General features: G+C 50.7%; 59 protein-coding genes and 1 pseudogene (1 of these 60 only partly in view). 35 read left to right on the forward strand and 25 right to left on the reverse strand.

Annotated elements, in window-relative coordinates:
- Nucleotides 1-2 precede the first annotated feature (2 nt).
- From OQV04_RS25045 to acnA, 5 genes are all read left to right on the forward strand, one after another.
- The gene (locus tag OQV04_RS25045; RefSeq protein WP_003032489.1) at nt 3-59 is read left to right on the forward strand and encodes an IS1 family transposase; all 57 of its coding nucleotides are present in this window, start codon (nt 3-5) and stop codon (nt 57-59) included.
- A 142-nt stretch (nt 60-201) separates the two neighbouring features.
- Nucleotides 202-342 (forward strand): YmiA family putative membrane protein, encoded by a 141-nt coding sequence (locus tag OQV04_RS11340; protein ID WP_001300896.1) that lies wholly within the window; start codon nt 202-204, stop codon nt 340-342.
- A gap of 2 nt (nt 343-344) precedes the next feature.
- Nucleotides 345-512 carry a protein YciX gene (gene yciX, locus OQV04_RS11345; protein ID WP_001295578.1) on the forward strand — a complete coding sequence of 56 codons (168 nt, stop codon included), beginning with the start codon at nt 345-347 and terminating at the stop codon, nt 510-512.
- Nucleotides 513-625: 113 nt separating this feature from the next.
- Entirely contained in the window at nt 626-721 is a 96-nt protein-coding gene (ymiC, locus tag OQV04_RS11350; protein ID WP_122987433.1) for a small membrane protein YmiC, read from the forward strand.
- Nucleotides 722-884: 163 nt separating this feature from the next.
- The gene (gene acnA, locus OQV04_RS11355) at nt 885-3560 is read left to right on the forward strand and encodes an aconitate hydratase AcnA (RefSeq protein ID WP_032280792.1); all 2676 of its coding nucleotides are present in this window, start codon (nt 885-887) and stop codon (nt 3558-3560) included.
- Between the two features lie 63 nt (nt 3561-3623).
- Here acnA and ribA read toward each other — a convergent pair whose 3' ends face one another.
- A complete protein-coding gene (gene ribA / locus OQV04_RS11360; RefSeq protein WP_032280793.1) occupies nt 3624-4214 on the reverse strand; it encodes a GTP cyclohydrolase II in 591 nt (196 codons plus the stop codon).
- 169 nt (nt 4215-4383) lie between these two features.
- On the opposite strand from ribA, the gene pgpB reads away from it, so the two are divergent.
- From pgpB to yciH, 5 genes are all read left to right on the forward strand, one after another.
- Nucleotides 4384-5148, forward strand: coding sequence for a phosphatidylglycerophosphatase B (pgpB, locus tag OQV04_RS11365; RefSeq protein ID WP_001256538.1), 765 nt, complete (start codon nt 4384-4386; stop codon nt 5146-5148).
- Nucleotides 5149-5296: 148 nt separating this feature from the next.
- The gene (lapA, locus tag OQV04_RS11370; protein WP_032280794.1) at nt 5297-5605 is read left to right on the forward strand and encodes a lipopolysaccharide assembly protein LapA; all 309 of its coding nucleotides are present in this window, start codon (nt 5297-5299) and stop codon (nt 5603-5605) included.
- Between the two features lie 6 nt (nt 5606-5611).
- Nucleotides 5612-6781 carry a lipopolysaccharide assembly protein LapB gene (gene lapB, locus OQV04_RS11375; protein ID WP_032280795.1) on the forward strand — a complete coding sequence of 390 codons (1170 nt, stop codon included), beginning with the start codon at nt 5612-5614 and terminating at the stop codon, nt 6779-6781.
- Nucleotides 6782-6973: 192 nt separating this feature from the next.
- The gene (pyrF, locus tag OQV04_RS11380; protein ID WP_032280817.1) at nt 6974-7711 is read left to right on the forward strand and encodes an orotidine-5'-phosphate decarboxylase; all 738 of its coding nucleotides are present in this window, start codon (nt 6974-6976) and stop codon (nt 7709-7711) included.
- Nucleotides 7711-8037 (forward strand): stress response translation initiation inhibitor YciH, encoded by a 327-nt coding sequence (gene yciH / locus OQV04_RS11385; RefSeq protein WP_032280796.1) that lies wholly within the window; start codon nt 7711-7713, stop codon nt 8035-8037. Before pyrF ends, yciH begins: the two co-directional genes overlap by 1 nt.
- Nucleotides 8038-8162: 125 nt before the next feature.
- Here yciH and osmB read toward each other — a convergent pair whose 3' ends face one another.
- The 3 genes from osmB to OQV04_RS11400 form a co-directional block, all read right to left on the reverse strand.
- Complete coding sequence (osmB, locus tag OQV04_RS11390; RefSeq protein WP_000498253.1) at nt 8163-8381, reverse strand: osmotically-inducible lipoprotein OsmB; 219 nt, start codon at nt 8379-8381, stop codon at nt 8163-8165.
- A 268-nt stretch (nt 8382-8649) separates the two neighbouring features.
- Nucleotides 8650-9399 (reverse strand): DNA-binding transcriptional regulator YciT, encoded by a 750-nt coding sequence (yciT, locus tag OQV04_RS11395; protein ID WP_032280797.1) that lies wholly within the window; start codon nt 9397-9399, stop codon nt 8650-8652.
- 89 nt (nt 9400-9488) lie between these two features.
- Nucleotides 9489-9662 carry a YciZ family protein gene (locus OQV04_RS11400; RefSeq protein ID WP_001288368.1) on the reverse strand — a complete coding sequence of 58 codons (174 nt, stop codon included), beginning with the start codon at nt 9660-9662 and terminating at the stop codon, nt 9489-9491.
- 37 nt (nt 9663-9699) lie between these two features.
- Between OQV04_RS11400 and ymiD the strand changes: the two genes are divergently transcribed.
- On the forward strand, nt 9700-9828 hold the full coding sequence (gene ymiD / locus OQV04_RS11405) for a protein YmiD (RefSeq protein ID WP_023148853.1): 129 nt from the start codon (nt 9700-9702) through the stop codon (nt 9826-9828).
- Here ymiD and pdeR read toward each other — a convergent pair.
- Entirely contained in the window at nt 9810-11795 is a 1986-nt protein-coding gene (gene pdeR, locus OQV04_RS11410) for a cyclic di-GMP phosphodiesterase (RefSeq protein WP_101969383.1), read from the reverse strand. The two genes, ymiD and pdeR, sit on opposite strands and share 19 nt — an antisense overlap.
- A 53-nt stretch (nt 11796-11848) precedes the next feature.
- On the opposite strand from pdeR, the gene OQV04_RS11415 reads away from it, so the two are divergent.
- On the forward strand, nt 11849-11953 hold the full coding sequence (locus OQV04_RS11415; protein ID WP_000221855.1) for a hypothetical protein: 105 nt from the start codon (nt 11849-11851) through the stop codon (nt 11951-11953).
- A gap of 77 nt (nt 11954-12030) precedes the next feature.
- Here OQV04_RS11415 and OQV04_RS11420 read toward each other — a convergent pair whose 3' ends face one another.
- From OQV04_RS11420 to fabI, 3 genes are all read right to left on the reverse strand, one after another.
- On the reverse strand, nt 12031-13965 hold the full coding sequence (locus tag OQV04_RS11420; protein WP_032280799.1) for an exoribonuclease II: 1935 nt from the start codon (nt 13963-13965) through the stop codon (nt 12031-12033).
- 67 nt (nt 13966-14032) lie between these two features.
- The gene (locus tag OQV04_RS11425) at nt 14033-15160 is read right to left on the reverse strand and encodes a carboxymuconolactone decarboxylase family protein (protein WP_032280800.1); all 1128 of its coding nucleotides are present in this window, start codon (nt 15158-15160) and stop codon (nt 14033-14035) included.
- A gap of 143 nt (nt 15161-15303) precedes the next feature.
- Nucleotides 15304-16092, reverse strand: a complete 789-nt coding sequence (fabI, locus tag OQV04_RS11430) for an enoyl-ACP reductase FabI (RefSeq protein ID WP_000506490.1) — start codon at nt 16090-16092, stop codon at nt 15304-15306.
- Nucleotides 16093-16569: 477 nt separating this feature from the next.
- Here fabI and OQV04_RS11435 point away from each other — a divergent pair, with 477 nt between their 5' ends.
- From OQV04_RS11435 to OQV04_RS11455, 5 genes are all read left to right on the forward strand, one after another.
- On the forward strand, nt 16570-17136 hold the full coding sequence (locus OQV04_RS11435; RefSeq protein ID WP_032280801.1) for a TetR/AcrR family transcriptional regulator: 567 nt from the start codon (nt 16570-16572) through the stop codon (nt 17134-17136).
- A gap of 148 nt (nt 17137-17284) precedes the next feature.
- Nucleotides 17285-18406 carry an efflux RND transporter periplasmic adaptor subunit gene (locus OQV04_RS11440; RefSeq protein WP_032280802.1) on the forward strand — a complete coding sequence of 374 codons (1122 nt, stop codon included), beginning with the start codon at nt 17285-17287 and terminating at the stop codon, nt 18404-18406.
- The gene (locus tag OQV04_RS11445; RefSeq protein WP_274446671.1) at nt 18406-21513 is read left to right on the forward strand and encodes an efflux RND transporter permease subunit; all 3108 of its coding nucleotides are present in this window, start codon (nt 18406-18408) and stop codon (nt 21511-21513) included. The genes OQV04_RS11440 and OQV04_RS11445 overlap by 1 nt, the downstream gene beginning before the upstream one ends.
- A gap of 3 nt (nt 21514-21516) precedes the next feature.
- Nucleotides 21517-22890, forward strand: coding sequence for an efflux transporter outer membrane subunit (locus OQV04_RS11450; RefSeq protein ID WP_000946219.1), 1374 nt, complete (start codon nt 21517-21519; stop codon nt 22888-22890).
- Nucleotides 22891-22898: 8 nt separating this feature from the next.
- Complete coding sequence (locus OQV04_RS11455; protein WP_000135022.1) at nt 22899-24062, forward strand: multidrug effflux MFS transporter; 1164 nt, start codon at nt 22899-22901, stop codon at nt 24060-24062.
- 49 nt (nt 24063-24111) lie between these two features.
- Here OQV04_RS11455 and sapF read toward each other — a convergent pair whose 3' ends face one another.
- From sapF to puuA, 9 genes are all read right to left on the reverse strand, one after another.
- Nucleotides 24112-24918, reverse strand: a complete 807-nt coding sequence (gene sapF, locus OQV04_RS11460; RefSeq protein WP_032280806.1) for a peptide ABC transporter ATP-binding protein SapF — start codon at nt 24916-24918, stop codon at nt 24112-24114.
- 1 nt (nt 24919) lies between these two features.
- Complete coding sequence (sapD, locus tag OQV04_RS11465; RefSeq protein ID WP_001128858.1) at nt 24920-25912, reverse strand: peptide ABC transporter ATP-binding protein SapD; 993 nt, start codon at nt 25910-25912, stop codon at nt 24920-24922.
- Entirely contained in the window at nt 25912-26802 is an 891-nt protein-coding gene (sapC, locus tag OQV04_RS11470; protein WP_001146163.1) for a peptide ABC transporter permease SapC, read from the reverse strand. Before sapC ends, sapD begins: the two co-directional genes overlap by 1 nt.
- Nucleotides 26789-27754 carry a putrescine export ABC transporter permease SapB gene (gene sapB / locus OQV04_RS11475; RefSeq protein ID WP_000583277.1) on the reverse strand — a complete coding sequence of 322 codons (966 nt, stop codon included), beginning with the start codon at nt 27752-27754 and terminating at the stop codon, nt 26789-26791. Before sapB ends, sapC begins: the two co-directional genes overlap by 14 nt.
- Complete coding sequence (sapA, locus tag OQV04_RS11480; protein ID WP_274446670.1) at nt 27751-29394, reverse strand: ABC transporter substrate-binding protein SapA; 1644 nt, start codon at nt 29392-29394, stop codon at nt 27751-27753. The genes sapB and sapA overlap by 4 nt, the downstream gene beginning before the upstream one ends.
- Nucleotides 29395-29705: 311 nt before the next feature.
- A complete protein-coding gene (locus OQV04_RS11485) occupies nt 29706-29951 on the reverse strand; it encodes a YmjA family protein (protein WP_001015110.1) in 246 nt (81 codons plus the stop codon).
- Between the two features lie 133 nt (nt 29952-30084).
- The gene (puuP, locus tag OQV04_RS11490) at nt 30085-31470 is read right to left on the reverse strand and encodes a putrescine/proton symporter PuuP (protein ID WP_000996858.1); all 1386 of its coding nucleotides are present in this window, start codon (nt 31468-31470) and stop codon (nt 30085-30087) included.
- Entirely contained in the window at nt 31460-31624 is a 165-nt protein-coding gene (locus OQV04_RS11495) for a YmjE family protein (protein ID WP_120795382.1), read from the reverse strand. The genes puuP and OQV04_RS11495 overlap by 11 nt, the downstream gene beginning before the upstream one ends.
- A 148-nt stretch (nt 31625-31772) precedes the next feature.
- Nucleotides 31773-33191 carry a glutamate-putrescine ligase gene (gene puuA, locus OQV04_RS11500; RefSeq protein ID WP_001307767.1) on the reverse strand — a complete coding sequence of 473 codons (1419 nt, stop codon included), beginning with the start codon at nt 33189-33191 and terminating at the stop codon, nt 31773-31775.
- Nucleotides 33192-33402: 211 nt separating this feature from the next.
- On the opposite strand from puuA, the gene puuD reads away from it, so the two are divergent.
- The 5 genes from puuD (at nt 33403) to puuE (ending at nt 38973) form a co-directional block, all read left to right on the forward strand.
- Nucleotides 33403-34167, forward strand: a complete 765-nt coding sequence (puuD, locus tag OQV04_RS11505) for a gamma-glutamyl-gamma-aminobutyrate hydrolase (RefSeq protein ID WP_001307158.1) — start codon at nt 33403-33405, stop codon at nt 34165-34167.
- 26 nt (nt 34168-34193) lie between these two features.
- Complete coding sequence (gene puuR / locus OQV04_RS11510; protein WP_032280810.1) at nt 34194-34751, forward strand: HTH-type transcriptional regulator PuuR; 558 nt, start codon at nt 34194-34196, stop codon at nt 34749-34751.
- A gap of 149 nt (nt 34752-34900) precedes the next feature.
- Nucleotides 34901-36388: an aldehyde dehydrogenase PuuC gene (gene puuC / locus OQV04_RS11515; protein WP_045177113.1), complete on the forward strand. Its 1488-nt coding sequence runs from the start codon at nt 34901-34903 to the stop codon at nt 36386-36388.
- A gap of 1 nt (nt 36389) precedes the next feature.
- On the forward strand, nt 36390-37670 hold the full coding sequence (gene puuB, locus OQV04_RS11520; RefSeq protein ID WP_000134888.1) for a gamma-glutamylputrescine oxidase: 1281 nt from the start codon (nt 36390-36392) through the stop codon (nt 37668-37670).
- Nucleotides 37671-37707: 37 nt separating this feature from the next.
- On the forward strand, nt 37708-38973 hold the full coding sequence (puuE, locus tag OQV04_RS11525; RefSeq protein ID WP_247806746.1) for a 4-aminobutyrate transaminase: 1266 nt from the start codon (nt 37708-37710) through the stop codon (nt 38971-38973).
- Between the two features lie 130 nt (nt 38974-39103).
- Here the strand turns inward: puuE and pspF are convergent, their stop codons facing one another.
- Nucleotides 39104-40081, reverse strand: coding sequence for a phage shock protein operon transcriptional activator (pspF, locus tag OQV04_RS11530; RefSeq protein WP_000852835.1), 978 nt, complete (start codon nt 40079-40081; stop codon nt 39104-39106).
- Nucleotides 40082-40247: 166 nt separating this feature from the next.
- Between pspF and pspA the strand changes: the two genes are divergently transcribed.
- From pspA to tyrR, 8 genes are all read left to right on the forward strand, one after another.
- Nucleotides 40248-40916 (forward strand): phage shock protein PspA, encoded by a 669-nt coding sequence (gene pspA / locus OQV04_RS11535; protein WP_000511025.1) that lies wholly within the window; start codon nt 40248-40250, stop codon nt 40914-40916.
- A 53-nt stretch (nt 40917-40969) separates the two neighbouring features.
- Entirely contained in the window at nt 40970-41194 is a 225-nt protein-coding gene (gene pspB / locus OQV04_RS11540) for an envelope stress response membrane protein PspB (protein WP_001274963.1), read from the forward strand.
- Nucleotides 41194-41553: an envelope stress response membrane protein PspC gene (gene pspC / locus OQV04_RS11545; protein WP_021556754.1), complete on the forward strand. Its 360-nt coding sequence runs from the start codon at nt 41194-41196 to the stop codon at nt 41551-41553. Before pspB ends, pspC begins: the two co-directional genes overlap by 1 nt.
- Nucleotides 41554-41561: 8 nt before the next feature.
- Entirely contained in the window at nt 41562-41783 is a 222-nt protein-coding gene (pspD, locus tag OQV04_RS11550) for a phage shock protein PspD (RefSeq protein ID WP_001295585.1), read from the forward strand.
- Between the two features lie 74 nt (nt 41784-41857).
- Complete coding sequence (pspE, locus tag OQV04_RS11555; protein ID WP_000473109.1) at nt 41858-42172, forward strand: thiosulfate sulfurtransferase PspE; 315 nt, start codon at nt 41858-41860, stop codon at nt 42170-42172.
- Nucleotides 42173-42290: 118 nt separating this feature from the next.
- On the forward strand, nt 42291-43688 hold the full coding sequence (locus tag OQV04_RS11560) for a YcjX family protein (RefSeq protein ID WP_000825763.1): 1398 nt from the start codon (nt 42291-42293) through the stop codon (nt 43686-43688).
- On the forward strand, nt 43685-44746 hold the full coding sequence (locus tag OQV04_RS11565) for a YcjF family protein (protein WP_001625127.1): 1062 nt from the start codon (nt 43685-43687) through the stop codon (nt 44744-44746). The genes OQV04_RS11560 and OQV04_RS11565 overlap by 4 nt, the downstream gene beginning before the upstream one ends.
- Nucleotides 44747-44893: 147 nt before the next feature.
- A complete protein-coding gene (gene tyrR, locus OQV04_RS11570) occupies nt 44894-46435 on the forward strand; it encodes a transcriptional regulator TyrR (RefSeq protein WP_001306544.1) in 1542 nt (513 codons plus the stop codon).
- 43 nt (nt 46436-46478) lie between these two features.
- Here tyrR and tpx read toward each other — a convergent pair whose 3' ends face one another.
- Nucleotides 46479-46985, reverse strand: a complete 507-nt coding sequence (tpx, locus tag OQV04_RS11575) for a thiol peroxidase (RefSeq protein WP_000084387.1) — start codon at nt 46983-46985, stop codon at nt 46479-46481.
- A 118-nt stretch (nt 46986-47103) separates the two neighbouring features.
- Between tpx and ycjG the strand changes: the two genes are divergently transcribed.
- Entirely contained in the window at nt 47104-48069 is a 966-nt protein-coding gene (gene ycjG, locus OQV04_RS11580; protein WP_001442191.1) for an L-Ala-D/L-Glu epimerase, read from the forward strand.
- Here the strand turns inward: ycjG and mpaA are convergent.
- The 4 genes from mpaA to OQV04_RS11600 form a co-directional block, all read right to left on the reverse strand.
- The gene (gene mpaA, locus OQV04_RS11585) at nt 48044-48772 is read right to left on the reverse strand and encodes a murein tripeptide amidase MpaA (protein WP_000219122.1); all 729 of its coding nucleotides are present in this window, start codon (nt 48770-48772) and stop codon (nt 48044-48046) included. The two genes, ycjG and mpaA, sit on opposite strands and share 26 nt — an antisense overlap.
- A 290-nt stretch (nt 48773-49062) precedes the next feature.
- Nucleotides 49063-49701, reverse strand: a complete 639-nt coding sequence (locus OQV04_RS11590) for an SDR family oxidoreductase (RefSeq protein WP_024227165.1) — start codon at nt 49699-49701, stop codon at nt 49063-49065.
- Between the two features lie 17 nt (nt 49702-49718).
- On the reverse strand, nt 49719-50651 hold the full coding sequence (locus tag OQV04_RS11595; protein WP_032280814.1) for an alpha/beta hydrolase: 933 nt from the start codon (nt 50649-50651) through the stop codon (nt 49719-49721).
- Entirely contained in the window at nt 50651-51571 is a 921-nt protein-coding gene (locus OQV04_RS11600) for an alpha/beta hydrolase (protein ID WP_032280815.1), read from the reverse strand. The genes OQV04_RS11595 and OQV04_RS11600 overlap by 1 nt, the downstream gene beginning before the upstream one ends.
- A 137-nt stretch (nt 51572-51708) precedes the next feature.
- Here OQV04_RS11600 and pgrR point away from each other — a divergent pair, with 137 nt between their 5' ends.
- The 3 genes and pseudogenes from pgrR to mppA all read left to right on the forward strand — a co-directional run bounded on the left by pgrR (nt 51709) and on the right by mppA (nt 54558).
- Nucleotides 51709-52608 (forward strand): DNA-binding transcriptional regulator PgrR, encoded by a 900-nt coding sequence (pgrR, locus tag OQV04_RS11605; RefSeq protein WP_028131787.1) that lies wholly within the window; start codon nt 51709-51711, stop codon nt 52606-52608.
- Nucleotides 52609-52705: 97 nt separating this feature from the next.
- Nucleotides 52706-52780 (forward strand): annotated as a pseudogene (locus OQV04_RS25050) (epoxyqueuosine reductase QueH); the annotation flags it as partial.
- Between the two features lie 164 nt (nt 52781-52944).
- A complete protein-coding gene (gene mppA, locus OQV04_RS11610) occupies nt 52945-54558 on the forward strand; it encodes a murein tripeptide ABC transporter substrate-binding protein MppA (protein WP_000683029.1) in 1614 nt (537 codons plus the stop codon).
- Between the two features lie 50 nt (nt 54559-54608).
- On the opposite strand, the gene ynaI is transcribed toward mppA, so the two are convergent.
- A complete protein-coding gene (gene ynaI, locus OQV04_RS11615) occupies nt 54609-55640 on the reverse strand; it encodes a low conductance mechanosensitive channel YnaI (protein WP_000559900.1) in 1032 nt (343 codons plus the stop codon).
- A 243-nt stretch (nt 55641-55883) separates the two neighbouring features.
- On the opposite strand from ynaI, the gene OQV04_RS11620 reads away from it, so the two are divergent.
- Nucleotides 55884-56141 (forward strand): DUF2534 family protein, encoded by a 258-nt coding sequence (locus OQV04_RS11620; protein WP_000605090.1) that lies wholly within the window; start codon nt 55884-55886, stop codon nt 56139-56141.
- A gap of 49 nt (nt 56142-56190) precedes the next feature.
- Here the strand turns inward: OQV04_RS11620 and uspE are convergent, their stop codons facing one another.
- Nucleotides 56191-56466, reverse strand: partial view of a universal stress protein UspE gene (uspE, locus tag OQV04_RS11625; RefSeq protein ID WP_001262123.1) — the end only. The gene runs 675 nt beyond the window's last position; 276 of the gene's 951 nt are visible here — the last part of the coding sequence; its start codon lies beyond the right edge, outside the window; the stop codon is at nt 56191-56193.

Here is a 56466-nt window from a genome sequence, read left to right on the forward strand (position 1 = left end):
CGGTGGAGCTGCATGACAAAGTCATCGGGCATTATCTGAACATAAAACACTATCAATAAGTTGGAGTCATTACCGAATTATTCACTGGAGACGATTCGTAAATTCGCTGGATTTTTGACTAAAGTTTCTTTAGGATTTGTCTCATCGTATGATTAATTACACCAATCGTTCAACGTCTTGCTGATAAGTGATGGCGATTATATGAGGTTAGCAATGCCTTCTGGAAATCAGGAACCCCGCCGCGATCCTGAATTAAAACGTAAAGCCTGGCTGGCGGTTTTTCTTGGTTCTGCACTTTTCTGGGTGGTTGTCGCACTGCTGATTTGGAAAGTGTGGGGATAACTATGGTTGGTCAGGAGCAACTGGAGTCGTCACCATTATGCCAGGATAGTGACAATGAACCAGAAACGAAACGGGAATGTTCCGTCGTTATTCCAGACGACTGGCAACTAACATCGCAGCAGCAAGCCTTTATAGAACTGTTTGCTGAAGATGATCAGCCGAAACAATAATTATCATCATTCTTATTACCCATTTTTAATGAATTACAGGGCTTTTAATACACCGCAGCAATAACAGGTTGAGTTATCTCAACACAAAGTAATAACCGTTAAGGGTGTAGCCTATGATCAACACAAATATGAAATATTGGTCCTGGATGGGCGCGTTTTCTCTGTCGATGCTCTTCTGGGCCGAACTCATCTGGATCATTACTCACTGATCCCTGACCCCGTTGCGGCGGGGTTTTCATTTGCTTTGCCACAAGCTTTCTCCTCTTTTATCAATTTGGGTTGTTATCAAATCGTTACACGATGTTTGTGTTATCTTTAATATTCACCCTGAAGAGAATCAGGGCTTCGCAACCCTGTCATTAAGGAGGAGCTATGTCGTCAACCCTACGAGAAGCCAGTAAGGACACGTTGCAGGCCAAAGATAAAACTTACCACTACTACAGCCTGCCGCTTGCTGCCAAATCACTGGGCGATATCACCCGTCTACCCAAGTCACTCAAAGTTTTGCTCGAAAACCTGCTGCGCTGGCAGGATGGTAACTCGGTTACCGAAGAGGATATCCACGCGCTGGCGGAATGGCTGAAAAATGCCCATGCTGACCGTGAAATTGCCTACCGCCCGGCAAGGGTGCTGATGCAGGACTTTACCGGCGTACCTGCCGTTGTTGATCTCGCTGCAATGCGCGAAGCGGTTAAACGCCTCGGCGGCGATACTGCAAAGGTTAACCCGCTCTCACCGGTCGACCTGGTCATTGACCACTCGGTGACCGTCGATCGTTTTGGTGATGATGAGGCATTTGAAGAAAACGTACGCCTGGAAATGGAGCGCAACCACGAACGTTATGTGTTCCTGAAATGGGGAAAGCAAGCGTTCAGTCGGTTTAGCGTCGTGCCGCCAGGCACAGGCATTTGCCATCAGGTTAACCTCGAATATCTCGGCAAAGCAGTGTGGAGCGAATTGCAGGACGGTGAATGGATTGCTTATCCGGATACACTCGTTGGTACTGACTCGCACACCACTATGATCAACGGCCTTGGCGTGCTGGGGTGGGGCGTGGGTGGCATCGAAGCAGAAGCCGCAATGTTAGGCCAGCCGGTTTCCATGCTTATCCCGGACGTAGTGGGCTTTAAACTTACCGGAAAATTACGTGAAGGTATTACCGCCACAGACCTGGTTCTCACTGTTACCCAAATGCTGCGCAAACATGGCGTGGTGGGGAAATTCGTTGAATTTTATGGTGATGGTCTGGATTCACTACCGTTGGCGGATCGCGCCACCATTGCCAATATGTCGCCAGAATATGGTGCCACCTGTGGCTTCTTCCCAATCGATGCTGTAACCCTCGATTACATGCGTTTAAGCGGGCGCAGCGAAGATCAGGTCGAGTTGGTCGAAAAATATGCCAAAGCGCAGGGCATGTGGCGTAACCCGGGCGATGAACCGATTTTTACCAGTACGTTAGAACTGGATATGAATGACGTTGAAGCGAGCCTGGCAGGGCCTAAACGCCCACAGGATCGCGTTGCACTGCCCGATGTACCAAAAGCATTTGCCGCCAGTAACGAACTGGAAGTGAATGCCACGCATAAAGATCGCCAGCCGGTCGATTATGTTATGAACGGACATCAGTATCAGTTACCTGATGGCGCTGTGGTCATTGCTGCGATAACCTCGTGCACCAACACCTCTAACCCAAGTGTGCTGATGGCCGCAGGCTTGCTGGCGAAAAAAGCCGTAACTCTTGGCCTCAAGCGGCAACCGTGGGTCAAAGCGTCGCTGGCACCGGGTTCGAAAGTCGTTTCTGATTATCTGGCAAAAGCGAAACTGACACCGTATCTCGACGAACTGGGGTTTAACCTTGTGGGATACGGTTGTACCACCTGTATTGGTAACTCTGGGCCGCTGCCCGATCCTATCGAAACGGCAATCAAAAAAGGCGATTTAACCGTCGGTGCAGTGCTGTCCGGCAACCGTAACTTTGAAGGCCGTATCCATCCGCTGGTTAAAACTAACTGGCTGGCCTCGCCGCCGCTGGTGGTTGCCTATGCGCTGGCGGGAAATATGAATATCAACCTGGCTTCTGAGCCTATTGGTCATGATCGTAAAGGCGATCCGGTTTATCTGAAAGATATCTGGCCATCGGCACAAGAAATTGCCCGTGCGGTAGAACAAGTCTCCACAGAAATGTTCCGCAAAGAGTACGCAGAAGTCTTTGAAGGCACTGCAGAGTGGAAAGAAATTAACGTCGCACGATCCGATACCTACGGATGGCAGGAGGATTCAACCTATATTCGTTTATCGCCTTTCTTTGATGAAATGCAGGCAACACCAGCACCTGTGGAAGATATTCACGGTGCGCGGATCCTCGCAATGCTGGGGGATTCAGTCACCACTGACCATATCTCTCCGGCGGGCGGTATTAAGCCCGACAGCCCAGCGGGTCGATACCTACAAGGTCGGGGTGTTGAGCGAAAAGACTTTAACTCCTACGGTTCGCGGCGTGGTAACCATGAAGTGATGATGCGCGGCACCTTCGCCAATATTCGCATCCGTAATGAAATGGTGCCTGGCGTTGAAGGGGGGATGACGCGGCATTTACCTGACAGCGACGTAGTCTCTATTTATGATGCTGCGATGCGCTATAAGCAGGAACAAACGCCGCTGGCGGTGATTGCCGGGAAAGAGTATGGATCAGGCTCAAGCCGTGACTGGGCGGCAAAAGGTCCGCGTCTGCTTGGAATTCGTGTGGTGATTGCCGAATCGTTTGAACGAATTCACCGTTCGAATTTAATTGGCATGGGCATCCTGCCGCTGGAATTTCCGCAAGGCGTAACGCGTAAAACGTTAGGGCTAACCGGGGAAGAGAAGATTGATATTGGCGATCTGCAAAATCTACAACCCGGCGCGACGGTTCCGGTGACGCTTACGCGCGCGGATGGTAGCCAGGAAGTCGTACCCTGCCGTTGTCGTATCGACACCGCGACGGAGTTGACCTACTACCAGAACGACGGCATTTTGCATTATGTCATTCGTAATATGTTGAAGTAACAAGTATTTGCTTGCCGGTTATTTTGCTTCCGGCAAGCAAATTAATTACACAATGCAAGAGGGTTATTTGTTCAGCAAATGGCCCATTTTCTCGGCTTTGGTATCGAGATAATGTTCGTTTTTGGGGTTACGACCTACAATCAATGGTACGCGTTCAACAATATTAATCCCCGCTTCGGTCAGAATTTCGACTTTTTTCGGGTTATTGGTTAACAAGCGGACTTCATTGACGCCAAGGAGTTTGAACATATCAGCGCAAAGAGTGAAGTCGCGCTCATCAGCGGCGAAGCCTAACTGGTGGTTAGCCTCTACGGTATCGTAACCTTGATCCTGCAGTGCGTAAGCGCGGATTTTATTCAGCAGACCAATGTTACGACCTTCCTGACGGTGATACAGCAAAATACCACGGCCTTCCTCGGCAATTTGCGTCAATGCCGCTTCGAGCTGGAAGCCACAATCGCAGCGCAAGCTGAACAGGGCGTCACCGGTCAGACATTCGGAATGGACGCGCGCAAGTACCGGGGTATGCCCGGAAATATCGCCATAGACTAGCGCGACATGATCGTGTCCGGTTGCCAGTTCTTCAAATCCCACCATCAGGAAATCGCCCCATGGGGTTGGCAGTTTGGCTTCTGCCACACGTTTAAGCTGCATGAAATTCTCCAGATAATGCTGGTTCTGTATTGGCTTATTTTGCCATAACGAGAAGGGGTTCACCTAATCACGACGCGTCGATCGTTCACGGAATGGCACAAATCTGTCAATTTTTCCTGGAACTGGCATTTTCAGTTATGATTGTGGGACTTATCAAAAAGGAGAGGCCATGCGTTCGATTGCCCGACGTACCGCAGTGGGAGCTGCACTATTGCTTGTTATGCCAGTAGCCGTATGGATTTCTGGCTGGCGTTGGCAACCTGGAGAACAAAGTTGGCTACTAAAAGCGGCTTTTTGGGTTACTGAAACTGTCACCCAGCCCTGGGGCGTCATTACACATTTGATTTTATTCGGCTGGTTTCTCTGGTGTCTGCGTTTTCGCATTAAGGCTGCCTTTGTATTATTTGCCATTCTGGCGGCCGCAATCCTTGTGGGACAAGGCGTTAAATCCTGGATCAAAGACAAAGTCCAGGAACCACGACCTTTTGTTATCTGGCTGGAAAAAACACATCATATTCCGGTTGATGAGTTCTACACTTTAAAGCGAGCAGAACGCGGAAATCTAGTGAAAGAACAGTTGGCTGAAGAGAAAAATATCCCACAATATTTGCGTTCACACTGGCAGAAAGAGACGGGGTTTGCCTTTCCTTCCGGTCACACGATGTTTGCTGCCAGTTGGGCACTGCTGGCCGTTGGTTTGCTGTGGCCGCGTCGGCGAACGTTAACCATTGCTATCTTGCTGGTCTGGGCAACTGGAGTCATGGGAAGCCGCCTGCTGCTCGGGATGCATTGGCCACGCGATCTGGTAGTAGCTACGTTGATTTCGTGGGCGCTGGTGGCGGTGGCAACGTGGCTTGCGCAACGAATTTGTGGGCCATTAACACCACCTGCGGAAGAAAATCGCGAAATAGCGCAACGAGAACAAGAAAGTTAACGCTGGTTGATTTTCCGAATTTAGCCCTTAAATCATCAACAATGCGCGTGGATGCCATTTCGCAGACGGCGCGAAAATGGTACTTTAAAGGGCTATTGCGGTAAGTTGACCATAATTTATTCGCTCTAACCACATAACGGGAAGTAATGTGAAATATTTACTCATTTTCTTACTGGTGTTAGCGATCTTCGTGATTTCGGTCACGTTGGGTGCGCAGAACGATCAACAGGTGACGTTTAATTATCTGTTAGCGCAAGGGGAGTACCGTATTTCCACATTGCTGGCGGTATTGTTTGCTGCGGGTTTTGCTATCGGTTGGTTGATTTGTGGCCTGTTCTGGCTGCGAGTTCGTGTTTCCCTGGTGCGCGCTGAACGTAAAATAAAGCGACTGGAAAACCAGCTTTCACCCGCGACTGACGTGGCTGTAGTGCCGCACTCGTCAGCGGCGAAGGAATAACTTTCTATGCTGGAGTTGTTGTTTCTGCTTTTGCCTGTAGCCGCTGCCTATGGCTGGTATATGGGCCGCAGAAGTGCGCAACAAAACAAGCAAGATGAAGCCAACCGCTTGTCGCGTGATTACGTAGCGGGGGTTAACTTCCTGCTTAGTAATCAACAGGATAAAGCGGTAGACCTGTTTCTCGATATGCTTAAAGAGGATACAGGCACCGTTGAAGCCCACCTTACGCTCGGAAACCTGTTCCGTTCGCGTGGCGAAGTTGATCGCGCTATTCGCATCCATCAGACCCTAATGGAAAGCGCCTCGCTGACCTATGAACAGCGTCTGTTGGCGATTCAACAACTGGGGCGTGATTACATGGCCGCCGGGTTATATGACCGCGCGGAAGACATGTTCAATCAGCTGACCGATGAAACTGACTTCCGCATTGGCGCGCTGCAACAGTTGCTACAAATCTACCAGGCTACCAGTGAGTGGCAGAAAGCAATTGATGTTGCCGAACGCCTGGTGAAGCTGGGTAACGATAAACAGCGCGTCGAAATTGCCCATTTCTACTGTGAGTTAGCCCTGCAGCATATGGCCAGCGACGATCTCGATCGTGCCATGACCTTGCTAAAAAAAGGGGCGGCGGCAGATAAAAACAGCGCCCGCGTATCCATCATGATGGGACGCGTGTTTATGGCGAAAGGAGAATACGCCAAAGCCGTCGAAAGTTTGCAACGTGTCATATCCCAGGACAGAGAACTGGTCAGCGAAACGCTGGAAATGTTGCAAACCTGCTATCAGCAGTTGGGTAAAACTGCCGAATGGGCAGAATTCCTGCAACGCGCGGTGGAAGAGAACACCGGTGCCGATGCTGAATTGATGCTTGCTGATATCATCGAAGCGCGCGACGGTAGTGAGGCCGCACAGGTCTATATTACGCGCCAGCTTCAGCGTCATCCGACCATGCGTGTGTTCCATAAGTTAATGGATTACCACTTAAATGAAGCGGAAGAAGGGCGTGCCAAAGAGAGCCTGATGGTGCTGCGTGACATGGTTGGCGAGAAGGTACGTAGTAAGCCTCGTTATCGCTGCCAGAAATGTGGTTTTACCGCATACACCCTCTACTGGCATTGTCCGTCTTGTCGTGCCTGGTCAACTATTAAACCGATACGCGGTCTTGATGGCCTGTAATTTTTTAAAAAAACCGACTTTAGTTACAACATACTAGTTATTGATGTCCCATTGTGCTCCGGCAACGACAGCGCAGAAAAAGCCTGCCAGGGGAGAAATCGCAACTGTTAATTTTTTATTTCCACGGGTAGAATGCTCGCCGTTTACCTGTTTCGCGCCACTTCCGGTGCCCATCATCAAGAAGGTCTGGTCATGACGTTAACTGCTTCATCTTCTTCCCGCGCTGTTACGAATTCTCCTGTGGTTGTTGCCCTTGATTATCATAATCGTGATGCCGCGCTGGCCTTTGTCGACAAGAGCGACCCACGCGATTGTCGTCTGAAGGTCGGCAAAGAGATGTTTACATTGTTTGGGCCACAGTTTGTGCGCGAACTTCAACAGCGTGGTTTTGATATCTTTCTTGACCTGAAATTCCACGATATCCCCAACACTGCAGCGCACGCTGTCGCTGCTGCAGCTGACTTAGGCGTGTGGATGGTGAATGTTCATGCCTCTGGTGGGGCGCGTATGATGACCGCAGCGCGTGAGGCACTGGTTCCGTATGGCAAAGATGCACCGCTTTTGATTGCTGTGACAGTGTTGACCAGCATGGAAGCCAGCGACCTGGCCGATCTTGGCGTGACACTGTCACCTGCAGATTATGCAGAACGTCTGGCGGCACTGACGCAAAAATGTGGCCTTGATGGTGTGGTGTGTTCTGCTCAGGAAGCTGTGCGCTTTAAACAGGTATTCGGTCAGGAGTTCAAACTGGTTACGCCGGGCATTCGTCCGCAGGGGAGTGAAGCTGGTGACCAGCGCCGCATTATGACGCCAGAACAGGCGTTGGCGGCTGGTGTTGATTATATGGTGATTGGTCGCCCGGTAACGCAATCGGTAGATCCAGCGCAGACGCTGAAAGCGATCAACGCCTCTTTACAGCGGAGTGCATGATGAGTGATTCCAACAGCCGTCTGGTCTACTCAACAGAAACCGGACGTATTGATGAGCCAAAAGCGGCCCCAGTACGCCCTAAAGGCGACGGTGTGGTGCGTATTCAGCGTCAGACCAGTGGACGTAAAGGTAAGGGCGTTTGCCTGATTACCGGTATCGATATCGATGATGCCGAACTGACAAAACTTGCAGCGGAACTGAAGAAAAAATGCGGCTGCGGCGGAGCAGTTAAAGATGGAGTTATTGAAATCCAGGGCGATAAGCGTGATTTATTAAAATCACTACTTGAAGCGAAAGGGATGAAGGTAAAACTCGCAGGCGGTTAACATAAAAAGCCACGGATATATCCGTGGCTTTCGAATATTTTACTGTGTGTATTATTCAGTTATTTCGTACTGAACAGAATCAAGCGTATTATAATTGCGAGTCGATAATCGACATTTATTTACGATTATTTACCGACCTGGTGACCAATAACACCACCGACAGCTGCGCCACCTAATGTACCCAACGTACTGCCATCGGTCAGTACTGCACCGCCTAATGCCCCTGCACCCGCGCCAATAGCGGTGTTACGGTCCCGTTTAGACCAGTTAGAACAGGCACTCAGAGACATTGCCAGGGTAATTGCCAGAACAGCCGCGGTCATTTTTTTGCTCGTTACAAACATAATACTCTCTCCTGAATTTATGATTCACGGAAGTAAGCTCTCTATAACTATAATAGCTAAGAATAAGCATGGTGAAATTATTCCGTGAAATCCGCTCGCGCGCAGGGTTATATCACGCAGGTGATAATGACTTCCTGTTATATCGCTGATAATAATTTTATATCTTAAGAGTGTTAATAACAGGTAAATAGTCTTAATTATCAACCAGGAATCATCTTAGAGCGGATGATTTGCCAAACTGCAAATCATCCGTAGAGAAGGGAAATGGTTAAATGTCAACGACGTGAACGGTGAGTTTACTGTGCTCAAGATGCATCAGATCGCTGGCGCGTATTTTCGAATCGGTAATCACGCGATTGAATCGTTCAACGGGACCGATGGAGTATGAATGTACAGCACCAAATTTCGAGCTGTCAGTCAGGACTATCGCTTCGCACTCTTTTTCCAGCACGGCATTCACCACATCGGTACGCATCATATCGCGACCGGTGAATCCAGTTTCAGGTTGCCAGCCATCAATACCAATAAATGCTTTGCTGAAATGTACATGTTGGATGCACTGGCGTGTCAACGGGCCAACCATACTTTCGCTTTTTTTCTGGTACACGCCACCGAGCAAAATGACTTCACAAGGCGCGTCTTTCAGCAAATGCGCGATGTAGCTGCTGACCGTGATGATAGTGACATTTTTCTTCTGCTCCCCCAGAGTCCGGGCGAGCAGGGCATTGCTGCTGCCATTTTCGATAAAGATGGTTTCGCCCGGTTGAACCAGCGACGCGGCAAACTCGGCGAGTTCACGCTTCAGCGTATAGTTGCTCATCATACGGGTTTCGACGTCATCACTATCAAGCGAAACTGCAAAGCCATGTGCACGGCGGAGGTAACTCAGTTTTTCGAGGGTGTTGAGATCCTGGCGAATGGTAACTTCAGAAACTCCAGTGGCTTTTGCCAGATCGGTTACGCTAACCTGACCCTGGTCAATGACCATCTGTAGAATAGTTTGTTGTCGGGAATTCATCGCTGTAATTCTTATAACGTTATAATACTAAATAAAAAAATACTGACGCGCCGGGCATCCTCAAATAGGAAAACCTGAAGGCACGATTGTTAAATCTCCCACGGTGCCTTCGGGATGTCTGGCGTAGATTCAGCAACCTGGCGCAAGAGTTCTGCTTTAAGTATCTCGAGATTATGGATCGCAGAGTGGTAATCGCCTGCCACAAGGATATCTAACACAATATCAATACGTTCGGCAACGCGCTGGGCATCAAATTCAGACATCAAGGACATCCTTATAGCAAAAGGGGGAAAATGAATAATGCAAAAATTGCCGCTAAAAGAGAAGTGTTTAACAGCAACGGCTAATTATCATCCGGGAATACGATATATAATGACGGAATATAGCGCTAAGTATATATATTCATCTACTTATGCGCGCTTCAGATAGCGTTTATACCAGCGTTCGAAGGCGACGGCGGGCATCGGTTTGGCAAACAAAAATCCTTGCCGCTCATTGATCCCATTCTTGGTTAAAAAAGCATCTTCCTTTGCACTCTCTACACCTTCGGCGATCATCTGAAGATTCAATGCCTGGGCCACAGCGACGATTGCCCGAACCAGTGACTGCGAGACAGGTTGTTTGTGAATATCTCGAACAAAAACCTGGTCAAGTTTGATGGCATCGATCGGAAAGCGCGCCAGTTGCGAAAGTGAAGAGTAGCCGGTACCAAAATCATCCAGATGCACTTGCGCACCTAGTTGGCTAAATTGTTGAATAACAGACAGTGCCAGTTCATCATTCTCAATCAGACAACTCTCTGTCAATTCAACATCAATAGGGCAGTATTCAAAATTGAGTTCCTGGAGAACCTGTTTCAGGGCGGTGAAAATGGTTTGATCGGCGAGCTGACGTGCAGAAATGTTTACCGCCACTCGCAGGTTAATGCCTTTATCCCGCCACTTCGCCACCTGGCGTACGACATCGAGAATCACCCAACGGCCTAAAGGCACAATTAGCCCTGACTCTTCTGCGTAGGAAATGAAGTCCAATGGTGGAATCAACCCACGTTCAGGTGACTGCCAACGTACTAGTGCTTCCAGACTGCGCACTTCGCCACGCCAGGTGATTTTCGGTTGATAGTGAATAACCAACTGATCGTTTTCCAGTGCTTTACGCAAGTTGGTATCCAGCCAGAGATATTCAAATACCCGTTGATTCATTTCTGGGGTAAAAACGCAAAATTGTCCTCGTCCGCCTTCCTTTACTGTGTACATTGCTGTGTCGGCGTGACGAATAATAGCCGCGCTGTCCGAACCATGTTCGGGAGAGAGTGCAATACCTACTGAACAGCTGGTATAAACTTCAATTAAACCAATACGAAAGGGGAGGCGTAAGCGGGTCAAAATTCGTGATGCCATTGCTTCCAGCGCGCTTTGTGAGGTGTTGGATGCCAGTACCAGAAACTCATCGCCACCTGGACGCGCCAACACCTGGTCATGTTCGAGACAGCTTAAAATAGCCAATGACACGTCGCGTAATAACTGGTCACCAAACAAATGCCCATAGGCGTCGTTGACCTTTTTAAAATTATCCAAATCAAGATACACAACCCCAACTTTATTGTTATCTGCATGATTAATAGCGTGATCGATTAACTCCTGCATTGCGTTACGATTCGGCAGTCCGGTAATACTGTCGGTATTTGCCAGAATACGCAGTCGCTCCTGAGCGCGGCGCTCTTCGGTAATGTCGGTGCCGGAACAGATTAAAAAAATCTCGTTTTTGCCACTGCCGCTGTGGACAAATTTATTGCGAAACAGAAACAGCCGCTGGCCTTTACGTGTTGGTATCCACAGTTCGACTTCATATGCATTGCCGCTTCGAAAAAATACACGGTTATTGCGCCTGGATGCCGCAGCTTCACGACGGCTCATAAACAGTTTAAACACGCTTTGGCCAATGACGTCGTGTTCGTTCAACCCTGTGTAATCTTCACATAACCGATTGAAACGTTGGATATTCCCCCGGCTGTCGAGAATGACTATTGCGGAATGTGCTTCAGAAACTACCTGCTCAGCAAAGGAAAGCCCGTGTGATAAATCACGAGCAACTGCCGGTGTGTCATGCCATGCAGACGCGTTGCCAGCCCATTCCCGTTTATTGATTTTTCGTCCTACCAGATGCACAGAAAGATCGCTTTCATCGACGGTCAGACTCATCATCAGACTAGAAGTGATGACCGTCATTTCCCTGATTCGAGCAGCCTGTTCGGCAGATAACTGCAACGTACGTTCAGGTTCTGTGGTTTCGGTGGTAGAAAAGCGCAAAACATCGCTGCTTTCCGTCAACCGCCAGTATGGATTGTGCGATCCGAGAAAGTTGTACAACGTTGTGGACTCCCTAACGGTTTTCATGATGCATATCCTCCGGTTAACTGCGGAGTCCGCGGTTAAATAAAAGGAACAACATGACTTACATGAAATTAACGGCGGCTAAACGCATTGTTTTTTTTATATATTTATTTGTAATCCAGTTTTGGAAAAACGCCAGTTTTCAAACGAAAGTCAGTTAAAAAATCTGCCTGGATATAACGAAGGTAGAGCGGGGAAATAAACGGCCCATTCATGAGGAATGGGCCGTGAAAGGAGATTACGCGGCCGGGCGCGCAATAATGCTGCGGGTTTCCATGCGGACTTCGGCAATGGTGACGTCAATAACGTCAGTCACTTTATAAACCGTTTCACCTTTAATTTGTACGGTGCCGTTTTCCTGGCTGCAAACCATTTCATCGCGCACAGCGTGTAAGAAAGGTGCAGGAATAAAGGCGATAGCGCCGTTATCAACCAAACGAACACGCATGCCGCCACGGCTGATATCGACAATTTCCGCTGCGAAACGGGTGTCGGTCCCGGCTTTGTCTTTCAGGAAGCGTGCGTATAACCAGTCACCAACATCACGTTCTGCCATCCGGTTGAGACGGCGACGCTCGGCCATTTGGACAGTGATTTCATCCTGTGGGCGCGTCGCAGTTTCACCTTTGATAACCGCTTTCAGCAGACGGTGGTTGATCATGTCGCCATATTTACGGATCGGCGAAGTCCAGGTGGCGTATGCCTCCAGACCGAGGCCAAAGTGAGGACCGGGTTCAGTGCTAATTTCAGCAAATGACTGGAAGCGACGAATGCGGCTGTCGAGGAAACCAGTTGGTTGCGCGTCCAGTTCACGACGCAGTTTGCAGAAACCGTCCAGCGTGAGCACTTCTTCGGCATCGACATGCAGACCGTGCGTTTTCAGCAACGCTGCCAGCGCGTCGGCATTCGCCGGATCAAAGCCCATATGCACGTTATAGATGCCAAAACCGAGCTTATCGCGCAGTACGCGGGCCGCACAAATGTTAGCGGCAATCATCGCTTCTTCGACGATACGGTTGGCAATGCGACGAGGCTCGGCGACGATATCCAGCACTTCACCTTTTTCACCGAGAATAAAGCGGTAATCCGGGCGATCTTTAAACACCAGTGCGTGGTTATGACGCCACTCGCCGCGGCGTTGGCAAATTTGCGCTAGCAAACGGACTTGTTCGGCAATTGCTTCACTTTCAGGCTGCCAGTCACCGGTATTTTCCAGCCAGTCAGAAACCTGGTCATACACCAGCTTCGCTTTGGATTCGATGGTGGCGGCAAAGAATTCGATATTATCTTCAATGGTGCCATCAGCGGAGAGCGTCATGCGGCATGCCAGTACTGGGCGGACTTCATTGGCGCGCAGTGAGCAGAGATCGTCAGAAAGCTCGCGAGGCAGCATAGGGATGTTGAAGCCAGGCAGATAGTTGGTGAATGCGCGAATTTTCGCGGCTTTGTCCAGTTTGCTGCCTTCAGCAATCCACGCGGTTGGATCGGCAATCGCCACAATCAGCTGAAGTTTGTCATCCGGCAACGCCTTAGCGAAAAGGGCGTCATCCATATCTTCTGTGCTGGCACTGTCGATGGTGACAAAATCCAGCGCGGTCAGATCTTTACGAACCAGACCTTCATCGAGCATTTCGGTAGCGACGCCGTCTGGTGCTTCTTTTTCCAGATTATGGCGCGCAAGGGTAACCCACCACGGTACAAAGTGGTCGTCACCAAAAGTGATGTATTGTGTCAGTTCAGCATAGAAAGAACGATCGCCTTTCAGCGGATGACGGCGCATTTCGGCAACTGCCCAGTCGCCTTCTTTAAACTCATGGTTCAGACCACGGGCTGCGCGGCAAGGAATGGCGTCTTTTAAGAGTGGATGATCAGGAACGATGGCCAGACGGTCATTTTTGCCCTGAACTTTACCCACGAAACGAGTCAGAAACGGTTCAACTAGTTCTTCTGGCTCTGCGGATTCACGTTCTTTTTCACTGTGGATCACCGCGATAATTCGGTCGCCATGCATGACTTTTTTCATCTGCGGCGGCGGAATGAAATAACTTTTTTGCGCGTCGACTTCCAGGAAGCCAAAACCTTTTTCTGTGGCTTTTACCACCCCTTCAGCGCGTGGCGTCTGGGAATGCAGTTGCTGTTTAAGCTGCGCTAGCAGCGGGTTGTCCTGAAACATAATTGTCTATTTTGGTGGCCATTAGAGCGGCTGACAGTTTTACGCGAATCTGTCTGACGCGGCAAGGTTAATATGTCTCACCCAACGCGATTTTTAAGCGATTTATCCAGCCACACAGCCCGCTCCATACCAGCAGATTAATAATCTGCGTTGATGATTTTTCGTGTTCGAGTAAAGGGCTGAACTGGGCGGCGCTAAAGCGATCGGGTGCTCGGGTCAGCCATTGTATCGCCTGAACGGTAGCGCGCTCAACAGAATGACGGTCAGCCCATTGGTTAATTTCATTTTCGCCCTTGCGCAGAAGGGTGCTGATTTTTTTATATTCATTTGATGAATCCATACAGGTGGCAAAACAAGCAGGACTGCCATTTATACGCGCGCATAACAACGCCGCAAGCTGATTATCCGGCTGTGTATTGACCCGTGTGCTGTTTAACAACTTTTCGAGAAGGGAAAGTGAAATAGGGTGGAGAGAGAGTATTTCGGCCAGTTGGCAAAGTTCTGCAGTTGAACTTTTTGTGTGCTCTTCAGGTAGTTTTTCCACCTCATAGCTGCTTCGCCAGCGTAATGATTCATCAGCAAACAGTGACGCGTCGGCGTAGTTTTGTATCTCCAGCCCGGGTAACCAGCGTACCGGATGCCCGAGATAAGCCTGAAATGTCGCAATTGTCCGCGCCTGAAAGCCAATAAAACCAATGATTTGGTTAATGATCACACAGTCCCAGGCAGTAAGACCGACGTCATTCAGATGCTGGCGCGATCGGTTGTCGATAATAGAAGGCGAGCTAGCCAGTTGGCGGGCATATTGCGTGATTTGTGCCAACCGATGATTACTTTCCCTGGAGGAATCAGGCCCGGGGAGCGGCGTAAGTCGCGCCGAATAGTAGTTACATAACCGCTGGACGCCGCAAACCTGAGCAACCGTCAGGGCCGTCGACAAGCGTTCATAAGCGGTGAAGGTCTGTGAACGGGTCACGGTAAGCTGGTCAGGGAACAAATCCACTGCAAGAACACGCGCAGGGTCCAGCCATGAAAGGAAGGGGGCCAGCGTTTCTTTTTCAAGGATCACGTCGAGTAGAAAGGGATCGCTGACCTTTGCGGCTTCCGGGACCAGAGGCAGAACGTCATACTCCGTAGTACTGGATTGCGTTTCATGATACCAGTGGCTTTTGCCGGTGATGTGGCGTTGTTCCATGGGCGCTCCTTGGTCGTAAAGGAAATCGTTATCCTGACGCAAGGCGGGAAGGCGAGAAAGACGGATCGGCGATAACAAATATCAGAAAGGTATAACAGAGATAACGGGCGGCAGAACGCCGCCCATCTTTACCAACAGAACGATTATTTCAGTTCGAGTTCGTTCATTGCAGCAATGCTGAAACCGCCGTCAACGTGGACCACTTCACCGGAGATACCGGCAGAGAGATCGGAGCACAGGAATGCCGCAGAGTTACCCACATCTTCAATAGTAACGGTACGGCGAATCGGGGTAACGGCTTCGCAATGAGCCAGCATTTTGCGGAAGTCCTTGATACCGGAGGCCGCCAGAGTACGGATCGGACCAGCAGAGATGGCGTTAACACGCACACCTTCCGGACCCATCGCGTTCGCCATATAGCGCACGTTCGCTTCCAGAGACGCTTTTGCCAGACCCATAACGTTGTAGTTCGGGATAGCGCGCTCAGCGCCAAGGTAGGAAAGGGTCAGCAGGGCAGAACCCGGATTCAGCATGGAGCGGCAAGCTTTTGCCATTGCAACGAAGCTGTAGGAGCTGATGTCGTGGGCAATTTTGAAGCCTTCACGAGTAACGGCGTTAACATAGTCACCATCCAGCTGATCGCCAGGTGCAAAACCAATAGAGTGTACGAAACCGTCAAACTTCGGCCAAACTTTCCCCAGTTCAGCGAACATGGTGTCGATGCTGGCATCTTCGGCAACATCGCACTGCAGAACGATGTCAGAACCCAATTGAGCGGCAAATTCTTCTACGCGGCCTTTCAGTTTGTCGTTCTGGTAGGTGAATGCCAGTTCAGCTCCTTCGCGGTGCATCGCCTGAGCGATACCGTAGGCGATGGACAGTTTGCTGGCAACACCGGTTACCAGAATGCGCTTACCGGAAAGAAAACCCATAGCTTTAATCCTTATTGTTGATGCTTGTTGTGCCTGAAAATCAGGCGATTCGTCGTTTTAGTAAACAGTACGAACAGATAAACGGTTATTATAATCAACCTGGCTGTGGGTGGCTATAGTTGCGCTTTCTGTACCGGAGAGAAGCTGCGGTACAGAGCATTTTGCGTTATCTACTCTTGACGCCTGCAAGGGGTAGGTTGGGGAAATATCTTATAGAATCTGACTATGAAACTATTCGTATTAGCTCCGATAAGTTTGATGATGAAAACAGAACTGGCGACAACAAGTAGCAGCCTTTCTGATGAATTGACCCCAACTTAATATTGTCAACTATCTTCACAGAATCTCCACAATCTCTTCATTATCAGAATATGCACCATGAATAAGATAAAAATACTTTCCATTACTTTGGAGAAACGTATAATCAGCAAAAATGAGAACGATCATTCTCACTAAGTGATAGGCCAGGAGACAGAAATGACCAGCAAGCTGGAGATACGCCACAAACAGCGTCAGGATGAAATCATTAACGCCGCCCGTCGGTGTTTTCGTCGCTGCGGGTTTCATGCCGCCAGTATGTCGCAAATTGCCAGTGAAGCTCAGCTTAGCGTGGGTCAGATATATCGTTACTTCGCCAACAAAGACGCCATTATTGAAGAGATGGTTCGCCGTATCATCGACTTTCGTATTGCCCAAATGGACATTGAGGCGCGTACCGATCACTTCCCGGAAGTCCTTGCCTTGCGTAAATCCTTAAATGAGGACGACGACGCGCTGATGCTGGAAGTGGCTGCAGAAGCCACACGCAACCCGCGGGTTATGGCAATGCTTGAAGAAGCTGACGCCAGAATGTTCGCTAACGGTTGTGCACATATGAAAAGAATGCATCCCCATCTTAGCGACGAGCACATTCGTTGCTGCGTTGAAGTGTTTGCTACCATGATGGAAGGTACGGTTTATCGTCGTTTAACACCGCAAAAAAGCGATCCGCAACATCTGCAGGAAATATATCAGGATATTGTTAGTATGTTGATAAATAAATAAGAACAGAATTAACCAATAGCGGGGGATATTAATCCCCCTTATTTCATTGCGAAATTCATTTCGCGATGCGGGTTCGTTATAACTGAATATCCCTGACATATCCTCATTAATTTTAATGAGGAGGGTATTTCTCACCCTGGAGAAAATAATGAAGTATATAGCAACATCTGTAGTGGCAATGCTGCTCTTATCTGGTTGTGATAATACGCAAAGTAACAATTCATCCCCGTCAGAAACAGAAGTCGGCGTTGTTACAGTCAAATCTCAACCGGTCTCGGTAGTCAGTGAATTAACCGGACGCACCAGTGCTGCGCTCAGTGCCGAAGTACGTCCGCAGGTTGGGGGAATTATCCAGAAACGCTTATTTAAGGAGGGTGATCTGGTCAAGGCTGGACAGCCGCTCTACCAGATTGATGCGGCCAGTTATCAGGCTGCATGGAATGAAGCTTGGGCAGCATTACAACAAGCACAGGCACTGGTAAAAGCCGATTGCCAGAAAGCGCAGCGTTATGCCCGACTGATGAAAGAGAACGGTGTTTCACAACAGGATGCTGATGATGCTCAGTCTACCTGTGCACAAGATAAAGCCAGTGTAGAGGCGAAAAAAGCCGCACTGGAAACTGCGCGCATTAATCTTGACTGGACCACGGTAACCGCACCGATTTCAGGGCGCATTGGCATTTCGTCGGTAACCCCTGGCGCACTGGTGACCGCGTCGCAAGATACAGCGTTAACGACTATTCGTGGTCTGGATACAATGTATGTCGACCTCACTCGCTCCAGTGTCGATTTATTACGTCTGCGTAAACAGTCACTGGCGACCAACAGTGACACCATGAGCGTCTCACTTATTCTGGAAGATGGCACAACCTACAGCGAAAAAGGGCGTCTGGAACTCACCGAAGTCGCTGTAGATGAGTCTACCGGTTCGGTGACATTACGGGCGATTTTCCCCAATCCACAACAGCAGTTATTACCGGGAATGTTTGTTCGCGCTCGTGTCGATGAAGGCGTGATGGAAGACGCTATTCTCGCGCCGCAACAGGGCGTCACGCGCGATGCTAAAGGCAATGCAACTGCGCTGGTGGTGAATAAAGACAATAAAGTAGAGCAGCGAACGCTCGAAACGGGAGAAACATATGGTGATAAATGGCTGGTGCTAAACGGCCTGCACAACGGCGACCGACTGATTGTTGAAGGTTCTGCAAAAGTCACTTCAGGGCAGACGGTCAAGGCTGTTGAAGTTCAGGCTAATGGAGGCAACGCCTGATGTTTTCGCGCTTTTTTGTTCGCCGCCCGGTCTTTGCCTGGGTTATCGCCATTTTGATTATGTTGGCGGGGATTCTGGCTATTCGCACATTGCCCGTCGCGCAATATCCTGACGTTGCGCCACCGACCATTAAAATTTCAGCCACTTATACTGGTGCTTCTGCCGAAACGCTGGAGAACAGCGTGACTCAGGTTATCGAGCAACAACTCACTGGGCTTGATAATTTACTCTATTTCAGCTCAACCAGCAGCTCTGATGGTTCGGTCAGTATTAATGTGACCTTTGAACAAGGTACCGATCCAGATACTGCACAGGTTCAGGTGCAGAATAAAATTCAGCAGGCGGAGTCGCGCCTACCCAGCGAAGTGCAGCAAACGGGTGTTACGGTGGAGAAATCACAAAGCAACTTTTTGCTGATTGCTGCCGTGTATGACACCACTGACAAAGCCTCCAGTTCGGATATCGCCGACTGGTTGGTTAGTAACGTTCAGGACCCGCTGGCGCGTGTTGAAGGTGTGGGGAGTCTGCAAGTCTTTGGCGCGGAATACGCTATGCGCATCTGGCTTGACCCGGCCAAACTGGCGTCTTACTCGCTAATGCCTTCAGACGTGCAAAGTGCTATTGAAGCGCAAAACGTGCAGGTTACTGCCGGGAAAATAGGGGCATTGCCTTCACCGAATACTCAGCAACTGACCGCAACGGTACGTGCGCAGTCTCGCTTGCAGACGGTGGATCAGTTCAAAAATATTATCGTGAAAAGCCAGTCAGACGGCGCAGTTGTTCGTATAAAAGATGTGGCTCGCGTTGAGATGGGCAGTGAAGATTATACCGCTATCGGCAAACTTAACGGTTACCCGTCTGCCGGGGTTGCTGTAATGCTTTCGCCCGGTGCGAATGCGCTGAATACGGCGACGCTGGTCAAGGATAAGATTGCCGAATTCCAGCGGAACATGCCGCAGGGATACGACATCGCTTACCCGAAAGACAGCACTGAATTTATTAAAATCTCTGTAGAGGACGTAATTCAGACGCTGTTTGAAGCCATCGTATTGGTGGTTTGCGTGATGTATTTATTCCTGCAAAACCTGCGTGCCACACTGATTCCGGCGTTAGCTGTCCCCGTCGTTTTGCTGGGCACATTCGGCGTTCTTGCGTTGTTTGGCTATTCGATTAATACCCTGACGTTGTTTGCAATGGTGCTGGCGATCGGCTTGCTGGTGGACGATGCCATTGTGGTAGTGGAGAACGTCGAACGCATTATGCGTGACGAAGGGTTGCCCGCGCGTGAAGCCACGGAAAAATCAATGGGCGAGATTTCTGGCGCACTGGTTGCCATTGCGCTGGTGTTGTCAGCCGTATTCCTGCCTATGGCCTTCTTTGGGGGATCTACGGGGGTAATTTATCGTCAGTTTTCGATAACCATTATCTCCGCAATGCTGCTTTCCGTGGTGGTGGCATTGACCTTGACTCCCGCCCTGTGCGGTTCCGTCCTCCAGCATGTTCCGCCACATAAAAAAGGCTTTTTCGGCGCATTTAACCGCTTTTACCGCCGTACTGAAGATAAATATCAGCGAGGCGTAATTTATGTCCTGCGCCGTGCTGCTAGAACGATGGGGCTTTATCTCGTATTGGGTGGTGGAATGGCCCTGATGATGTGGAAACTGCCGGGCAGTTTCTTACCCACTGAAGACCAGGGCGAAATCATGGTGCAGTACACGCTGCCGGCCGGGGCGACCGCTGCCCGTACAGCAGAAGTGAATCGCCAGATTGTTGACTGGTTCCTGATTAACGAGAAAGCAAATACCGATGTCATTTTTACCGTTGATGGTTTCAGTTTTAGCGGCAGCGGACAGAACACCGGGATGGCGTTTGTTTCGTTGAAAAACTGGTCTCAACGTAAAGGGGCAGAAAACACCGCCCAGGATATCGCCCTACGGGCAACCAAAGAGCTGGGCACAATTCGTGATGCCACGGTATTTGCGATGACGCCGCCAGCCGTTGATGGGCTGGGGCAAAGCAATGGTTTTACGTTTGAATTGTTAGCTAACGGTGGAACCGATCGCGAAACACTACTGCAAATGCGTAATCAGTTGATAGAAAAAGCGAATCAAAGTCCGGAGTTACATTCTGTTCGTGCCAATGATTTGCCACAAATGCCGCAATTGCAGGTAGATATTGATAGTAATAAAGCGGTGTCATTAGGGTTGAGTTTGAATGATGTCACCGACACCCTGTCCAGTGCGTGGGGCGGTACTTATGTGAATGACTTTATTGACCGTGGTCGTGTGAAAAAAGTCTACATTCAGGGCGACAGTGAATTTCGTTCCGCGCCGTCAGACTTAGGTAAATGGTTTGTGCGCGGTAGTGATAACGCCATGACACCATTCTCTGCTTTTGCGACCACCCGCTGGCTGTATGGACCGGAAAGACTGGTGCGCTACAACGGTTCTGCAGCCTATGAAATTCAGGGGGAAAATGCGACTGGCTTTAGTTCCGGCGATGCAATGACAAAAATGGAGGAACTGGCAAACAGTCTTCCTGCGGGAACAACCTGGGCCTGGAGTGGTTTGTCATTGCAGGAGAAACTGGCCAGCGGTCAGGCATTGAGTCTGTATGCAGTTTCTATTCTGGTGGTTTTCCTCTGCCTTGCAGCACTGTACGAAAGCTGGTCAGTCCCGTTCTCGGTCATTCTGGTGATCCCTCTGGGGCTTCTTGGCGCGGCGCTGGCGGCCTGGATGCGTGATTTAAACAACGATGTTTACTTCCAGGTGGCGCTATTAACCACTATCGGCTTGTCGTCGAAAAACGCCATTCTGATTGTGGAATTTGCTGAAGCGGCGGTTGCAGAGGGCTATTCCTTGAGTCGTGCGGCATTACGCGCGGTGCAGACTCGTTTACGCCCAATCATCATGACCTCGCTGGCGTTTATTGCGGGGGTAATGCCGCTGGCGATAGCAACCGGCGCAGGGGCGAACAGCCGCATCGCCATTGGTACGGGCATTATTGGCGGTACGCTGACCGCTACGTTGCTGGCTATTTTCTTTGTTCCTCTGTTTTTTGTACTGGTGAAACGTTTGTTTGCCGGTAAACCGCGCCGTCAGGAGTAAGTTATGTTGCGTCGTTCTCTTATTTTTCTGGTGCTGTTGAGTGCGGGATGTGTCTCGCTCGATCCCCACTACAGCACGCCTGAATCCCCAATCCCGGCGACCTTGCCGGGAGCACAGGGCCAGGGAAAGGCAATCAGCCATGACTGGCAGCAGGTGATCCACGATCCCCGATTGCAGCAGGTGGTGACTATTGCACTGAACAGTAACCGCGATGTGCAAAAAGCGATTGCTGATATTGACTCAGCACGGGCGCTCTATGGGCAAACTAATGCGTCGTTATTCCCGACGGTGAATGCGGCCTTAAGTTCAACCCGCAGTCGTTCGCTGGCGAATGGTACGGAAACCACTGCCGAGGCTGACGGCACGGTGTCCAGTTTTACGTTAGATCTGTTTGGTCGTAATCAGAGTTTATCTCGGGCGGCGCGAGAAACCTGGCTTGCCAGTGAATTTACAGCCCAGAACACCCGTTTAACGCTGATTGCTGAAATCAGCACCGCCTGGCTGACACTGGCGGCCGATAACAGCAACCTGGCCCTGGCAAAAGAAACGATGACCAGTGCAGAAAACTCATTGAAAATTATCCAGCGCCAGCAACAGGTTGGCACGGCGGCAGCGACAGATGTCAGTGAGGCGATGAGTGTTTATCAGCAAGCGCGCGCCAGCGTTGCCAGCTATCAGACACAAGTGATGCAGGATAAAAATGCGCTGAACTTGCTGGCAGGTACAACGCTTGAGGAAAATTTGCTACCGGGAACACTGGAAAGCCTGCCGGAACAGATGATAAGTCTGGTTCCTGCGGGAGTGTCATCTGACGTTCTGCTGCGTCGCCCGGATATCCAGGAAGCGGAACATAATTTGAAGAGCGCCAATGCCGATATTGGCGCGGCGCGGGCTAACTTTTTCCCGACGATTTCGCTGACTGCCAGCGCTGGTGTTGGCAGTGACGCATTGTCGTCGTTGTTCAGCCACGGAATGCAGATCTGGTCATTTACGCCATCGGTCACATTACCGCTGTTCACTGGCGGAAGTAATCTGGCGCAGCTTCGTTACGCAGAAGCACAAAAGCGTGGACTCATTGCCACCTATGAAAAAACCGTTCAGAGCGCATTTAAAGATGTCGCTAACGCACTGGCGCGGCGGACCACGCTTGAAGAGCAACTGGATGCACAGCGCCAGTATGTTAAAGCTGAGCAACAAACGGTCGATGTTGGCTTGCGTCGCTATCAGACGGGTGTTGGTGATTACCTGACCGTGTTGACGGCGCAGCGCAGCTTGTGGAGCGCACAGCAGGAGCTGCTGGCACTGCAACTGACTGATTTTACAAACCGAATCACGCTCTGGCAGTCGCTGGGCGGCGGCATGTCATCACTCAAGTAAGGAATAATATGGCTAGAGTCTCTCTTTCATGGGCATTGATTCTTGGTCTTTTAGCCGGTATCGGCCCGATGTGTACCGATCTTTATTTGCCGGCTTTGCCGGAGATGTCTGAGCAACTGGCGGCAACCACGACCATAACGCAATTAACGCTGACTGCATCACTGATCGGTCTTGGCGTCGGACAACTGTTATTTGGCCCTCTGAGCGACAAAATAGGGCGTAAACGTCCGTTAATCTTGTCGTTGCTATTGTTTATTGTTTCTTCCATTTTGTGCGCGACAACGAACAATATTTACTGGCTGGTGGTCTGGCGTTTTATTCAAGGGATCGCGGGGGCGGGTGGTTCGGTGCTCTCTCGTTCTATTGCTCGTGACAAATATCAGGGAGTAACGTTGACCCAGTTTTTTGCGCTGTTAATGACGGTGAATGGCCTGGCACCGGTGTTGTCGCCAGTGCTGGGCGGGTACATTGTTAGCACTTTTGACTGGCGCACTTTATTCTGGGTAATGGCTGAAATTAGCACCGTATTGTTGCTGGGCTGCGTGTTATTTATTAATGAGACCTTGCCAGAAAATAAAAGGGGCTCATCATTGCTATTAACCGGACGAAGCGTGGTGCAGAACCGCCGTTTTATGCGCTTTTGCCTGATTCAAAGTTTTATGCTGGCAGGTTTGTTTGCGTATATCGGCTCTTCGTCGTTCGTGTTGCAGAAGGAATTTGGCTTTAGTCCAATGCAATTTAGCCTGGTGTTTGGCCTTAACGGCATCGGACTTATCATTGCTTCATGGATCTTTTCGCGTCTGGCGCGACGGATTAATGCGATGACATTGTTGCGAGGTGGCCTGATAGCGGCAATTTTGTGTGCATTGCTCACGGTCTTATGCGCATGGACACAATTGCCCATTCCGGCACTGGTGGCATTATTTTTCACTATTGCATTTTGTAGCGGCATCGGCACTGTTGGCGGGGCAGAGGCTATGAGTGCAGTAGGGACGCAGGAATCTGGAACGGCGTCTGCGTTGATGGGGATGAGCATGTTTGTCTTCGGCGGTATAGCCGCGCCATTGTCGGGATTTGGCGGAGAAACACTGTTAAAAATGAGTCTGGCAATTACGGTGTGTTATACACTGGCATTCCTGGTTGCTCTCACCAGAATCGACAATCAAAAGTAATGAATACCTCATCCTGAGGGGGGCCCCTGTCAGGATGAGGTGCAGAACACTAACGGTCCTTACGCCACGCATCCGCCGTCAATGCTTCGCCAAAGTGCCCGGCAATCAGCCGTTTGGTGAGTTCATGCAGCGGTGATGCCAGCACATCCGCGGTGCTGCCTCGCTCGACAACCTCGCCCTGATGCATCACCAGCACCTGGTCGCTAATGTGCTTCATCATTCCGATATGCTGGGTGACATAAATATACGAAATGCCCTGTTTTTCCTGTAATTCCAGCATCAGATTAATCAACTGCGAACGCATCGACATATCCAGTGAAGCGAGGGCTTCATCGGCAATAATGACTTTTGGGCGCAATATCAGCGCGCGCGCCAGACCCAGACGCTGTTTTTGCCCTGGTGCCAACATATGCGGATAGTAACTGACGTGATCCGGTAGCAGCCCAACCATACGCATCGTTTCAATAATCTGTTTGCGACGCTGTTCCGGTTCTAGGTTGGTGTTCAGGCGCAGTGGAAAATCCAGAATTTGCGAGATACGTTGACGGGGATTCAACGAGGTCGAAGGTTCCTGAAAAATCATGCGAATACGCTGACTGCGGAAGGAATAATCGCCAAAATGCAGTGGATGATCGTCAATCAATAACTCGCCGCTGGTAGGTTCTATCATTCCCGCCAGCATTTTTGCCAGCGTGGATTTACCCGAACCATTCTCGCCAATAATCGCCAGTGTCTGGCCTTCACGTAGCGTAAAGCTCAAGGGTTTTACCGCTTCGACGGTCTGGCGACGAAACCAGCCGGTCCGGTAGCGGAACGTTTTACTTAAATTACGCACTTCAAGCAGCGTTTCGATCATCTCACTCTTTCTCCATGTTCAGCGGGAAATGACAGGCATAGAGATGATTTTTCGCCCCCGTCAAACGTGGCGTCACAATGCATTCTCGTTGTGCATACGGGCAACGTGGCCCCAGACGACAACCAATCGGTAACTGTTCCAGCAGTGGGATAGCGCCGGGTAGCGTATTGAGGCGACTTTTATGCGGCATCGCGCTGCCGAAGTCTGGTATCGCGCGGATCAGCGCCTGGGTATAAGGATGATGTGGCATCGTCACCAACTCCTTACTCGGCGCGGTTTCCACCGTTTGACCGCAGTAAAGCACGTTAATTTTATCCGCCCATTGGCTAAGCATTTGTAAGTCATGGCTGATAAGTAAAATAGTGGTATTGCTGTTTTGGTTGAGACGCGTCAGCAGGCGAAAGATTTGCGCCTGGGTTGTTGGCTCCATTGAGTTTGTCGGTTCGTCAGCAATCAGCAGACGCGGTTGATTCGCCAGTGCAATGGCTATCATCACTTTCTGACATTCACCTTCGGTCAACTCATAGGGAAAACTGCGCATCGCATCTTTGTGATCTTTAATTCCCACGCGGTGCAGCAGTTCAATGGCACGGCGTTTGCGCCAGCCAAAACGCTGCCACCAACGGCCTTTATAGGTCCAGGCTGGGATGTTTTGCATCAACTGGCGACCCACACGTTCTGAAGGGTCAAGACACGACTGCGGTTCCTGGAAAATCATCGACACGTTGTGACCAACCAGCTTGCGCCGTTCGCGTGCGGAGAGACGCAGCAAATCGATATCATCAAAACGCATACGGTCTGCAGTAACACGCCAGTTATCTTTATTCACCCCACAAATCGCTTTCGCAATCAAACTTTTGCCGGAACCGGATTCGCCAACAAGACCGCGGATTTCACCTTCGGTTAAGGTCATACTTACCCGGTCGACGGCTTTAACCCACTCATCACCGGTTTTAAATTCAATAGTCAGGTTACGAATATCGAGTAATGGCATTATTCCACCCCCGCAATAATCGCACGACGGACACCGTCGCCAAGGAGGTTAACCAACAGCACGCTAATCATAATTGCCGCACCTGGCAGCATGACAGTCCACGGGGCGACATAAATCAGTTCCAGCGCATCACCGAGCATCGCTCCCCATTCAGGCGAGGGGAGTTGTGCGCCAAGATCGAGAAAGCCCAGCGCGGCGATATCGAGAATTGCCATCGACAGTGCGCGGGTGATCTCGGTGACCAGCCCGGCGGTGATGTTAGGCATCACAGCAAACCAGAGAATATTCAGCGTTGATGCGCCATCCAGACGGGCGGCGATAACGTACTCTTTTTCCAGTTCGTCATGCACCATGCTGTAAATCGAACGTACCATACGCGGCAGCAATGCCAGCCAGACAGCAAACATAGCGTGGGACAAACTCGGTCCGGCAAACGCTACAACGATAATTGCCAACAGCAGGGAAGGGATCGCCAGTAAGGTATCCAGAATATGGTTAAGCACCGCTGAGCGGAGGCCGTGCGTCGCCCCGGCGAAGGTGCCCAGTACCAGGCCACAGATCGTCGCGGCAAGTGTCACCACAAATGCGCCACCCACGGTTGGTGCAGCTCCGCTCAGTAAACGGCTTAAAACATCGCGTCCGAGGTCGTCAGTCCCCAGGAAGAAAGAAACTTCGCCATAGCGCGACCATGACGGCGGCAATAATTGGTAACCGAGAAATTGCTGGTCGATGCCGTAAGGCGCAAACCAGCCGCCAAAAATACACAGTACAGCCAGCCCCGCGCAGCCGTACAGGCCGACCATCGCAGAGGCGTCACTATAAAATTTGCGCCAGGCGGTACGCAGCGTGCCCGGCGGGCGCTTTTCGCTGTACACGCTATCGTAAGGCATACCATTCCTTATGTTTCAGAGGGTTAGCCATGGCACCCAAAATATCAGAAATCACGTTAACAATAATGACCAGTGAGCCACACACCATCACTCCGGCGGAAATGGCTGCGTAATCCTGCTGGCGGATGGCGTTAATTAACCAGCGCCCTAAACCCGGCCAGCTAAAAACCATTTCGGTGATCATCGCCAGCGTCAGCATGGTGGAAAACTGTAAGCCCAGGCGAGGAATAACCGGCGGTAACGCGTTATGCAGAACGTGGCGACGCAAAATAGTAAAGCGCGACAAACCGCGTGTCGCCGCCGCTTTTACATAGTTCTGGTCATACACTTCGATAGTGCTGATACGCATCAGGCGGATCACTTCAGTTGTTGGCGCAACCGACAGGGTGATCACGGGCAATATCATATGGCGGATTGCGCTCATGATCATTTCATCCCGCCATGGTGAGTCCGAAAGCCAGGCATCAATCAACGCAAAACCGGTAATCGGTTTCACTTCGTAGAGCAGATCGAAACGCCCTGAAACGGGCAACCAACCTAGCGTGAGTGAACAAAACAGTGTCAATAGAAGCGCCAGCCAGAACACCGGGATTGAAAAGCCCAGTAAGGCGATGGCGTTGATCAAGTTATCCTGCCACTTATGGCGCGTAATCCCGGCAATCATCCCCACGGGGATGCCAACAATCAGCGCAAAACCGAAGGCGAGGATGCACAGTTCCATCGTCGCCGGGAAGACCTCTTTTAACTGTTCGGCAATTGGTTGACCGTTAATGCTGGAAACACCAAAATCCCAGTGGATCAGGCCATTAAACCAGAACACCCAAGCATTCCACAGTGACGCGCCTTGTAACGGCGCGTGTGGAGTGAAATAGCTCAAGCTGAAGCCAACGAAGGTCAGCAGGAACAAGGTGACAATCAATAACAAAATGCGGCGTAAGGTGAAGATAATCATGGTTTTTTCACCTCATCCTGTTTCTCGCGATACACCCCAGCAAAGGAGGCGTTACCAAACGGGCTAAGTACCAGACCTTTGATATCGTACCGATAGGCCTGCAAACGCAATGACGACGCAAGCGGCAAAATGGGCAATTCCTGCGCCAGAATACTCTGCGCTTCGTCATAGGCTTCAATACGCGCCGCCAGCTGCTGCGAGGAGAGCGCCTTACGCAACACGCTGTCGAATTTCGGATCGCACCAGTGGGCGAGGTTGGTCTGTGAATGAATTGCCGCGCAGCTCAGTAACGGACGGAAGAAACTGTCCGGGTCGTTACTGTCCGTCGCCCAACCGGATAACGTCAGATCATGGCTCATATCCATCAACCGCGCCTCCTGAAAGCGACCTTCTATCGGCACAATCACCACTTTTACGCCAACCTGCGCCATATCCGCCTGAATCAGTTCGGCAGTTTTCAGTGGACTGGGGTTCCACGCCTGCGAACGTGTGGGCACCCACAGTTTCAGCGTTAAATTTTCCAGCCCCAACGACTTCAACTGTTCGCGCGATTTCGCCGGATTGTATTCAGTAATTTTAGCCTCGTTGTCATAGGCCCACGAGGCGCGCGGTAAAATAGAGGCCGCCGTTTCAGCCGTACCATAATAGATGGATTGCATCAGGCGCTGGTTATTAATCGCCAGTGCCAGCGCATGGCGGACAGCGGGATTATTTAGCGGCGGTTTGGCGGTGTTAAATGCCAGATAGGCGACGTTCATCCCAGGACGCAGCGTTAAACGCAAGCGCGGGTCGTCACGCAAAATGGATAGCTGGCTGGCAGCAGGCCAGGCCAGAACGTCGCATTCACCAGTCAGGAGTTTCGACAGACGTCCGGTGCCGCCGGAGCCTAAATCCACCACTACCTGCGGCATTAACGGTTTACCGCGCCAGAAGTCATCATGACGTTGTAGGCGAATAAATTGCCCGGCGCGGTATTCCGACAATTGATACGGACCGGTGCCGACCGGTTGACGGTCGAGTTGCTCCTGGCGATCTTCTTTCTCTAACTTCCGGGCATATTCTGCCGACATGACCGAAGCATAATGGGTTGCGAGGTGCCACAAAAAAGAAGCATCCGGCTGGGCGAGTCGGAACTCAACGGTATGATTATCCAGTTTACGGACGCTTTTCACGTTATCGGCAAATTGCAGGCTGTCGAAGTAGGGGAAGTTGCTGCCGTTGACGTTATGCCACGGGTTGTTGCGGTCAAAAATTCGCTGGAAGGTAAACACCACATCGTCGGCATTCATTTTACGAGTGGGAGTAAACCAGTCGGTTTTTTGAAACGGAACATCGCGACGTAGGTGGAAGCGATAGGTCGCGCCGTTGTCGAGTACTTCCCAGCTTTCGGCAAGTTCTGGCATCAGGCGATAGGTATAGGGATCGACATCCAGCAGTCGATCATAAAACTGGGCGGCAAGGGTATCGACAATTAACCCACTGCTCGCTTTGGATGGGTTAAAGGTGTTGACTTGCCCGCTGACGCAATAGACAAAACCGCTGTCGCGGATATCAGCATGCGGGGGGGATTCAGGCGCGGCGATTGCCTGACCACTCACAAGTCCAGCAATCACCAAAAGAGACGATAATATCTGGCGCATAATATTAAGGGATTTTATGTAAAGAGGCTATCTTACTAATATTTAATGACATTTGCCATTACCGTTTGTGTTCAGGGGTCGTAATGAGGGCCGTGTGGTTGGTCGTTGAACAGATGGCGTCGCCATCTGTTCAACATTCGTACCCGTGATTTCTCTATAACTATAACTCACAGAACAACTTAGCGAGGAGCAGAGCGGTACGATCGTGAGAAACCCATTAAAGCACGCTGCAATGCGTGTCATTTTAACCGGATGCAGCGTGAACGCTTTATCCGGGTAACGATACTGACCGATCGTCTGCAATTAAATAATTACTCATTACCCCATTGATTCAAAAACTCTGCGATCTCATCAATGCGTACGGGATTAATCCCCGCTTCAGCAGCCATTTCATGTTGGGCTTCTTCGCTGATCTCTTCATTGTTCATCAAACGGGTGAGCAGTAACTGGAAGTAGTGGGCCAGCGGTGTGCGTTCAGCCTCTGCGACAGGCTCTGCGCATTCGGTCGCGTACTCATCGGCAATATCAAAATATTTTAGCGGGATATCGTGGTTCATTATTTGCCCCTGGGGTTAATGCGCTAAGCATAAGGGCGGATGATAGCACTCGTGATCCGGGTCATACATCTTTTTATAGTTAATGGCGCGGCGCATTACCCTCAGGCAGGATAATGCGCCGCGCATCCGACTATTACGTTTCGCTCACTGGCGTTCTGTCACCTTCGTACAGCGGCACTTTGCGATAGCGGCGGATCAGATACCACAAATATGCGCCGCCTAACGAAGCCCATACCAGACCGAGTGTCAGTGACGTTGACTCGAGGTTAACCCACAGCACACCCACCGTCAGCGCGCCAACCAGCGGCATCAGCAAATAGTGGAAGTGATCCTTCCAGCTTTTATTCATTCCTTTGCGCCGCCAGAAATGATTAAACACCGACAGATTCACGAAGGTAAACGCCACCAGAGCACCGAAGTTAATTAACGCTGTGGCGGTAACTAAATCGAAGAACAGCGCCGACAACGCGACAATCCCGACCATAATGACGTTCAGTGCCGGAGTCCGCCATTTTGGGTGCACATAGCCAAACACGCGCTCCGGAAACACATTGTCACGCCCCATCACATACAGCAGACGCGACACGCTGGCATGTGAAGCCAGGCCAGAGGCTAACGTGTTCACAAACGTGGTGCAGAGGAAAATCGACTGGAAGAGCTTGCCGCCGACGTACAGCGCAATTTCAGGCAGTGCGGCGTCCGGGTCTTTAAAGCGGCTGATATCGGGGAAGAACAGCTGCATAAAGAACGACGCCGCGATAAAGATAACGCCACCATAGACCGCCGTCAGGAAGATGGCTTTCGGGATCACGCGTGCGGCGTCTGGTGTCTCTTCCGAAAGTGTGGTCACCGCATCGAAACCAAGGAAAGAGAAGCAGACGATCGTCGCCCCGGTAATAATCGGAATCAGATGCGCGTTCTCGCTGATAAACGGCTGAAGTGACCAGACGGTGCCAACGCCTTCTCCTTTATGCAGTCCCTGAACCACCAGGAAGATAAACACCACCATGATGGAGATTTGCACCAGTACAAACAGGGTATTGAAGTTAGCGACCAGGTTGACGCTCTTCAGATTCGCGGCGGTTAAAATGGCGACGAAGGTTACCACCCACACCCACGGCGGCACTTCCGGGAAGAGGGCGGAGAGATAGATTTTCGCCAACAAAACGTTGATCATCGGCAAAAAGAGATAATCCAGCAGTGATGACCAGCCGACCATAAATCCGACGTGCGGGTTAATCGACTTTTGCGCGTAGGTATAGGCCGAACCGGCCTCCGGAAACTGGCGAACCAGTTTGCCGTAGCTGATAGCGGTAAACAGCACGCCCGCCAGCGCCAGCAAATAGGACGCCGGAACGTGACCGTCGCTAATGCCGGAGACAATACCAAAAGTATCAAATACGGTCATCGGCGTGAGATAGGCCAGACCCATCATCACCACCTGCCACAATTTCAGTGATTTTCGCAGACGGGTTTTGCCGGGTTGCGCGGCAATATTCAGTGGTGAATTAATAGCCATAATTGCTGCCTCCCCTGCGTAATAAGGTTTGCGGTCGTGTCGACCTGAAATCAAACCTGTTTAGCAAGGGAAGCAAAGGGGGCGGAGTCCAGTCAGTCGCAGGAGGGGCGCATACGCAGCCTCCCTCGCCATGCGGGGATTTAATCATCGGCATCATCTCATTTCCTCGTCACAGTCTTAATCGTTAACGGAAGCCCGTTGCCGCCTGCGCTCCATAACGCGACATCCGGGAAATGTCTGGATTACCAGCAAATGTCAGGCCTGGCTCCGCTCAGGCCGATGAAACAACCCCGCAAGGGGTATTACGCGTTTTTCAACATCCACTCAATTTCTGTTTCTGTGATGAGGCGCTCAAACTGCAACAGCTCATCATTTTTACAGGCGTGATACACATGGCAAAACCGTTCGCCTAAATAGCGGCGCAGGTGATCATTCTCGATAAACTCACCCAGGGCATCGCTCTGGCGAATCGGGAAGGGTAAGCCATCCTGTTCCAGCCCGTTGCCTTCGACTTCTTCCTGCAACGGCAGCTCGTTATCAAGACCGTGCAAAATACCGGCAAAAATCGCTGCCATCACCAGATATGGGTTGGCATCGGCACCCGCCACGCGATATTCCACGCGGTGATTATGGCGATCGCCGCATGGAATACGCAGGGCGACGGTACGGTTATTATGGCCCCACGACGCCTGCGTCGGTACATACATACCTGGCTGGAAGCGGCGATACGAGTTCACGTTTGGTGCCAGCAACGCCATTGATGACGGCATCAGGTCAATCATCCCGGCGAGCATCTTTTTCAGCAGCGGCGAATCTTCGCCTTCTGTGTCAGAAAGCACGTTCTCGCCACGATTATTTTGCATACTGATATGGATATGCATTCCGCTGCCCGCGTGCTCTTCATACGGCTTCGCCATAAAAGTGGCGTGCATCTTATGCTTTTCTGCCATCAGACGCACCAGGCGTTTTAGTGCCAGCGCATCATCGCAGGCTTCCAGCACGTTATCAGTATGGTAAAGGTTGATTTCAAACTGACCCGGCGAGGCCTCAGCGACCGCGCCATCTGCCGGAATCAGCTGTAACTGCGCCAGTTCATCAATATCATTGAGCACGTCGGCGAAGTGGTTGAGGTTATCAACGGAGTAAACCTGGCTTTGTGTATTGCGGTCATCAGTGCCGGGCGCGCAGGGCGGTTGCAGATACCCTTCAGCGTCGCGCTGGCGATCCAGTAAATAGAACTCCAGCTCTACCGCTACGACCGGGAACAATCCGCGCTGGCGCAGCTGCTGCCACAGGCGGTTAAGAACGTTCCGCGGCTCAACGTCAAAGGGAGCGCCATCTTCATCGACCATGGTCAGGAGCATCTGACCGATAAACTCTGGATCGGCGGCAGAAGGGGTTAAGGAACCGAGAACAGGAACACAGGTACGATCCGGCTCGCCCATTTCCTGACCCAGACCTGCTTCTTCTACTACGTTGCCCAGAATATCCATTGCAAATACCGAGGCCGGGAAATAACACCCTTTCTCGAGCTTCTTCAGGCTTGAAACAGGAATACGTTTTCCACGGAAGCAACCATTCAAATCGGTAAGTAAAACATCAACATATTGCGTATTCGGGTAGCGCTCCAGGTAGCGTTTCACTTCCTGCGTAAAGGCGCTACCCCGCCTCTCTTCTGACTGCTGAACAAAGTTCTCTACTTCAACGATATTGGTTTCCATGATTCTTCGCCTTTGGTTTGTTTTCCGCTCGTTATCAAAGCGTAAAATATAATGACCACCATTCGAATCTGTATGCAAACTAAATGTTTGTCAAATGTTAAATTGAGTTTGCAAAAATGAAAACTCACTGCTAGATTGAAAAAATATTGAACATAAAGGTCATTTAAACCGCAGTAATGGCGATAATTTAGTCCACTTTGTGAGATTGAGCATGGAAAATATAATGAACAATCCGGTTATCGGTGTCGTAATGTGCAGGAACAGGCTTAAGGGTCATGCGACCCAGACTCTGCAAGAAAAGTACCTGAATGCCATCATCCATGCAGGCGGCTTGCCAATTGCGCTGCCACATGCGCTGGCGGAACCGTCGTTACTTGAACAACTTTTGCCGAAACTCGATGGCATTTACCTTCCTGGTAGTCCCAGCAATGTGCAGCCGCACCTATATGGTGAAAACGGCGATGAGCCTGACGCCGATCCCGGGCGTGATCTTCTGAGCATGGCGTTAATTAATGCCGCACTCGAAAGGCGCATCCCCATTTTCGCCATCTGCCGGGGTTTACAGGAACTGGTGGTGGCAACCGGTGGTTCGTTGCATCGCAAGCTGTGCGAACAGCCTGAATTGCTGGAACATCGGGAAGATCCCGAACTGCCGGTGGAACAGCAATATGCACCGTCGCATGAAGTTCAGGTTGAAGAGGGGGGATTGCTGTCTGCGTTGTTACCTGAATGTAGCAACTTTTGGGTAAACTCTCTGCATGGACAAGGGGCAAAGGTCGTTAGCCCACGGTTGCGTGTTGAAGCTCGCTCGCCGGATGGCTTAGTTGAGGCGGTTAGCGTCATCAATCATCCTTTTGCGCTGGGCGTACAGTGGCACCCGGAATGGAACAGTAGCGAGTACGCGCTTTCGCGTATATTGTTCGAGGGCTTTATCACCGCTTGTCAGCACCATATCGCTGAAAAACAGCGACTCTGACCACTACAGTTTAAGGAAATGCAAATATGAGTGATGAGGGACTGGCGCCAGGAAAACGCTTGTCGGAAATCCGCCAGCAGCAGGGGCTTTCACAACGTCGTGCCGCCGAACTCTCCGGGCTGACTCACAGTGCTATCAGTACGATAGAACAAGATAAAGTCAGCCCTGCCATCAGTACGCTGCAAAAGCTGCTGAAGGTGTATGGTCTGTCACTCTCGGAATTCTTTTCCGAGCCGGAAAAACCTGATGAGCCGCAGGTCGTCATTAATCAGGACGATTTAATTGAGATGGGCAATCAGGGTGTGTCAATGAAGCTGGTTCATAACGGTAAGCCGAATCGCACGCTGGCGATGATCTTTGAAACGTACCAGCCGGGCACAACCACTGGGGAAAGAATTAAGCATCAGGGTGAGGAAATAGGCACTGTACTGGAAGGTGAAATTGTTCTGACGATTAATGGTCAGGATTACCACCTCGTCGCGGGGCAAAGTTATGCCATTAATACCGGCATCCCGCACAGTTTCAGTAATACGTCGGCAGGTATTTGCCGAATTATCAGCGCCCATACGCCCACCACGTTTTAATCTTTTTGTTCTGTAAGCCGGGTAAGCGCAATGCGCCCGGCAATCCATAAAGAATGTCGCCAGAAATAAACGGGCATACGGCCCGGGGATCTCTGCGCCCTGACGTTCACAAACTGCATATATCTGATAGACGTGAAACAGGAGTCATAATGAATTTTCATCATCTGGCTTACTGGCAGGATAAAGCGTTAAGTCTCGCCATTGAAACCCGCTTATTTATTAACGGTGAATATACTGCTGCGGCGGAAAATGAAACCTTCGAAACATCCGATCCGGTTACCCAGGCACCGCTGGCGAAAATTGCCCGCGGCAAGAGCGTCGATATCGACCGTGCGGTGAGCGCAGCACGCGGCGTATTTGAACGCGGCGACTGGTCACTCTCTTCTCCGGCTAAACGTAAAGCGGTACTGAATAAACTCGCCGATTTAATGGAAGCCAACGCCGAAGAGCTGGCACTGCTGGAAACTCTCGACACCGGCAAACCGATTCGTCACAGTCTGCGTGATGATATTCCCGGCGCGGCGCGCGCCATTCGCTGGTACGCCGAAGCGATCGACAAAGTGTATGGCGAAGTGGCGACCACCAGTAGCCATGAGCTGGCGATGATCGTGCGTGAACCGGTCGGCGTAATTGCCGCCATCGTGCCGTGGAACTTCCCGCTGCTGCTGACTTGCTGGAAACTCGGCCCGGCGCTGGCGGCGGGAAACAGCGTGATTCTAAAACCGTCTGAAAAATCACCGCTCAGTGCGATTCGTCTCGCCGGGCTGGCGAAAGAAGCAGGTCTGCCGGATGGCGTACTGAACGTAGTAACGGGTTTTGGTCATGAAGCGGGGCAGGCGCTGTCGCGTCATAACGATATCGATGCCATCGCCTTTACCGGTTCAACCCGTACCGGGAAACAGCTGCTGAAAGATGCGGGCGACAGCAACATGAAACGCGTCTGGCTGGAAGCGGGCGGCAAAAGCGCCAACATCGTTTTCGCTGACTGCCCGGATTTGCAACAGGCGGCAAGCGCCACCGCAGCAGGCATCTTCTACAACCAGGGTCAGGTGTGCATCGCCGGAACGCGCCTGTTGCTGGAAGAGAGCATAGCTGATGAATTCTTAGCCCTGTTAAAACAGCAGGCGCAAAACTGGCAGCCGGGCCATCCACTTGATCCCGCAACCACCATGGGCACCTTAATCGACTGCGCCCACGCCGACTCGGTCCATAGCTTTATTCGGGAAGGCGAAAGCAAAGGGCAACTGTTGTTGGATGGCCGTAACGCCGGGCTGGCTGCCGCCATCGGCCCGACCATCTTTGTGGATGTAGACCCGAATGCGTCCTTAAGCCGCGAAGAGATTTTCGGTCCGGTGCTGGTTGTCACGCGTTTCACATCAGAAGAACAGGCGCTACAGCTTGCCAACGACAGCCAGTACGGCCTTGGCGCGGCGGTATGGACGCGCGACCTCTCCCGCGCGCACCGCCTGAGCCGACGCCTGAAAGCCGGTTCCGTCTTCGTCAATAACTACAACGACGGCGATATGACCGTGCCGTTTGGCGGCTATAAGCAGAGCGGCAACGGTCGCGACAAATCCCTGCATGCCCTTGAAAAATTCACCGAACTGAAAACCATCTGGATAAGCCTGGAGGCCTGAAATGACCGAACATACCAGCAGTTATTACGCCGCCAGTGCGAATAAATACACGCCATTCGACACGCTGAATGAGTCAATCACCTGCGACGTTTGCGTGGTCGGCGGCGGCTATACCGGGCTGTCTTCCGCGCTACATCTGGCGGAAGCGGGCTTTGACGTAGTGGTTCTCGAAGCCTCACGCATCGGCTTTGGCGCCAGCGGACGCAACGGCGGACAGCTTGTGAACTCCTACAGCCGCGACATTGACGTGATCGAAAAAAGCTACGGCATGGACACCGCCCGTATGCTCGGCAGCATGATGTTTGAGGGTGGTGAGATCATCCGCGAACGTATCAAACGTTATCAGATTGACTGCGACTACCGCCCCGGCGGTCTGTTTGTGGCGATGAATGATAAACAGCTCGCCACACTTGAAGAGCAGAAAGAGAACTGGGAACGCTACGGCAATAAACAGCTGGAGATGCTGGACGCCAACGCCATTCGCCGCGAGGTCGCCAGCGATCGCTACACTGGTGCGCTGCTGGATCACAGCGGCGGGCATATTCACCCGCTGAACCTCGCCATTGGTGAAGCCGATGCCATTCGTCTCAACGGCGGACGTGTGTATGAGCTTTCTGCGGTGACGCAGATCCAGCACACCACGCCCGCCGTGGTGCGTACTACCAAAGGCCAGGTGACGGCGAAGTATGTGATTGTCGCCGGGAATGCGTACCTGGGCGATAAAGTGGAGCCGGAACTGGCGAAGCGTAGTATGCCGTGCGGCACGCAGGTGATCACCACTGAGCGGCTGTCAGAAGATTTAGCCCGTTCGCTGATCCCGAAAAACTACTGTGTGGAAGACTGTAACTATCTGCTTGATTACTACCGTCTTACCGCCGACAACCGTTTGCTGTACGGCGGCGGCGTGGTGTACGGCGCGCGCGACCCGGATGACGTTGAGCGTCTTGTGGTGCCGAAACTGCTGAAAACCTTCCCGCAGTTGAAGGGCGTGAAAATCGACTATCGCTGGACGGGCAACTTCCTGCTGACCCTGTCGCGTATGCCGCAGTTCGGTCGCCTCGATACCAACATCTATTACATGCAGGGTTACAGCGGCCACGGCGTCACCTGTACTCATCTTGCCGGACGTTTGATTGCCGAACTGCTGCGCGGCGACGCCGAACGTTTCGACGCCTTCGCCAATCTGCCGCATTACCCGTTCCCCGGCGGGCGCACGCTGCGTGTGCCGTTTACCGCGATGGGCGCGGCTTATTACAGCCTGCGCGATCGTCTGGGCGTTTAATTTCCGATTAACAGTGAAGAGTCAAAAGGTGTGAAACATGAGCAACAATGAATTCCATCAGCGTCGTCTTTCTGCCACCCCGCGCGGGGTTGGCGTGATGTGTAACTTCTTCGCCCAGTCGGCAGAAAACGCCACGCTTAAGGATGTTGAGGGCAACGAGTACATCGATTTCGCCGCAGGCATTGCGGTGCTGAACACGGGGCATCGCCACCCTGAATTGGTCGCGGCGGTGGAGCAGCAACTGCAACAGTTTACCCACACCGCGTACCAGATTGTGCCGTATGAAAGCTACGTCACCCTGGCGGAGAAAATCAACGCCCTTGCCCCGGTGAGCGGGCAGGCCAAAACCGCGTTCTTCACCACCGGTGCGGAAGGGGTGGAAAACGCGGTGAAAATCGCCCGCGCCCATACCGGACGCCCTGGCGTGATTGCGTTTAGCGGCGGCTTCCACGGTCGTACGTATATGACCATGGCGCTGACCGGAAAAGTTGCGCCGTACAAAATCGGCTTCGGCCCGTTCCCCGGTTCGGTGTATCACGTACCTTATCCGTCAGATTTACACGGCATTTCAACACAGGACTCCCTCGACGCCATCGAACGCTTGTTTAAATCAGACATCGAAGCGAAGCAGGTCGCGGCCATTATTTTCGAACCGGTGCAGGGCGAGGGCGGTTTCAACGTTGCGCCAAAAGAGCTGGTTGCCGCCATTCGCCGCCTGTGCGACGAGCACGGCATTGTGATGATTGCTGATGAAGTGCAAAGCGGCTTTGCGCGTACCGGTAAGCTGTTTGCCATGGATCATTACGCCGATAAGCCGGATTTAATGACGATGGCGAAAAGCCTCGCGGGCGGGATGCCGCTTTCGGGCGTGGTCGGTAACGCGAATATTATGGACGCACCCGCGCCGGGCGGGCTTGGCGGCACCTACGCCGGTAACCCGCTGGCGGTGGCTGCCGCGCACGCGGTGCTCAACATTATCGACAAAGAATCACTCTGCGAACGCGCGAATCAACTGGGCCAGCGTCTGACAAACACGCTGATTGATGCCAAAGAAAGCGTTCCGGCCATCGCGGCGGTACGCGGTCTGGGGTCTATGATTGCGTCAGAGTTTAACGATCCGCAAACGGGCGAGCCGTCAGCGGCGATTGCACAGAAAATCCAGCAACGCGCGCTGGCGCAGGGACTGCTTCTACTGACCTGTGGCGCATACGGCAACGTGATTCGTTTCCTGTATCCGCTGACCATCCCGGATGCGCAATTCGATGCGGCAATGAAAATTTTGCAGGATGCGCTGAGAGATTAATACGCAGAAGCAGGGGCAACGCAATAATGCCTGATACGCTGCGCTTATCAGACCTGCAAACGACGTATTGATTATGTATGCCGGATAAGGCGTTCACGCCGCATCCGGCAAGTTGTATTGCCCAACTTCGCTAAATCTGGTGCTTTTTCAACAACGCGCGGAACTGATGATAGGTTAACCCCAGTAATTCAGCCGCGCGCTTCTGGTTATATTTCCCTTGTTGCAAACTGAGTTGCAGCAACTCTTTTTCCTGCTGCATCTGAAACTCACGTAAATCCAGCGGCAGTGTTGGAAGCGAGGTGGTTTCTGAAACGGCGATAGCGTCTTCAGGCGGACGCCGTTTAAAGGGATCAATAATGATGTCATCAAGCGGATAATCGCTGGTGCCGTGGCGATACACTGAACGTTCCACCACGTTTTTCAATTCACGAATATTTCCCGGCCAGCGATAATTCAGCAATGTTTCTCTGGCGCGCTCCGTAAACCCCGGGAACAGAGGCAGCTTGATTTCCCGACACATCTGAATGGCAAAGTGTTCTGCCATCAGCATAATGTCGCTTTCGCGCTCGCGCAGGGGCGGCAGTTGCACAACATCAAAAGCCAGGCGGTCGAGCAGGTCAGCGCGAAAAGTACCTTCATTGACCATCGCCGGGAGATCGGCATTCGTCGCGCATACCAACCGCACATTCACCTGCAACGGCTGGCTGCCGCCAACGCGCTCCAGTTCACCGTACTCAATCACGCGCAATAATTTTTCCTGTACCATCATCGGTGCTGTAGCGAGTTCATCAAGAAATAGCGTACCGCCGTCGGCACGTTCAAATCTTCCTGGATGACGTTTTTGCGCACCGGTAAACGCCCCCGCTTCGTGACCAAACAGTTCGGAATCCAGCAGATTTTCATTTAACGCCGCGCAGTTAAGGGAAATAAACGGCCCTTGCCAACGGGAGGAGAGATAATGCAGGCGGCTGGCGATCAGCTCTTTACCGGTGCCGCGCTCGCCGATGATGAGCACAGGTTTGTCCAGCGGCGCGAGATGCGAAACCTGTTCCAGCACTTCGAGAAAGCTGTTCGCCTCACCGAGTAAATTATCTTTGTATTCTGCCATGATGAAATTCGCCACTTGTTAGTGTAATTCGCTAACTCATCCTGGCATGTTGCTGTTGATTCTTCAATCAGATCTTTATAAATCAAAAAGATAAAAAATTGGCACGCAAATTGTATTAACTGTTCAGCAGGACAATCCTGAACGCAGAAATCAAGAGGACAACATTATGGGTATTTTTTCTCGCTTTGCCGACATCGTGAATGCCAACATCAACGCTCTGTTAGAGAAAGCGGAAGATCCACAGAAACTGGTGCGTCTGATGATCCAGGAGATGGAAGATACATTGGTTGAAGTACGTTCTACTTCGGCGCGTGCGCTGGCAGAAAAGAAACAGCTGACTCGCCGTATTGAACAAGCGTCGGCGCGTGAAGTTGAATGGCAGGAAAAAGCCGAACTGGCGCTGCTGAAAGAGAGAGAGGATTTGGCGCGTGCGGCGTTAATTGAAAAACAGAAACTGACCGATCTGATTAAGTCCCTGGAACATGAAGTGACGCTGGTGGACGATACGCTGGCACGCATGAAGAAAGAGATTGGCGAGCTGGAAAACAAATTGAGCGAAACACGCGCTCGCCAGCAGGCATTGATGTTACGCCATCAGGCCGCAAACTCGTCGCGCGATGTGCGTCGTCAGCTGGACAGTGGCAAACTGGATGAAGCAATGGCTCGTTTCGAATCTTTCGAACGTCGTATTGACCAGATGGAAGCGGAAGCAGAAAGCCACAGCTTCGGTAAACAAAAATCGCTGGACGATCAGTTTGCCGAACTGAAAGCCGATGATGCAATAAGCGAGCAACTGGCACAATTAAAAGCCAAAATGAAGCAAGACAATCAATAATAACATCCAGGCGGCGTCCGAAAGCGCCGCCGCTCATCGTCTAAGGAGTACTTATGAGCGCGCTATTTCTGGCTATTCCATTAACCATTTTTGTGCTGTTTGTTTTACCGATCTGGTTATGGCTGCATTACAGCAATCGTTCTGGTCGCAGTGAATTGTCGCAAAGTGAGCAGCAGCGATTAGCGCAACTGGCTGATGAAGCAAAACGGATGCGCGAACGTATTCAGGCGCTGGAATCTATTCTTGATGCAGAACATCCGAACTGGAGGGATCGCTAATGGCGGGCATTAATCTCAATAAAAAATTATGGCGTATTCCACAGCAGGGCATGGTCCGTGGCGTCTGCGCCGGGATTGCCAACTATTTTGATGTACCGGTAAAACTGGTGCGTATCCTGGTGGTGCTGTCGATTTTCTTCGGTCTGGCGCTGTTTACCCTGGTTGCTTACATCATTTTGTCATTTGCGCTTGATCCAATTCCGGACAACATGGCCTTTGGTGAGCAGCTACCTTCCAGCAGCGAATTGCTGGATGAAGTCGACCGTGAACTGGCGGCAAGTGAAACGCGTTTACGCGAGATGGAACGTTATGTCACTTCCGATACTTTCACGTTACGTAGCCGTTTCCGTCAACTGTGAGGAAAGTTATGAATACTCGCTGGCAACAGGCCGGGCAAAAGGTGAAGCCTGGTTTCAAATTAGCAGGCAAGCTGGTACTTCTTACCGCACTGCGCTATGGCCCGGCGGGTGTGGCGGGCTGGGCGATAAAATCAGTTGCTCGCCGACCGCTGAAAATGTTGCTGGCTGTGGCGCTGGAACCGCTGTTAAGTCGGGCTGCTAATAAACTGGCACAGCGTTATAAAAGGTGAGGGGAGTTTCGCAAAAATTGTTAAATCTCAGGCCTATAATGGATGGCAATTTTCATCCATAGAAGGACGCTTACATGTTTAAAAAAGGCTTACTTGCTCTGGCACTGGTGTTTTCACTGCCCGTTTTTGCCGCTGAACACTGGATCGATGTTCGTGTTCCAGAGCAGTATCAGCAAGAGCACGTTCAGGGGGCCATCAATATTCCCCTGAAGGAAGTGAAAGAGCGCATTGCCACCGCCGTTCCCGATAAAAACGACACCGTGAAAGTGTATTGCAATGCCGGACGCCAGTCAGGGCAGGCAAAAGAGATCCTTAGCGAGATGGGATATACCCACGTTGAGAACGCCGGTGGCCTGAAAGACATCGCAATGCCGAAGGTCAAAGGTTAACAAATTACTTATTGAGCGGTGTAAACAACGCCGCTTATTCATTTGATAAATCAAAATTAACCCACATTATTATCTCCAGTATCTAATCCTTTCTACAGCTTTCTGGCACAGGACAGCAATGAAGCGACTTAAAAATGAACTTAATGCGCTGGTGAATCGGGGTGTCGACAGACATCTGCGCCTCGCCGTAACCGGACTTAGCCGCAGCGGCAAAACGGCGTTTATCACTGCGATGGTCAATCAGTTGCTCAATATTCACGCCGGAGCACGCTTGCCGCTGTTAAGCGCGGTGCGTGAAGAACGGCTGCTGGGCGTAAAACGCATTCCCCAGCGTGACTTTGGCATTCCGCGCTTCACCTATGATGAAGGGCTGGCGCAGTTATATGGCGATCCACCTGCCTGGCCAACGCCAACGCGCGGCGTCAGCGAAATTCGCCTGGCGCTACGTTTTAAATCGAACGATTCGCTGCTACGCCACTTTAAGGATACCTCCACGCTGTATCTGGAGATTGTGGATTATCCCGGCGAATGGTTGCTCGACCTGCCGATGCTGGCGCAGGACTATTTAAGCTGGTCGCGCCAGATGACGGGCTTACTTAATGGTCAGCGCGGCGAATGGTCGGCGAAATGGCGAATGATGTGCGAAGGGCTGGACCCGCTAGCGCCTGCCGACGAAAACCGGCTGGCAGACATTGCCGCCGCGTGGACCGATTATCTCCACCACTGTAAACAGCAGGGGCTGCACTTTATTCAGCCTGGGCGCTTTGTCTTGCCGGGGGATATGGCAGGTGCGCCCGCGCTGCAATTCTTCCCGTGGCCGGATGTCGATGCCTGGGGCGAGTCCAAACTCGCGCAGGCCGATAAGCACACCAATGCCGGAATGCTGCGCGAGCGGTTTAATTATTACTGCGAGAAAGTGGTGAAGGGGTTCTATAAGAATCATTTTCTGCGCTTTGACCGCCAGATTGTGCTGGTGGATTGCCTGCAACCTCTCAACAGTGGGCCACAGGCATTTAATGATATGCGTCTGGCGCTGACGCAGCTGATGCAAAGTTTCCACTATGGGCAGCGTACCCTGTTCAGGCGTTTGTTTTCGCCGGTTATCGATAAGCTATTGTTTGCTGCCACTAAAGCGGACCATGTGACCATCGATCAGCACGCCAATATGGTTTCATTGCTGCAACAACTAATTCAGGATGCCTGGCAAAATGCGGCGTTCGAAGGGATCAGCATGGATTGCCTGGGGCTGGCGTCAGTTCAGGCGACCACCAGTGGCATTATTGATGTTAACGGTGAGAAAATCCCGGCGCTGCGCGGTAATCGACTTAGCGATGGCGCACCGCTCACTGTTTATCCTGGCGAAGTTCCCGCACGTTTGCCTGGTCAGGCGTTCTGGGATAAGCAAGGCTTCCAGTTTGAGGCATTTCGTCCGCAGGTGATGGATGTCGACAAACCACTACCGCATATTCGTCTTGATGCTGCGCTGGAATTTTTAATAGGAGATAAATTGCGATGACCGAACCGTTAAAACCACGTATTGATTTCGACGGTCCGCTGGAGGTCGATCAGAATCCAAAATTCAGGGCGCAGCAGACCTTTGACGAAAATCAGGCGCAAAATTTTGCCCCGGCCACGCTCGACGAAGCGCAGGAAGAAGAGGGGCAAGTCGAAGCGGTAATGGACGCAGCGTTACGTCCGAAACGCAGCCTGTGGCGCAAAATGGTGATGGGCGGGCTGGCTCTGTTTGGCGCAAGCGTTGTCGGGCAGGGTATACAGTGGACAATGAATGCCTGGCAAACTCAGGACTGGGTGGCGCTGGGTGGATGTGCCGCTGGGGCATTGATTATCGGCGCTGGCGTAGGTTCTGTGGTAACAGAGTGGCGGCGCTTATGGCGCTTGCGACAGCGCGCCCATGAACGCGACGAAGCGCGTGATTTATTGCATAGCCACGGAACCGGCAAAGGCCGCGCATTTTGCGAAAAACTGGCGCAGCAGGCGGGCATCGATCAGTCACATCCGGCGCTGCAACGCTGGTATGCCTCAATCCATGAAACGCAAAACGACCGTGAAGTGGTCAGTTTGTATGCGCATTTGGTCCAGCCAGTTTTAGATGCCCAGGCGCGGCGCGAAATCAGCCGTTCGGCAGCGGAATCAACGTTGATGATTGCGGTCAGCCCGCTGGCGCTGGTGGATATGGCATTTATCGCCTGGCGCAATCTGCGTTTGATTAATCGCATCGCCACGCTGTATGGCATTGAACTGGGATATTACAGCCGTTTGCGCCTGTTCAAGCTGGTATTGCTGAATATCGCTTTCGCCGGAGCCAGCGAATTGGTGCGCGAAGTGGGGATGGACTGGATGTCGCAAGATCTCGCTGCTCGTTTGTCTACCCGCGCAGCTCAGGGGATTGGTGCTGGGCTTCTGACGGCACGACTCGGGATTAAAGCTATGGAGCTTTGCCGCCCGCTGCCGTGGATTGACGATGACAAACCTCGCCTCGGGGATTTCCGTCGTCAGCTTATCGGTCAGGTGAAAGAAACGCTGCAAAAAGGCAAAACGCCCAGCGAAAAATAATACAATATCGGGTGCTGACCGGATATCTTTACGCCGAAGTGCCCGTTTTTCCGTCTTTGTGTCAATGATTGTTGACAGAAACCTTCCTGCTATCCAAATAGTGTCATATCATCATATTAATTGTTCTTTTTTCAGGTGAAGGTTCCCATGCGTCTGGAAGTCTTTTGTGAAGACCGACTTGGTCTGACCCGCGAATTACTCGATCTACTCGTGCTAAGAGGCATTGATTTACGCGGTATTGAGATTGACCCCATTGGGCGAATCTACCTCAATTTTGCTGAACTGGAGTTTGAGAGTTTCAGCAGTCTGATGGCCGAAATACGCCGTATTGCAGGTGTTACCGATGTGCGTACTGTCCCGTGGATGCCTTCCGAACGTGAGCATCTGGCGTTGAGCGCGTTACTGGAGGCGTTGCCCGAACCTGTGCTCTCTGTCGATATGAAAAGCAAAGTGGATATGGCGAACCCGGCGAGCTGTCAGCTTTTTGGGCAAAAATTGGATCGCCTGCGCAACCATACCGCCGCACAATTGATTAACGGCTTTAATTTTTTACGTTGGCTGGAAAGCGAACCGCAAGATTCGCATAACGAGCATGTCGTTATTAATGGGCAGAATTTCCTGATGGAGATTACGCCTGTTTATCTTCAGGATGAAAATGATCAACACGTTCTGACCGGTGCGGTGGTGATGTTGCGATCAACGATTCGTATGGGCCGCCAGTTGCAAAATGTCGCCGCCCAGGACGTCAGCGCCTTCAGTCAAATTGTCGCCGTCAGCCCGAAAATGAAGCACGTTGTCGAACAGGCGCAGAAACTGGCGATGCTAAGCGCGCCGCTGCTGATTACGGGTGACACAGGTACAGGTAAAGATCTCTTTGCCTACGCCTGCCATCAGGCAAGCCCCAGAGCAGGCAAACCTTACCTGGCGCTGAACTGTGCGTCTATACCAGAAGATGCGGTCGAGAGTGAACTGTTTGGTCATGCTCCGGAAGGGAAGAAAGGATTCTTTGAGCAGGCGAACGGTGGTTCGGTGCTGTTGGATGAAATAGGGGAAATGTCACCACGGATGCAGGCGAAATTACTGCGTTTCCTTAATGATGGCACTTTCCGTCGGGTTGGCGAAGACCATGAGGTGCATGTCGATGTGCGGGTGATTTGCGCTACGCAGAAGAATCTGGTCGAACTGGTGCAAAAAGGCGTGTTCCGTGAAGATCTCTATTATCGTCTGAACGTGTTGACGCTTAATCTGCCGCCGCTACGTGACTGTCCGCAGGACATCATGCCGTTAACCGAGCTGTTCGTTGCCCGCTTTGCCGACGAGCAGGGCGTGCCGCGTCCGAAACTGGCCGCTGACCTGAATACTGTACTTACGCGTTATGCGTGGCCGGGAAATGTGCGGCAGTTAAAGAACGCTATCTATCGCGCACTGACACAACTGGACGGCTATGAGCTGCGTCCTCAGGATATTTTGTTGCCGGATTATGACGCCGCAACGGTAGCCGTGGGCGAAGATGCGATGGAAGGTTCGCTGGACGAAATTACCAGCCGTTTTGAACGCTCGGTATTAACCCAGCTTTATCGCAATTATCCCAGCACGCGCAAACTGGCAAAACGTCTCGGCGTTTCACATACCGCGATTGCCAATAAGTTGCGGGAATATGGTCTGAGTCAGAAGAAGAACGAAGAGTAAGCGCGAATATGCCTGATGGTGCAACACCATCAGGCATATTAACTTATGCTTTCAGTACAGCCAGAGCTGCTTCGTAATCCGGCTCGGTGGTGATTTCATCCACCAGCTGACTGAAAATCACATTGTCATTTTCATCAATAACCACAACGGCACGCGCTGCCAGACCTTTCAGTGGGCCATCAGCAATTGCCACACCGTAGGCTTGCAGGAATTCAGCGTTACGGAAAGTGGAGAGGGTGATAACGTTGTTCAGACCTTCTGCGCCGCAGAAACGAGACTGGGCGAACGGCAGATCGGCAGAGATACACAGCACAACGGTGTTGTCGATCTCGGTTGCCAGTTGGTTAAACTTACGTACTGATGCGGCGCAAACACCGGTATCAATACTCGGGAAAATGTTCAGCACTTTGCGTTTACCCGCAAACTGACCGAGGGTGACGTCAGACAGATCTTTTGCCACGAGAGTAAAAGTCTGCGCTTTGCTACCCGCCTGCGGGATGGAGTTGGCGACTGTAACCGGGTTGCCCTGGAAATGAACGGTTTGTGACATGATTATCTTTCCTGTTTACATATAGTTAACGTCACACCTAGTTTATGCTAACTGTCAATAACACAGCAAACGCTATTTGCGCTTAATCCGCAGACCACTGCGACAACAAGGAGTAAAGATGAGAACCGTTAAGGTATTTGAGGAAGCCTGGCCCTTACATACCCCGTTTGTGATTGCCCGGGGAAGTCGCAGTGAAGCGCGCGTGGTGGTGGTTGAACTGGAAGAAGAGGGTATTAAAGGCACCGGCGAATGCACGCCGTATCCGCGTTATGGAGAAAGTGATGCCTCGGTAATGGCGCAAATTATGAGCGTCGTACCGCAATTAGAGAAAGGGCTGACACGGGAGGAGTTGCAAAAAATTCTCCCTGCCGGCGCAGCACGTAATGCGCTGGATTGTGCATTGTGGGATCTGGCCGCGCGAAAACAGCAGCAATCGCTGGCTGATTTGATCGGCATAACGCTTCCCGAGACAGTTATCACTGCACAGACGGTTGTCATCGGTACGCCTGATCAGATGGCCAATAGTGCATCAACACTCTGGCAGGCCGGCGCGAAATTACTGAAAGTGAAGCTGGATAACCATCTTATCAGTGAGCGGATGGTGGCAATTCGCACAGCTGTGCCCGATGCCACGCTGATCGTTGATGCAAATGAATCCTGGCGTGCAGAAGGGTTGGCGGCACGTTGCCAGCTATTGGCGGATTTAGGCGTTGCGATGCTTGAACAACCGCTTCCTGCGCAGGACGATGCGGCGCTGGAGAATTTTATTCATCCGTTGCCGATTTGTGCTGATGAAAGTTGTCATACTCGTAGCAATCTGAAGGCGCTGAAAGGGCGCTATGAGATGGTTAATATTAAGCTCGATAAAACCGGTGGTCTGACGGAAGCGCTGGCGCTGGCAACTGAAGCGCGTGCACAAGGTTTTCGTCTGATGCTGGGCTGCATGTTGTGTACCTCTCGTGCCATTAGCGCCGCTTTACCGCTGGTGCCGCAGGTCAGTTTCGCCGATCTTGACGGACCGACCTGGCTGGCGGTAGATGTGGAACCGGCGCTTCAGTTCACGACGGGCGAATTGCATCTTTAGGATGCCAGCGCAGCAAGTTTGCCATCGCAAAGAGATATTTTTCGCTGGCTTCGTCGGAGGAGATGGGCGGAAACTCTGCGGTGATGCAATGCAAGTTGAGATCTGCACACCAACTGCCGAAAGAGCCAGGCGTTTCATAACCGACGCTGGTTACCAGAGGCAATTCAAACGCCTGGGCCAGCCATTCGCCTAATTCGCTGTGTCTGGGATCTTCAATACAAGCCAGTGGATCATGGAATGAGACCACCCAGGCAGGTTGAATGCGGTGTATAAGCTGGCACAGCGCCTGGGTTTCAGGTTCGGAGCCAGGTTTGTCACCTGTCAGTAATACGACATCACGTTCTTCAGCGGCGCTGTTCCAGCGATAAACCGTTTCACCTTCCTTCCAGTTCGCCGCCGGAAAGTTTCTGTTTAAATCCACACCATTAGCATTGGCCCGTAACCCCAGCTGGCAGCCGTCAGGATTCACACACAGCACCACATGATGGCGGCGCAAAGAAGGTGTCAAAGTCCGCAGAGCACAGGAGAGCGTGACGACCGAAGAGTTTTCATCACCGTGAGTGCCAGCCAGAATCAAACCACTTTCGCGACTGGCTGCAGGGGCCGGAAACCAGATTAACGGCGCGCCCAATAATGAACGTCCGTAATGTTCTGTTCCGGGCGGAAATGCGCCGCGTTCGGCGCGTGGGCGGGTTACGGTCATGATCGTCTCTGGTTCAGGAAGTATTACAGGCAGTGTTGTGCAAATTTTGCGGATTATCAAATCCTTTTCTTCAACGCTATGTCATCGATCTTGTATCACTTTTTTGCCGGAAGTTGTTTGTATTTTCATTGATGTGCAGATATTAGAATTGTCGTAATGTTATATACATGGCGTATTTTATTCTTACTGGTTCTACACATGTTAATCGCATCTGATTGATCAGTTCACCTTAATAAGTTTAATAAATCGTACTGCACATAGTACAGTACGATGGTAGCTATATAATTGATTTACATGAAGAATGGCTTATCGCCATCAGTCCCGGGTTGATTGATGCCTATATTCTCACCAATGTGTTTCTCAGGTTTATCGATGATATCTGTGATTAATGCGGCGACACTCTTACGCGATACGATCGTACCTTTGAATAGTTCATTGCGTGAGGTAATCTCGTAATCAATAATATCTTCATCAGTCAGCCAGGCAGGGCGAAGAATTGTATAATCCAGTCCAGAAGCCTCAATTGCATCCGCAGCCCTGCGGAATGGTTTTAGGGGCTCACCAATAACTGCATTATTCCATTCGCCAAATTTTCCTGGAACTTCATCATAAATGCCGAGGGAAAGAACAAAGATCAGACGTTTAACATCACAGGCTTTCATCGCAGCGATCACTGAATTTGCCTGAATATCTAAATCTTCCCCCGTAAGGTTGGCATACACAATATCCTGTCCCTGCATGGCCTGCTTCAGTGCTGCATGATTCAGTACATCCCCCATAATAATCTGGCTATTAGTTGGATAGGGTTTGTGTATTTTTGCTGGCTGACGAGCAAATAAAGTTTGTTTAATGGTTTGTTTATCTGCCAGTTGATTAATCACATGGCGGGCTATCTGACCGCCAGCACCAAGAATGAGTACATTTTTCATAATATTTCTCATGAAACTTATCCCAGATGGGTGTTGAGAAAAGGAATAACTTTTTCCAGCGCCTCCTGAACTGCTTCCGGTTTGTCATACAGTTCATAATGTGAGAAATCGGGTAATGAAACTAACTGACGATCCTGCGAAACCATCGCCCGGCCATAGACTTCCAGTCCATCACGATAAGCACCGAAGGCACCGACTTTTTCACCAACTACTACCATCACCGGCTGAGTCAGTAACACTTCAGTAAATGCGAAGGCATCCCAGGCCAGCGTTTTCTGTGCATGTGAGAACAACATTTTTGTCGCACCTCCCGGTTGTTGCCCGCGTGGTGTTTTATAGTAGTCAGTTGCTTCATAAACATCGCGTTCGGTCAGTCCATGGGCTTTTGCTGCATCCAGGCTGGCGGGAAGTAATTCGTTGATCTGTAATTCTCCACCACGAGCCTCTTTGGTTCGTTGCGACGCCATTGCATTCAATGCGCCAATCGGATCGTAATTGCTGAAACCTTCCCGAAAAAGACGCCCGATATTAACACCCGTAATACTCACTACAGCTTTAATTCGTTTTTCTGTCAGCGCGGCATTAATGGCATAGCCACCCCCCCCACACACACCCAGCACGCCAATGCGTTCAGCATCAACATATGGCAGAGTTACTGCATAATCGATAACACGGCTAATATCCTCTACGCGCTGTGTCGGATCTTCTATCCAACGAGGCTCCCCACCAGATTCTCCCTGGAAACTGGCGTCATAAGCGAGAACGACATAGCCTTTTTCAGCCAATGCCTTGCCATAGATATTGCCAGACGTCTGCTCCTTACAACTGCCAAAAGGATGGACGCTGATAATCGCCGGATACTGTTTTGACTCATCAAAATTTGGTGGAAACTGAATATTGGCAGCAATATGCCAGGCCATATCACTATTGCGGATTTGAATATGTTTCATTACAGAGTTTCCTCAAAGAACGGAGCTAATACTGAAATTGCTTCAGCCACATAGGCTTTGCCGTCATAAAGATCCATATGGTTTGCGCCTTCAACAATGTGATAGCGTTTATCCTGGCTTGATGCCCGATCGTACAGGTCGTCACTCATCCATTTGCTCCCTGCCTGGCTGCCCGCCACAATCTGCGTCGGCTGAGTCAGGTACACTTCCGCCATATGGTAAGCATCATAGGTAATAATCTGGTTAAGGCTGCGCAAAGTAGCGTAACCCGGTGCTGTTGGATACTGCGCGCGAGGGGTGTGGTAATACTCCCAGGCCTGACGCAGTTCTTCGTTCGGCGCATCGGACTCCTTCATTGGTGCCAGTGGCATAATGGCGTATTCTCCGCTGCTAATATCGCTGGTTCTGGCGTTTGAACCCGCGTCAACGTATGGCAGGGCATCAATAGATTTCACATTGTTTTCCCAACCATTACGGAACATCGAACCAATATTGACCGCACTAACGGTACCGATGGCCTTGATGCGGCGATCCTGAATTGCAGCATTGGCTGTATATCCTGCACCGGCACAAATTCCCATCGCACCAATTCGGGTATTGTCGACATAAGAAAGCGTTGTCAGGTAATCAATCACGGCACTGACGTCTTCAGTACGAATGTATGGGTTTTCTAACTGACGCGGCTCGCCGCCACTTTCACCCTGATAAGATGCGTCATAAGCAATAGTGACAAATCCCTTTTCCGCCAGTTTTTCGGCATAGGTCCCGGCCGTTTGTTCTTTAACGCCCCCACCTGGGTGAGATACCACAATTGCCGGATGCTGACGGGTTTCATCAAATTTTGGAGGGAAATAGATCACTGCAGACAAAGAGATGGTTGGATTATTGCTGTTAGTGAAGCTGACTTTATTATTCATCATTCCGTTCCTCATGGAGTTGTCGGTTCGTTTTAACGGTTGGTGATATCACTATAGATATTGATCATTAAGTTGATTAGACCCAAAATCATGATTAGACCTATCATTTAAATGATTAATAGATTGTATGGAGATACTGAATGAAGCGTGAAGAAATCGCTGATCTGATGGCGTTTGTCGTCGTTGCAGAGGAGCGTAGCTTCACTCGCGCAGCAGCCCGCCTGAGCATGGCGCAGTCAGCTTTAAGCCAGATAGTGCGCCGTATAGAAGAACGATTGGGATTGCGGCTTCTGACGCGAACCACGCGCAGTGTTGTACCCACTGAAGCGGGCGAGCATCTTTTGTCTGTTCTTGGCCCTATGCTGCATGACATAGATTCTGCCCTGGCATCCCTGAGCGATCTGCAGAACCGCCCATCCGGGACAATACGTATTACTACTGTAGAACATGCAGCAAAAACGATATTGTTACCAGCCATGCGCACATTCCTGAAATCACACCCTGAAATTGATATTCAGCTTATCATTGATTATGGTTTGACTGATGTCGTTTCTGAGCGTTTTGATGCAGGCGTCCGTCTGGGTGGGGAGATGGATAAAGATATGATCGCCATTCGAATCGGGCCAGATATACCAATGGCTATTGTTGGCTCACCGGATTATTTTTCCCGCCGAAGTGTTCCAACGTCAGTGTCACAATTAATAGATCATCAGGCAGTTAATTTGTATCTTCCCACATCGGGTACAGCAAATCGCTGGAGATTAATACGCGGTGGACGCGAAGTTCGTGTTCGCATGGAAGGTCAGCTTTTACTGAATACGATAGACCTGATCATTGATGCTGCAATTGATGGGCATGGATTGGCGTATCTACCTTATGATCAGGTTGAGCGGGCTATTAAAGAAAAAAAACTGATACGTGTTTTGGATAAATTCACACCAGATTTACCCGGTTATCACCTGTACTATCCACATCGTCGACATGCTGGCTCGGCATTCTCATTATTTATAGATAGGCTGAAGTATAAAGGTGCTGTTTAGCACTACTTGCTGATACATTAATTTAATTCTTCTCTTAACGTATTCTCAGTTCCTTTCAACGTTTTGGTTATTTTTTATTCTTCGTACAATGGCGACAGATGCTGATTATGATACCGAAAACTGGTTTGAACGTGCGAAGCCCGAACGTAGTGTTCGGTGTTCTATGTGCTTTGCCGCATTTTGGCGTCTATTATTTACACTAAATCTGATTTAATATATTGATACATAAAACATTTTATGCTTCCTGTGTCACTTTTTTGATGGAAGTTGTTTGCATTTCTTTAAGGCGAAACAAATAATTACGCATCAATTTTAATGTCGGTTAGAGGGAAACTTATGAAGCACTCTGTTTCAGTCACGTGTTGTGCGCTGTTGGTCAGCAGCATTTCTCTTTCGTATGCTGCAGAAGTTCCGAGCGGCACAGTACTGGCAGAGAAGCAGGAGCTGGTGCGCCACATTAAAGATGAGCCTGCGTCGCTGGATCCCGCTAAAGCCGTGGGCCTGCCAGAGATTCAGGTCATTCGCGATCTGTTTGAAGGACTGGTGAATCAGAACGAGAAAGGGGAGATTGTCCCCGGCGTTGCGACTCAGTGGAAAAGTAATGACAACCGTATCTGGACTTTTACCCTGCGCGATAACGCAAAATGGGCGGATGGCACACCGGTAACGGCGCAAGATTTTGTCTACAGCTGGCAGCGTCTGGTGGACCCGAAAACGCTATCGCCATTTGCATGGTTTGCCGCGCTGGCGGGAATCAACAACGCACAGGCGATTATTGATGGTAAAGCTACGCCTGACCAGCTTGGCGTCACCGCAGTTGATGCCCATACTTTGAAAATTCAGCTTGATAAACCGTTGCCGTGGTTTGTGAATTTAACCGCTAACTTTGCCTTCTTCCCGGTGCAAAAAGCCAACGTAGAAAGCAGTAAAGAGTGGACGAAACCCGGAAATCTGATCGGCAATGGCGCTTATGTTCTTAAAGAGCGCGTAGTCAATGAAAAACTGGTCGTGGTACCGAATACCCATTATTGGGATAACGCCAAAACGGTACTGCAAAAAGTGACCTTCCTGCCAATTAATCAGGAATCCGCAGCCACTAAGCGTTACCTCGCGGGGGATATTGATATCACCGAATCCTTCCCGAAAAATATGTATCAGAAGCTGTTGAAGGATATTCCGGGGCAGGTTTATACGCCGCCGCAGCTCGGGACCTATTATTATGCGTTTAACACGCAAAAAGGGCCGACGGCAGATCAGCGCGTTCGTCTGGCATTAAGTATGACGATAGATCGCCGCCTGATGACCGAAAAAGTATTAGGGACGGGCGAAAAGCCAGCGTGGCATTTTACACCAGATGTTACCGCCGGATTTACGCCGGAACCTTCGCCGTTTGAACAAATGAGTCAGGAAGAACTGAATGCGCAGGCAAAAACTTTGTTGAGCGCAGCTGGTTATGGTCCGCAAAAACCGCTGAAGCTGACGCTTTTGTATAACACTTCAGAAAACCATCAAAAAATTGCGATTGCTGTAGCATCGATGTGGAAAAAGAACCTTGGCGTAGATGTTAAATTGCAAAATCAGGAATGGAAAACCTATATCGATAGCCGTAACACCGGCAATTTTGATGTTATCCGCGCCTCATGGGTGGGGGATTATAATGAACCCTCCACTTTCCTGACATTATTAACGTCAACGCATTCAGGAAATATTTCACGCTTTAACAATCCGGCATACGACAAAGTTCTGGCCCAGGCATCGACGGAAAATACCGTTAAAGCGCGTAATGCCGATTACAACGCGGCAGAAAAAATCCTCATGGAGCAAGCACCGATTGCACCAATTTATCAATATACCAATGGACGATTAATCAAACCGTGGCTGAAAGGTTATCCCATTAATAACCCTGAAGATGTGGCGTACAGTCGGACTATGTATATTGTGAAGCATTGATGTGATGGGAACTGGCGTTACCCTTGTGGATAACGCCAGTGATGTCTGATTTAGCGACCCTGTTCCGGCGGTGTAATGTTATCCATATACAGCGTCTGGCTGGGGAAGGCAAAGTCCGCGCCGTGTGACTGTACAATATCGATAATCTTCAAATAAACGTCTTGCTGTGCAGCAAGCCACTCAGCCCATACCGTGGTTTTGGTAAAGCAATAAACCATAATATTCAATGACGAGTCAGCAAACTGGTTGAAATAAACCAGTAAGGTTTGTCGCTGGTCGATGGCCGGGTGATTTTTCAGCATCTCACGTACGGCTTCGACGATAACGCCCACTTTTGCCGCATCCTCATAACGTAAACCAATGGTCGTGGTAATGCGGCGGTTGGTCATTCGTCCTGGGTTTTCTACGCTGATCGACGAAAACAGCGAGTTCGGTACGTACAATGGACGATTATCAAAGGTCGTAATTTTGGTAATTCGCCAGCCAATTTCCGCTACTGTACCTTCGATATTTCTGTCCGGTGAACGGATCCAGTCGCCAATACTGAAAGGACGGTCGAAATAGAGCATGATCCCGGAAAAGAAATTACTCAGAATATCTTTACCGGCCATACCGACAGCCAGACCACCAATACCACCAAAGGTCAGCAAGCCAGAAAGGCTCATGCCGAAATGTTCGCCATAAAGCAGAACAAGCACCACAATAATGGTGATTTTGATAATGCGCGACATAATCCGCGCACTGGTGATATCGCGACCTTTTTTAATCTGCTGTTTTTCAAACTGATTAATCAGCAAAAATAGCTTAATCGTCAGAATAACCGCAATCAGGGACGTACAGATAAAATCGATAACGCCTGGGGTGATAAATTTGAGTTTATAGTTTTCTATAACATAATTAATAATGCTACCAACAGCACTGATAATTATGGTGTAGATTAAAAATTGCACCGCATGGAATAAAAAGCCTTTTCTTTTACGATTTCCGCGGCGAAACCAAAAGCTCATCAGAATCAATGCTGCGCAGCTACCGAAAATAATGACCAGATTAAGCGCATTATTTGTAAACAGTTCAGCGATCATTGTTTTATCAGGCTCCTCCAGATAATTGTCGTCATGCCGGAAACCCCTGGCGGGGCTATTTTACCGCGACAATTCATTCAGATCATCAATAGTCAGGGAAGGAAGTAGCAACATTAGCTAACTAATCAATGCGTTGATTGTAAATCCAGCTAAGAGGTGAGGTTTTCAGAGCAGACAACGGTGAAATGTCATGGTATTGTTACGTTTAGGTAACAAGAAATTTGTCTGCACAAGGATTACATCATGATTATGGCGAAACTGAAGTCAGCGAAAGGGAAGAAATTTCTCTTTGGTTTGTTGGCGGTTTTCATTATTGCGGCGTCGGTTGTGACTCGCGCGACTATCGGCGGCGTTATAGAACAGTACAATATTCCGCTGTCTGAGTGGACGACATCAATGTATGTGATTCAGTCATCGATGATTTTTGTTTATAGCCTGGTCTTTACTGTGTTGCTGGCAATCCCGTTGGGAATTTATTTCCTTGGCGGCGAAGAGCAGTAAGTAAAAAATAGGCCCGATAACTCGGGCCTTGTCAGTTATTGAAGAGTCGTTAATCGTCTTCTTCGTCATCCAGTTCAACGGGTGTCTGATACTGGTCAGGTTTAATGACCAACAGATCGCAGCGAAGATGATCAATCACCTGTTCCGCCGTGTTGCCGAGGAATGCTGCTGAAATACCGGTGCGTCCTACCGTGCCCAGAACCACAATCCCCGCCTGTAAGTGCTCCGCCAAATCAGGAATCACCTCTTCTGGCAGACCTTTTTCTACGTGCGTCATGTTTTCATTAATGCCGAATTTCTGCCGCAGGGCTTTCATTGCCAGCAA

Origin of the sequence: Escherichia sp. Lx600-2 (genome assembly GCF_036662595.1) — a bacterium.
In the GTDB taxonomy this organism is placed as follows: domain Bacteria; phylum Pseudomonadota; class Gammaproteobacteria; order Enterobacterales; family Enterobacteriaceae; genus Escherichia; species Escherichia coli.

Bases quoted from the DNA above. Each gene is read 5' to 3' on its own strand.
- puuE (WP_247806746.1), top strand. From the start codon at position 37,708: ATGAGCAACAATGAATTCCATCAGCGTCGTCTTTCTGCCACCCCGCGC.
- sapC (WP_001146163.1), bottom strand. From the start codon at position 26,802: ATGCCTTACGATAGCGTGTACAGCGAAAAGCGCCCGCCGGGCACGCTG.
- ymiC (WP_122987433.1), top strand. From the start codon at position 626: ATGATCAACACAAATATGAAATATTGGTCCTGGATGGGCGCGTTTTCT.
- osmB (WP_000498253.1), bottom strand. From the start codon at position 8,381: ATGTTTGTAACGAGCAAAAAAATGACCGCGGCTGTTCTGGCAATTACC.
- mpaA (WP_000219122.1), bottom strand. From the start codon at position 48,772: ATGACCGTAACCCGCCCACGCGCCGAACGCGGCGCATTTCCGCCCGGA.
- pspE (WP_000473109.1), top strand. From the start codon at position 41,858: ATGTTTAAAAAAGGCTTACTTGCTCTGGCACTGGTGTTTTCACTGCCC.
- OQV04_RS11435 (WP_032280801.1), top strand. From the start codon at position 16,570: ATGACCAGCAAGCTGGAGATACGCCACAAACAGCGTCAGGATGAAATC.
- OQV04_RS11445 (WP_274446671.1), top strand. From the start codon at position 18,406: ATGTTTTCGCGCTTTTTTGTTCGCCGCCCGGTCTTTGCCTGGGTTATC.
- ynaI (WP_000559900.1), bottom strand. From the start codon at position 55,640: ATGATCGCTGAACTGTTTACAAATAATGCGCTTAATCTGGTCATTATT.
- OQV04_RS11495 (WP_120795382.1), bottom strand. From the start codon at position 31,624: ATGCCGATGATTAAATCCCCGCATGGCGAGGGAGGCTGCGTATGCGCC.
- OQV04_RS11450 (WP_000946219.1), top strand. From the start codon at position 21,517: ATGTTGCGTCGTTCTCTTATTTTTCTGGTGCTGTTGAGTGCGGGATGT.
- pspF (WP_000852835.1), bottom strand. From the start codon at position 40,081: ATGGCAGAATACAAAGATAATTTACTCGGTGAGGCGAACAGCTTTCTC.
- puuA (WP_001307767.1), bottom strand. From the start codon at position 33,191: ATGGAAACCAATATCGTTGAAGTAGAGAACTTTGTTCAGCAGTCAGAA.
- pyrF (WP_032280817.1), top strand. From the start codon at position 6,974: ATGACGTTAACTGCTTCATCTTCTTCCCGCGCTGTTACGAATTCTCCT.
- pspC (WP_021556754.1), top strand. From the start codon at position 41,194: ATGGCGGGCATTAATCTCAATAAAAAATTATGGCGTATTCCACAGCAG.
- pspD (WP_001295585.1), top strand. From the start codon at position 41,562: ATGAATACTCGCTGGCAACAGGCCGGGCAAAAGGTGAAGCCTGGTTTC.
- OQV04_RS11455 (WP_000135022.1), top strand. From the start codon at position 22,899: ATGGCTAGAGTCTCTCTTTCATGGGCATTGATTCTTGGTCTTTTAGCC.
- OQV04_RS11340 (WP_001300896.1), top strand. From the start codon at position 202: ATGAGGTTAGCAATGCCTTCTGGAAATCAGGAACCCCGCCGCGATCCT.
- yciH (WP_032280796.1), top strand. From the start codon at position 7,711: ATGAGTGATTCCAACAGCCGTCTGGTCTACTCAACAGAAACCGGACGT.
- pgpB (WP_001256538.1), top strand. From the start codon at position 4,384: ATGCGTTCGATTGCCCGACGTACCGCAGTGGGAGCTGCACTATTGCTT.
- OQV04_RS11595 (WP_032280814.1), bottom strand. From the start codon at position 50,651: ATGAAACATATTCAAATCCGCAATAGTGATATGGCCTGGCATATTGCT.
- sapA (WP_274446670.1), bottom strand. From the start codon at position 29,394: ATGCGCCAGATATTATCGTCTCTTTTGGTGATTGCTGGACTTGTGAGT.
- tyrR (WP_001306544.1), top strand. From the start codon at position 44,894: ATGCGTCTGGAAGTCTTTTGTGAAGACCGACTTGGTCTGACCCGCGAA.
- sapB (WP_000583277.1), bottom strand. From the start codon at position 27,754: ATGATTATCTTCACCTTACGCCGCATTTTGTTATTGATTGTCACCTTG.
- pdeR (WP_101969383.1), bottom strand. From the start codon at position 11,795: ATGAAAACCGTTAGGGAGTCCACAACGTTGTACAACTTTCTCGGATCG.
- puuD (WP_001307158.1), top strand. From the start codon at position 33,403: ATGGAAAATATAATGAACAATCCGGTTATCGGTGTCGTAATGTGCAGG.
- OQV04_RS11600 (WP_032280815.1), bottom strand. From the start codon at position 51,571: ATGATGAATAATAAAGTCAGCTTCACTAACAGCAATAATCCAACCATC.
- OQV04_RS11590 (WP_024227165.1), bottom strand. From the start codon at position 49,701: ATGAAAAATGTACTCATTCTTGGTGCTGGCGGTCAGATAGCCCGCCAT.
- pspB (WP_001274963.1), top strand. From the start codon at position 40,970: ATGAGCGCGCTATTTCTGGCTATTCCATTAACCATTTTTGTGCTGTTT.
- pspA (WP_000511025.1), top strand. From the start codon at position 40,248: ATGGGTATTTTTTCTCGCTTTGCCGACATCGTGAATGCCAACATCAAC.
- fabI (WP_000506490.1), bottom strand. From the start codon at position 16,092: ATGGGTTTTCTTTCCGGTAAGCGCATTCTGGTAACCGGTGTTGCCAGC.
- OQV04_RS11560 (WP_000825763.1), top strand. From the start codon at position 42,291: ATGAAGCGACTTAAAAATGAACTTAATGCGCTGGTGAATCGGGGTGTC.
- OQV04_RS11620 (WP_000605090.1), top strand. From the start codon at position 55,884: ATGATTATGGCGAAACTGAAGTCAGCGAAAGGGAAGAAATTTCTCTTT.
- OQV04_RS11415 (WP_000221855.1), top strand. From the start codon at position 11,849: ATGACTTACATGAAATTAACGGCGGCTAAACGCATTGTTTTTTTTATA.
- sapD (WP_001128858.1), bottom strand. From the start codon at position 25,912: ATGCCATTACTCGATATTCGTAACCTGACTATTGAATTTAAAACCGGT.
- pgrR (WP_028131787.1), top strand. From the start codon at position 51,709: ATGAAGCGTGAAGAAATCGCTGATCTGATGGCGTTTGTCGTCGTTGCA.
- puuC (WP_045177113.1), top strand. From the start codon at position 34,901: ATGAATTTTCATCATCTGGCTTACTGGCAGGATAAAGCGTTAAGTCTC.
- lapB (WP_032280795.1), top strand. From the start codon at position 5,612: ATGCTGGAGTTGTTGTTTCTGCTTTTGCCTGTAGCCGCTGCCTATGGC.
- mppA (WP_000683029.1), top strand. From the start codon at position 52,945: ATGAAGCACTCTGTTTCAGTCACGTGTTGTGCGCTGTTGGTCAGCAGC.
- sapF (WP_032280806.1), bottom strand. From the start codon at position 24,918: ATGATCGAAACGCTGCTTGAAGTGCGTAATTTAAGTAAAACGTTCCGC.
- yciT (WP_032280797.1), bottom strand. From the start codon at position 9,399: ATGAATTCCCGACAACAAACTATTCTACAGATGGTCATTGACCAGGGT.
- puuB (WP_000134888.1), top strand. From the start codon at position 36,390: ATGACCGAACATACCAGCAGTTATTACGCCGCCAGTGCGAATAAATAC.
- yciX (WP_001295578.1), top strand. From the start codon at position 345: ATGGTTGGTCAGGAGCAACTGGAGTCGTCACCATTATGCCAGGATAGT.
- acnA (WP_032280792.1), top strand. From the start codon at position 885: ATGTCGTCAACCCTACGAGAAGCCAGTAAGGACACGTTGCAGGCCAAA.
- OQV04_RS11485 (WP_001015110.1), bottom strand. From the start codon at position 29,951: ATGAACCACGATATCCCGCTAAAATATTTTGATATTGCCGATGAGTAC.
- OQV04_RS11420 (WP_032280799.1), bottom strand. From the start codon at position 13,965: ATGTTTCAGGACAACCCGCTGCTAGCGCAGCTTAAACAGCAACTGCAT.
- ymiD (WP_023148853.1), top strand. From the start codon at position 9,700: ATGCAAAAATTGCCGCTAAAAGAGAAGTGTTTAACAGCAACGGCTAAT.
- ycjG (WP_001442191.1), top strand. From the start codon at position 47,104: ATGAGAACCGTTAAGGTATTTGAGGAAGCCTGGCCCTTACATACCCCG.
- OQV04_RS11400 (WP_001288368.1), bottom strand. From the start codon at position 9,662: ATGTCTGAATTTGATGCCCAGCGCGTTGCCGAACGTATTGATATTGTG.
- tpx (WP_000084387.1), bottom strand. From the start codon at position 46,985: ATGTCACAAACCGTTCATTTCCAGGGCAACCCGGTTACAGTCGCCAAC.
- ribA (WP_032280793.1), bottom strand. From the start codon at position 4,214: ATGCAGCTTAAACGTGTGGCAGAAGCCAAACTGCCAACCCCATGGGGC.
- puuR (WP_032280810.1), top strand. From the start codon at position 34,194: ATGAGTGATGAGGGACTGGCGCCAGGAAAACGCTTGTCGGAAATCCGC.
- OQV04_RS11440 (WP_032280802.1), top strand. From the start codon at position 17,285: ATGAAGTATATAGCAACATCTGTAGTGGCAATGCTGCTCTTATCTGGT.
- OQV04_RS11565 (WP_001625127.1), top strand. From the start codon at position 43,685: ATGACCGAACCGTTAAAACCACGTATTGATTTCGACGGTCCGCTGGAG.
- puuP (WP_000996858.1), bottom strand. From the start codon at position 31,470: ATGGCTATTAATTCACCACTGAATATTGCCGCGCAACCCGGCAAAACC.
- OQV04_RS11425 (WP_032280800.1), bottom strand. From the start codon at position 15,160: ATGGAACAACGCCACATCACCGGCAAAAGCCACTGGTATCATGAAACG.